The organism is Ulvibacter sp. 2305UL32-6, assembly GCF_058148545.1.
On record NZ_JBYVKA010000003.1, the window covers coordinates 57,672 to 115,342 of the forward strand.

Annotated in this window: 48 protein-coding genes and 2 tRNA genes (2 of these 50 cut by a window edge); 29 read left to right on the forward strand and 21 right to left on the reverse strand. The window is 39.1% G+C overall.

Going from position 1 to position 57,671, the window contains the following annotated elements; translation table 11 throughout:
- The 3 genes in view from infB to rimP are tightly spaced (at most 55 nt apart) and all read right to left on the reverse strand, a layout consistent with a single transcriptional unit that may run on beyond the window.
- Positions 1–83 carry the beginning of a translation initiation factor IF-2 gene (gene infB / locus ACY2RU_RS10075; protein WP_490138330.1) on the reverse strand. The gene continues 2,716 nt to the left of window position 1, outside the view, so the window shows 83 of its 2,799 coding nt (coding positions 1–83); its start codon is at positions 81–83; its stop codon lies beyond the left edge, outside the window.
- 55 nt (positions 84–138) lie between these two features.
- Positions 139–1,371: a transcription termination factor NusA gene (nusA, locus tag ACY2RU_RS10080; protein ID WP_490138331.1), complete on the reverse strand. Its 1,233-nt coding sequence runs from the start codon at positions 1,369–1,371 to the stop codon at positions 139–141.
- Between the two features lie 7 nt (positions 1,372–1,378).
- Complete coding sequence (gene rimP / locus ACY2RU_RS10085; protein ID WP_490138332.1) at positions 1,379–1,843, reverse strand: ribosome assembly cofactor RimP; 465 nt, start codon at positions 1,841–1,843, stop codon at positions 1,379–1,381.
- Positions 1,844–2,001: 158 nt separating this feature from the next.
- On the opposite strand from rimP, the gene ACY2RU_RS10090 reads away from it, so the two are divergent.
- From ACY2RU_RS10090 to ACY2RU_RS10105, 4 genes are all read left to right on the forward strand, one after another.
- Complete coding sequence (locus tag ACY2RU_RS10090; protein ID WP_490138333.1) at positions 2,002–2,820, forward strand: universal stress protein; 819 nt, start codon at positions 2,002–2,004, stop codon at positions 2,818–2,820.
- On the forward strand, positions 2,817–3,422 hold the full coding sequence (locus ACY2RU_RS10095) for a hypothetical protein (RefSeq protein WP_490138334.1): 606 nt from the start codon (positions 2,817–2,819) through the stop codon (positions 3,420–3,422). The genes ACY2RU_RS10090 and ACY2RU_RS10095 overlap by 4 nt, the downstream gene beginning before the upstream one ends.
- A gap of 74 nt (positions 3,423–3,496) precedes the next feature.
- Positions 3,497–4,582: a magnesium/cobalt transporter CorA gene (gene corA, locus ACY2RU_RS10100; RefSeq protein WP_490138335.1), complete on the forward strand. Its 1,086-nt coding sequence runs from the start codon at positions 3,497–3,499 to the stop codon at positions 4,580–4,582.
- Positions 4,583–4,687: 105 nt separating this feature from the next.
- The gene (locus tag ACY2RU_RS10105; protein ID WP_490138336.1) at positions 4,688–5,569 is read left to right on the forward strand and encodes a mechanosensitive ion channel family protein; all 882 of its coding nucleotides are present in this window, start codon (positions 4,688–4,690) and stop codon (positions 5,567–5,569) included.
- Positions 5,570–5,589: 20 nt separating this feature from the next.
- Here ACY2RU_RS10105 and ACY2RU_RS10110 read toward each other — a convergent pair whose 3' ends face one another.
- Complete coding sequence (locus tag ACY2RU_RS10110; protein WP_490138337.1) at positions 5,590–5,988, reverse strand: hypothetical protein; 399 nt, start codon at positions 5,986–5,988, stop codon at positions 5,590–5,592.
- Between the two features lie 136 nt (positions 5,989–6,124).
- A tRNA-Gln gene (locus ACY2RU_RS10115) sits at positions 6,125–6,197 on the reverse strand.
- 232 nt (positions 6,198–6,429) lie between these two features.
- On the opposite strand from ACY2RU_RS10115, the gene ACY2RU_RS10120 reads away from it, so the two are divergent.
- Genes ACY2RU_RS10120 through ACY2RU_RS10135 form a run of 4 tightly spaced genes read left to right on the forward strand, consistent with a single transcriptional unit; the run spans position 6,430 to position 11,620 of the window.
- A complete protein-coding gene (locus ACY2RU_RS10120; RefSeq protein ID WP_490138338.1) occupies positions 6,430–9,723 on the forward strand; it encodes a glycosyltransferase family 117 protein in 3,294 nt (1,097 codons plus the stop codon).
- 6 nt (positions 9,724–9,729) lie between these two features.
- Positions 9,730–10,428: a polysaccharide deacetylase family protein gene (locus ACY2RU_RS10125; protein WP_490138339.1), complete on the forward strand. Its 699-nt coding sequence runs from the start codon at positions 9,730–9,732 to the stop codon at positions 10,426–10,428.
- Positions 10,429–10,467: 39 nt separating this feature from the next.
- Complete coding sequence (locus ACY2RU_RS10130) at positions 10,468–11,247, forward strand: HipA family kinase (RefSeq protein WP_490138340.1); 780 nt, start codon at positions 10,468–10,470, stop codon at positions 11,245–11,247.
- Positions 11,237–11,620, forward strand: a complete 384-nt coding sequence (locus ACY2RU_RS10135) for a DUF3037 domain-containing protein (protein ID WP_490138341.1) — start codon at positions 11,237–11,239, stop codon at positions 11,618–11,620. Before ACY2RU_RS10130 ends, ACY2RU_RS10135 begins: the two co-directional genes overlap by 11 nt.
- Positions 11,621–11,625: 5 nt before the next feature.
- On the opposite strand, the gene ACY2RU_RS10140 is transcribed toward ACY2RU_RS10135, so the two are convergent.
- Together ACY2RU_RS10140 and ACY2RU_RS10145 are read right to left on the reverse strand one after the other, a co-directional pair.
- Entirely contained in the window at positions 11,626–11,922 is a 297-nt protein-coding gene (locus ACY2RU_RS10140) for a thioredoxin family protein (RefSeq protein ID WP_490138342.1), read from the reverse strand.
- Between the two features lie 64 nt (positions 11,923–11,986).
- The gene (locus ACY2RU_RS10145) at positions 11,987–13,216 is read right to left on the reverse strand and encodes a metallophosphoesterase (RefSeq protein WP_490138343.1); all 1,230 of its coding nucleotides are present in this window, start codon (positions 13,214–13,216) and stop codon (positions 11,987–11,989) included.
- A gap of 109 nt (positions 13,217–13,325) precedes the next feature.
- Between ACY2RU_RS10145 and ACY2RU_RS10150 the strand changes: the two genes are divergently transcribed.
- From ACY2RU_RS10150 to ACY2RU_RS10160, 3 genes are read left to right on the forward strand one after another with little or no spacing between them, the layout of a single operon-like run.
- Positions 13,326–16,241: a GH92 family glycosyl hydrolase gene (locus ACY2RU_RS10150; protein ID WP_490138344.1), complete on the forward strand. Its 2,916-nt coding sequence runs from the start codon at positions 13,326–13,328 to the stop codon at positions 16,239–16,241.
- A gap of 13 nt (positions 16,242–16,254) precedes the next feature.
- Complete coding sequence (locus tag ACY2RU_RS10155) at positions 16,255–17,256, forward strand: glycosylasparaginase (protein ID WP_490138345.1); 1,002 nt, start codon at positions 16,255–16,257, stop codon at positions 17,254–17,256.
- A 9-nt stretch (positions 17,257–17,265) separates the two neighbouring features.
- Positions 17,266–18,594: a sugar MFS transporter gene (locus ACY2RU_RS10160; protein ID WP_490138346.1), complete on the forward strand. Its 1,329-nt coding sequence runs from the start codon at positions 17,266–17,268 to the stop codon at positions 18,592–18,594.
- A gap of 316 nt (positions 18,595–18,910) precedes the next feature.
- Here ACY2RU_RS10160 and cphA read toward each other — a convergent pair whose 3' ends face one another.
- Positions 18,911–21,547 carry a cyanophycin synthetase gene (gene cphA / locus ACY2RU_RS10165; RefSeq protein ID WP_490138347.1) on the reverse strand — a complete coding sequence of 879 codons (2,637 nt, stop codon included), beginning with the start codon at positions 21,545–21,547 and terminating at the stop codon, positions 18,911–18,913.
- A 99-nt stretch (positions 21,548–21,646) separates the two neighbouring features.
- Here cphA and ACY2RU_RS10170 point away from each other — a divergent pair, with 99 nt between their 5' ends.
- A complete protein-coding gene (locus ACY2RU_RS10170) occupies positions 21,647–22,519 on the forward strand; it encodes a cyanophycinase (RefSeq protein WP_490138348.1) in 873 nt (290 codons plus the stop codon).
- Between the two features lie 7 nt (positions 22,520–22,526).
- Here the strand turns inward: ACY2RU_RS10170 and ACY2RU_RS10175 are convergent, their stop codons facing one another.
- Positions 22,527–23,462 (reverse strand): isoaspartyl peptidase/L-asparaginase family protein, encoded by a 936-nt coding sequence (locus ACY2RU_RS10175; RefSeq protein ID WP_490138349.1) that lies wholly within the window; start codon positions 23,460–23,462, stop codon positions 22,527–22,529.
- Positions 23,463–23,603: 141 nt separating this feature from the next.
- Here ACY2RU_RS10175 and polA point away from each other — a divergent pair, with 141 nt between their 5' ends.
- The gene (gene polA, locus ACY2RU_RS10180) at positions 23,604–26,465 is read left to right on the forward strand and encodes a DNA polymerase I (RefSeq protein ID WP_490138350.1); all 2,862 of its coding nucleotides are present in this window, start codon (positions 23,604–23,606) and stop codon (positions 26,463–26,465) included.
- On the opposite strand, the gene ACY2RU_RS10185 is transcribed toward polA, so the two are convergent.
- Positions 26,462–27,199 carry a phage tail-like protein gene (locus ACY2RU_RS10185; protein ID WP_490138351.1) on the reverse strand — a complete coding sequence of 246 codons (738 nt, stop codon included), beginning with the start codon at positions 27,197–27,199 and terminating at the stop codon, positions 26,462–26,464. The two genes, polA and ACY2RU_RS10185, sit on opposite strands and share 4 nt — an antisense overlap.
- Positions 27,200–27,536: 337 nt before the next feature.
- Here ACY2RU_RS10185 and ACY2RU_RS10190 point away from each other — a divergent pair, with 337 nt between their 5' ends.
- Positions 27,537–28,631, forward strand: a complete 1,095-nt coding sequence (locus tag ACY2RU_RS10190; RefSeq protein ID WP_490138352.1) for a poly(ethylene terephthalate) hydrolase family protein — start codon at positions 27,537–27,539, stop codon at positions 28,629–28,631.
- A gap of 230 nt (positions 28,632–28,861) precedes the next feature.
- Here the strand turns inward: ACY2RU_RS10190 and ACY2RU_RS10195 are convergent, their stop codons facing one another.
- Complete coding sequence (locus ACY2RU_RS10195; protein ID WP_490138353.1) at positions 28,862–29,383, reverse strand: hypothetical protein; 522 nt, start codon at positions 29,381–29,383, stop codon at positions 28,862–28,864.
- 114 nt (positions 29,384–29,497) lie between these two features.
- Positions 29,498–32,173 (reverse strand): DUF5916 domain-containing protein, encoded by a 2,676-nt coding sequence (locus ACY2RU_RS10200; protein ID WP_490138354.1) that lies wholly within the window; start codon positions 32,171–32,173, stop codon positions 29,498–29,500.
- A gap of 147 nt (positions 32,174–32,320) precedes the next feature.
- Here ACY2RU_RS10200 and ACY2RU_RS10205 point away from each other — a divergent pair, with 147 nt between their 5' ends.
- From ACY2RU_RS10205 to tsf, 6 genes are all read left to right on the forward strand, one after another.
- Positions 32,321–33,379: a hypothetical protein gene (locus ACY2RU_RS10205; RefSeq protein ID WP_490138355.1), complete on the forward strand. Its 1,059-nt coding sequence runs from the start codon at positions 32,321–32,323 to the stop codon at positions 33,377–33,379.
- A 102-nt stretch (positions 33,380–33,481) separates the two neighbouring features.
- Complete coding sequence (locus ACY2RU_RS10210) at positions 33,482–36,934, forward strand: pyruvate carboxylase (protein ID WP_490138356.1); 3,453 nt, start codon at positions 33,482–33,484, stop codon at positions 36,932–36,934.
- Positions 36,935–37,073: 139 nt separating this feature from the next.
- On the forward strand, positions 37,074–37,529 hold the full coding sequence (rplM, locus tag ACY2RU_RS10215) for a 50S ribosomal protein L13 (RefSeq protein ID WP_490138357.1): 456 nt from the start codon (positions 37,074–37,076) through the stop codon (positions 37,527–37,529).
- Positions 37,529–37,915 carry a 30S ribosomal protein S9 gene (rpsI, locus tag ACY2RU_RS10220; protein ID WP_490138358.1) on the forward strand — a complete coding sequence of 129 codons (387 nt, stop codon included), beginning with the start codon at positions 37,529–37,531 and terminating at the stop codon, positions 37,913–37,915. The genes rplM and rpsI overlap by 1 nt, the downstream gene beginning before the upstream one ends.
- A gap of 179 nt (positions 37,916–38,094) precedes the next feature.
- On the forward strand, positions 38,095–38,895 hold the full coding sequence (rpsB, locus tag ACY2RU_RS10225; protein WP_490138359.1) for a 30S ribosomal protein S2: 801 nt from the start codon (positions 38,095–38,097) through the stop codon (positions 38,893–38,895).
- 175 nt (positions 38,896–39,070) lie between these two features.
- Positions 39,071–40,036, forward strand: coding sequence for a translation elongation factor Ts (gene tsf / locus ACY2RU_RS10230; RefSeq protein ID WP_490138360.1), 966 nt, complete (start codon positions 39,071–39,073; stop codon positions 40,034–40,036).
- A gap of 76 nt (positions 40,037–40,112) precedes the next feature.
- On the opposite strand, the gene ACY2RU_RS10235 is transcribed toward tsf, so the two are convergent.
- Positions 40,113–41,507, reverse strand: a complete 1,395-nt coding sequence (locus ACY2RU_RS10235) for a S1C family serine protease (protein ID WP_490138361.1) — start codon at positions 41,505–41,507, stop codon at positions 40,113–40,115.
- 256 nt (positions 41,508–41,763) lie between these two features.
- Between ACY2RU_RS10235 and pyrH the strand changes: the two genes are divergently transcribed.
- The 7 genes from pyrH (at position 41,764) to ACY2RU_RS10270 (ending at position 50,689) form a co-directional block, all read left to right on the forward strand.
- Positions 41,764–42,471: a UMP kinase gene (gene pyrH, locus ACY2RU_RS10240; RefSeq protein WP_490138362.1), complete on the forward strand. Its 708-nt coding sequence runs from the start codon at positions 41,764–41,766 to the stop codon at positions 42,469–42,471.
- A gap of 102 nt (positions 42,472–42,573) precedes the next feature.
- Positions 42,574–43,128, forward strand: a complete 555-nt coding sequence (gene frr / locus ACY2RU_RS10245; protein WP_490138363.1) for a ribosome recycling factor — start codon at positions 42,574–42,576, stop codon at positions 43,126–43,128.
- Between the two features lie 82 nt (positions 43,129–43,210).
- The gene (locus ACY2RU_RS10250) at positions 43,211–44,482 is read left to right on the forward strand and encodes a DUF5686 family C-terminal domain-containing protein (protein WP_490138364.1); all 1,272 of its coding nucleotides are present in this window, start codon (positions 43,211–43,213) and stop codon (positions 44,480–44,482) included.
- A 76-nt stretch (positions 44,483–44,558) separates the two neighbouring features.
- Positions 44,559–46,970, forward strand: a complete 2,412-nt coding sequence (locus ACY2RU_RS10255) for an efflux RND transporter permease subunit (RefSeq protein ID WP_490138365.1) — start codon at positions 44,559–44,561, stop codon at positions 46,968–46,970.
- Between the two features lie 67 nt (positions 46,971–47,037).
- Positions 47,038–48,486 (forward strand): asparagine--tRNA ligase, encoded by a 1,449-nt coding sequence (gene asnS / locus ACY2RU_RS10260; protein WP_490138366.1) that lies wholly within the window; start codon positions 47,038–47,040, stop codon positions 48,484–48,486.
- A gap of 139 nt (positions 48,487–48,625) precedes the next feature.
- A complete protein-coding gene (gene rpoN / locus ACY2RU_RS10265) occupies positions 48,626–50,083 on the forward strand; it encodes an RNA polymerase factor sigma-54 (protein ID WP_490138367.1) in 1,458 nt (485 codons plus the stop codon).
- The gene (locus ACY2RU_RS10270; RefSeq protein WP_490138368.1) at positions 50,084–50,689 is read left to right on the forward strand and encodes a hypothetical protein; all 606 of its coding nucleotides are present in this window, start codon (positions 50,084–50,086) and stop codon (positions 50,687–50,689) included.
- Here the strand turns inward: ACY2RU_RS10270 and ACY2RU_RS10275 are convergent.
- The 8 genes from ACY2RU_RS10275 to ACY2RU_RS10310 form a co-directional block, all read right to left on the reverse strand.
- Positions 50,684–51,394 (reverse strand): porin family protein, encoded by a 711-nt coding sequence (locus ACY2RU_RS10275; protein WP_490138369.1) that lies wholly within the window; start codon positions 51,392–51,394, stop codon positions 50,684–50,686. The two genes, ACY2RU_RS10270 and ACY2RU_RS10275, sit on opposite strands and share 6 nt — an antisense overlap.
- A 97-nt stretch (positions 51,395–51,491) precedes the next feature.
- Entirely contained in the window at positions 51,492–51,965 is a 474-nt protein-coding gene (locus ACY2RU_RS10280) for an ExbD/TolR family protein (RefSeq protein ID WP_490138370.1), read from the reverse strand.
- Positions 51,966–51,978: 13 nt separating this feature from the next.
- On the reverse strand, positions 51,979–52,602 hold the full coding sequence (locus ACY2RU_RS10285; protein ID WP_490138371.1) for an ExbD/TolR family protein: 624 nt from the start codon (positions 52,600–52,602) through the stop codon (positions 51,979–51,981).
- Positions 52,603–52,604: 2 nt separating this feature from the next.
- Entirely contained in the window at positions 52,605–53,030 is a 426-nt protein-coding gene (locus tag ACY2RU_RS10290; protein ID WP_490138372.1) for a hypothetical protein, read from the reverse strand.
- An 18-nt stretch (positions 53,031–53,048) separates the two neighbouring features.
- Positions 53,049–53,852 carry a MotA/TolQ/ExbB proton channel family protein gene (locus ACY2RU_RS10295; RefSeq protein WP_490138373.1) on the reverse strand — a complete coding sequence of 268 codons (804 nt, stop codon included), beginning with the start codon at positions 53,850–53,852 and terminating at the stop codon, positions 53,049–53,051.
- Positions 53,853–54,848: 996 nt separating this feature from the next.
- Positions 54,849–54,933: transfer RNA gene (locus ACY2RU_RS10300), tRNA-Ser, on the reverse strand.
- Between the two features lie 60 nt (positions 54,934–54,993).
- The gene (locus ACY2RU_RS10305; protein WP_490138374.1) at positions 54,994–56,022 is read right to left on the reverse strand and encodes an asparaginase; all 1,029 of its coding nucleotides are present in this window, start codon (positions 56,020–56,022) and stop codon (positions 54,994–54,996) included.
- 42 nt (positions 56,023–56,064) lie between these two features.
- Positions 56,065–56,829 carry a TatD family hydrolase gene (locus ACY2RU_RS10310; protein ID WP_490138375.1) on the reverse strand — a complete coding sequence of 255 codons (765 nt, stop codon included), beginning with the start codon at positions 56,827–56,829 and terminating at the stop codon, positions 56,065–56,067.
- 94 nt (positions 56,830–56,923) lie between these two features.
- On the opposite strand from ACY2RU_RS10310, the gene ACY2RU_RS10315 reads away from it, so the two are divergent.
- The gene (locus ACY2RU_RS10315; RefSeq protein ID WP_490138376.1) at positions 56,924–57,310 is read left to right on the forward strand and encodes a retropepsin-like aspartic protease; all 387 of its coding nucleotides are present in this window, start codon (positions 56,924–56,926) and stop codon (positions 57,308–57,310) included.
- Positions 57,311–57,362: 52 nt separating this feature from the next.
- Positions 57,363–57,671, forward strand: the beginning of a protein-coding gene (locus tag ACY2RU_RS10320; RefSeq protein ID WP_490138377.1) for an ATP-binding protein. 1,704 nt of this gene lie beyond the right edge of the window; 309 of the gene's 2,013 nt are visible here — the first part of the coding sequence; its start codon is at positions 57,363–57,365; its stop codon lies beyond the right edge, outside the window.

The window sequence follows — 57,671 nt, forward strand, 5'->3', positions numbered from 1 at the left end:
CTTAAAAATTCCACAGCCCGATCCAGCGATATATTGAACTCGCGGAGTACTTTGTTAAGCCTTATTGATTTTACTTCAGCCATAAATGCTTTTCCTGTTTTTCTCTAAATAATATATGTAAAAGTAGGTATCTTGACCCTACTCTTCAAATTCTTCTTTTAAAATATTGATAACCTCGGTAATTGTTTCTTCCTCCAGATCGGTTCTTTTTACCAAATCAGACAGGTCGTGTTCCAATACGCTTTTCGCCGTATCTAAACCAATACGCTTAAATTCATCAATGATCCATCCTTCGATCTCATCCGAAAATTCGCTCAATTCTACATCCTCTTCAGCGCCTTCTCGAAGCACATCAATCTCATAACCAGTTAGTTGGCCAGCCAAACGAATGTTATGACCTCCACGCCCTATAGCCTTACTCACCTCTTCAGGACGTAAGATAACCTCTGCGCGCTTTGTCTCCTCGTTGATCTTGATTGAAGTAACTTTCGCCGGGCTTAACGCACGGGTAATATACAACTGCAAGTTATTAGTATAATTAATAACATCAATATTCTCATTTCCTAATTCACGAACAATTCCGTGAATACGAGATCCTTTCATCCCCACACAAGCACCTACAGGATCAATACGATCATCGTAAGAATCTACAGCTACTTTAGCTTTTTCACCCGGAATACGCACCACTTTCTTAACAGTGATCAACCCGTCAAAAACTTCTGGGATTTCTTGCTCAAACAATTTTTCTAAGAAAATTGGATTCGCTCTTGACATCAATATTGATGGCTTATTCCCTTTTAGTTCAACACTTTCAATTATACCTCTTACATTATCTCCTTTACGGAAAAAATCTGAAGGAATTTGTTTGTCCTTCGGAAGGATAATTTCATTTCCATCATCATCTAACAAAATAACCGCGCGGTGGCGAATATGATGTACCTCAGCTGTATAAATTTCTCCTTCAAGTTCTTTAAACTGCTTGTAAATGTTGGTATTGTCGTGTTCGTGAATTTTTGAGATCAAATTTTGACGAAGCGCTAAAATTGAACGTCTTCCTAAGTCAATTAACTTAACTTCCTCCGAAACATCTTCACCAACTTCAAAATCATCCTCAATCTTGCGTGCTTCACTTAGCGATATTTCTTCGTTAGGATCTTCCACTTCTCCATCTGCTACAACAACACGATTTCTCCAAATCTCTAAATCTCCTTTATCAGGATTTATAATTATATCGAAGTTATCGTCACTTCCAAATTTCTTCTTTAAAGCGTTTCTAAAAACCTCCTCAAGTATCGCCATAAGCGTTACTCTGTCTATGAGTTTATCATCTTTAAATTCAGAAAATGAATCAATTAACGCTAAATTTTCCATGTCATTCTTAATTAAATGTTACCATAACTTTTGCTTCTACAATATCTTTGTAAGCCACTACCGCCTCTTTCTCGACGGTTACTTTCCCTTTTCCCACAGGCTTTGGCTCACGCGCCTTCCAAAATAAGGTCACCGCTTCATCTTCAACAGCAGTCACCTTTCCTTCAAGCGTCTCACCTGTTTTCGTTTTTATTTTTAACGTACGTCCTAAGTTTTTTTTATACTGTCGAACCTCTTTTAAGGGTTCAGACACGCCAGCCGACATCACCTCCAAAGAAAAATCAAGCTCCTCATCTAAGTTATGCTCAATTTCACGACTTACAGAAATACAATCTGAGACAGTTACACCTTCGTCGCCATCAATAATGACGCGAATTTGATTATTCTCAGTAATCTCCAAATCTATTAAGAAAAGTGACGGATTATTATCCAAAGCCTGGTTTAACAACTCTACTACGCGCTCTCGCATCATTTTTGGCTATAAAAAGAGGGGACTTTTTTGTCCCCTCAACTAATTACGTATCAATTTCGGTGCAAATATACTATATTTTTTAAAATTATAAAAATGCCTATCCCACCATTAATTTTTGTAATTTTCTTCTAACAAAGCGAAACTTAAAATTTCCTCACATGAAAAAAATATTAGTTCCAACCGATTTTTCTATTCAAGCCGAAAATGCTTTAAAAGTAGCCGTTCAAATTGCTAAAAAAAATGATGGTGTCATCTACCTCCTGCATTCCATGGAAATGCCCACACATCTTGCTAATATGAACAACGGCGCTCTTCCAGAGTCACTATTCTTTATAAAATTAGCTGAAAAACAATTTGAAGAACTTTTGCAAAAACCGTATCTCGCTGATGCTGAAATACATCAGGCCATTGGGCACGCCGAAATTTATGACGACATCGCAGAAGCAGTTAAAAAAGACGGAATTGATCTAATTATTATGGGATCGCACGGAGCTAATGGCTTTAAGGAGATGTTTATTGGAAGTAATACCGAAAAAGTGGTTCGCACATCTAATATTCCAGTATTAGTGATCAAAAATCCACATCAAAATTTTGAAGTAAATGATTTTGTTTTTGCCACAGACTTTTCCGAAGAATGCAGAAAACCCTTTGACGATGCGCAAAAATTTGCAAAAGCCATCGGGGCCAAAATGCATTTATTGTTTGTAAATACACCAAACGACTTTAAAACCACCACGCAGGCAAAAGAAATTATGAATCAATTTATCCGTGGTATGGGTGTAGAAAACTATTCGCTCAACATTTACAATGAAACCAGTGTTGAAAAAGGTATTCTGCAATTTGCCAAAGATACCAACGCAGATCTTGTAGGGATGAGCACGCACGGACGCAAAGGAATCTCGCATTTCTTTAACGGTAGCATTAGTGAAGATCTTGTAAATCACGCTAACATGCCAGTAATAACCTTTAAAATTTGATGCGACTTATTGCTGTGTTGTTTATTGTTTTTTTTCTGAAAAGCTGCGGAAGTTCTTCGGAAAAGCCACGCACCATAATCGGTGAGGCTCCTACAACCGAAATAGACAAAAAAGACACCCCTCCTATCATTCAACCGCCACCTCCAAACGCGCCTAAAGGTTCGGTTTATGGAAATTTCCGTGGAAATAGCAGACCATTTTACGCGCATGTTTCAAAAGTGAGAGGGTCTAAGACCACCATTAGCTTTGAAGACAAACAACTCCCAAACATAACATTGACAGATGCTTATGGAGCAACCGTTTTAGACCTTACCTTACCTACTTTTGATCGCGATTTACTGCTTGTTACTGCTAAAATTAAAGATCCTAATTTTAATAAATATTATCTATACATCCTGCAAAATACTACTTGGAAGCTAGTCACAAATGGCTTTGCCATTCACAAAAGTAATATGAAGGATGTGGTGCGCCCTATTTGGGTCGATCCCCAAGATCCTAATAAACTTCAAAGACATTATTCAGTGTTTAACATGGACGAAACAGATCCAAAAGGATATAGCTGGTTATTATTAACGGAAAGCGTTCCAATTGAAAACCGATAAATCCCTTGGCAATAAATTGCCGCATTCTATAGCAATTACTAACTTTAGAACCTATAAATAGTCTTATTCCGTCCATGCGCAAAAAGAAAACATCGAAATTTCCAACAATCAAACGTAATAAAAAAACAGGTTTAGCGCCTGGCACTATTGTTTTTACGGGTAACCAAAAGGTTGAAAAAGTATTGATTCATTACATGAAATACAATAATGAGATACTTGAGGAAATAGAAATCGATAGTCATAATGAAGTTCATCTACCTGTTTCCCCAAAAGATCGGGTTGATTGGTATGATGTTCGTGGAATGCATGATACCGAGCTTATTGAGGTCTTCGGAAAAGCTTTTAATATTCACCCCCTCGTTCTAGAAGACACCATCGATATCAACCAAAGACCCACTTTTGATGTTTATACAGATGGAATTTTTCTATCACTTCGCGCCATAACATTCGACAGAGAAACCTTAGAAGTACGAAAAGAACATGTAGCTATGTATTTTTACGAGGGTTTCCTAATTAGCTTTCAAGAAAGTGAAAGCGATCTATTTGCCTCCGTTAGAAAACGACTTACTTCTTCAAGCGGAAGAATTAGACAGCGCGGTTCAGATTATCTGGCTTATGCACTTGCCGATAGCATTGTTGACGACTACTACGTAGCACTTGAGGAAATGGAGATCGTTATTGAAGATCTCGAAGAAAAAATGATGGAGGAACTCGACATCAAAGATAAGAGCAGCATACATACGCTAAGAAAAGAGCTTCTTGTGCTTCGAAAATCGGTGGCGCCTTTACGTGAAGCTGTTGGACATTTTTCAAAAACCGACAGCCCCTTCGTTCAAGAAGATAGTCAGATGTATATTCGAGATCTATATGAACATACTGTTCAGGTAGTTGATGCTGTAGAGTCGTATCGTGATATTTTAAACGGCCTGCAAGATCTTTTTCTTTCCGAAGTGAGCTTTAAAATGAACCAGGTTATGCAACTGCTAACCCTTATTTCGGTCATCTTTATACCTATCACATTTTTGGCGGGTCTCTACGGAATGAACTTCGACAATATCCCGGAACTGCATCATGAAAATGGATATTATATCCTGCTTATTGTAATGGCTGTTATTGCGATTGTCCTCTTTATTCTCTTCAAAAGAAAAAAGTGGATGTAATTTTCAGAAGTGTTAAAACCCGTTAAAACACTTGGATTAATGCGGTTTTCGTATATATTTTAGTTGTATTTCTTCGGAAAATTAACGAACTAAAAAATTATACAGATGCAAATAGAAGAATCGCAAACCGCCGTAGAAGCTATCACTGAAAAACTCCTTAATTGGTGGGATTTATTTCTACTTAACCTCCCAAATATCGCTATCGCTATAGCCGTATTATTACTGGCTTACTTTGTTTCAAAATTTGTGTTTCGCGGCGTAATGAAAATCGCTACCAGCGAAACGCGACAGACTTCCGTGACGCGACTTATAGCGCGAACAGCATCGGTAGTGGTTGTGCTTCTAGGTCTCTTCCTTGCGCTCGGCGCCTTAAATCTCGGAAAAACCCTAACTGCCTTGATATCTGCCGCAGGTGTTTCAGGATTGGTTATTGGTTTAGCACTCCAAGGAACATTAAGCAATGTTTTTTCTGGAATTGTACTTTCATTCCGTGAAAACATCCAAGTAGGAAACTGGATCGAAACCAACGGTTTTGCAGGTCATGTAACCGATATCAATCTAAATTATTTTGTACTTCGCGAGGCAGATAATAACAAAGTGATCATTCCGAATAAAACGATCATTGAAAGCCCGATAAAAAATTACGCCTTAACCGAAAAGATGCGCATTGTCATCGCTTGTGGCGTTGGTTATGAAAGCGATCTCGAAGCAGTAGAAAAATTAACCAAAGAAACTATCAAAAACACCTTCTCAAATATTGAAAAAACCGACGATGTAGAATTTTTCTATCAAGAATTTGGCGATAGCTCAATTAATTTTATATGCCGTTATTGGGTAGAAAGCACAAGCGCTATTGAACGTCATCGTGCGCTTAGCAAAGGAATGATAGCCATTAAAAAAGCATTTGACCAAGAAGGTGTTAACATTCCGTTCCCTATTAGAACGTTGCAATTTGACAACGAGTTACAAATGGCAAAGGAAGCATAAGACGCTTTATAAGGCTTGAATTATTGTGTGACGGTAAAGGAAATTCGAATATTCCTAACATCGGTATTTGGTCCAGAGCCGTCAGATCCTCGCGAAGTGGTGAGTTCTATAAAATCAGTTCCGGTGTATCCTATTTCAGGCTTGTATCGATAGATACGCTGCCCAGAATTCATGTCCGTATCTATTTGGCTCAATTCAAAATGTTCCGCTTGCGTTCTAATTCCTGCTCCCTCCTCATCACCGAAACTCCCTAAATCGTAAGTAAAAATTTCAGTATTTGATAAAACGACCTCTTTTCGAACAATTAGGGCTCGAGCCTCGTTTGTTTCCGTAGTGCAGGACAAACAGAATAAAAAAAACGCGGCAACAACTACCGCATAATTAAGCTGTTTTTTTATAAATGTTTTTAATGATACCATGCTACTACTCCAGTGTTTAAAAAATAGGAAATAACCACTACTCAAATATATTAATTTTTAGACATGCAAAGTGTGTACTCAAAGAAACCTCATAAAAAAAGTCCTAACCGCAAGGAAAGGACTTTCTAACATTTTGTTGGCCCAATAGGTCTCGAACCTATACTCTTCTGTACCAAAAACAGACGTGTTGCCAATTACACCATGGGCCAATGCAATAATGAGGCGCAAATTTAAAATAAAGTTTCTTCTGCGCAAACATTTTTCAGTAAAATATCTCGAAAATAGAACAAAAACTGAGTTTCATTTCAAAAAATAGGACTAGTACTTAAATTCCACCCCTCCAATCTTTGAAATATATCCTACTTCAGTTACGTTAGTATTTTTTTATAAGACCACTAGACATATTATTAGTATTTTCGCCACTATAAAATGACACACTATATGGGTTCCTTTAACTTTACCAAATGGAATAATATTTTAGGATGGTTTGTATTTGCCGTTGCCTTGATCACCTATTGGCTTACTGTTGAGCCAACAGCCAGTTTCTGGGATGCAGGAGAATACATCACCACAGCAAGTAATTTAGAAGTAGGTCACCCGCCGGGAGCCCCGCTGTATCAATTGTTAGGAGCGTTTTTCTCCATTTTTGCAATGGAACCTTCCAACATTGCTCTTACCATCAACTTGATGTCGGTCTTTGCGAGTGCATTTACCATTCTTTTTATGTTTTGGTCGCTTACTATTTTACTTCGGAATGTCGTTTCAAAAAAAGAAGAACTAAACAAATACAACGCGATAGCTATTCTTGGAAGCGCAGCCGTAGGATCACTTGCATTCACCTTTACCGATAGTTTTTGGTATAGTGCCGTAGAAGCCGAAGTATACGCAGCCTCCTCGTGTATGATGTCGGTTTTATTTTATTCTGCCTTACGCTGGGAGCGAGAAATGAATACCCCTCGCGGAAATCGCTGGGTCGTTTTAATTGCCTTTCTAATTGGACTTTCTTTTGGGGTTCACTTTATGGGTCTTTTGACCATCCCTGCAATGGGCTTCCTCTACTTCTTTAAAAACTATAAAACAGTAACCCTCAAAAATTTTCTAGTCGCCAATGTTGTAGTCGTTGCCGTCCTGCTCGTCATCTTTAAATTACTACTTCCATGGACCATGAAGTTCTTTAGTGCTTCGGAATTGTTCTTCATTAATACCATAGGATTACCGTTTAATTCGGGCTCCATCATTGCCGGAATACTGTTTATTGCATTGTTCTACTTCGGACTCAACTATACACGTAAAAAAGGTTTTGTAAATTTTAATACCTTAATTCTAGGTGTCCTCTTTATTTTTATTGGTTTTTCAAGTTGGCTCATGCTTCCCGTTCGTGCCAATGCAGGTACCGTGATCAACGAAAACAACCCCAATAATGCAAGAGAACTTCTCGCTTATTACAACCGTGAGCAATACCCGGAAACGCATCTTTTTCACGGGCCACTGTTTACAGAGATCTATGCCGGACTCGATGAAGACAATCCGTATCGCGACGAAAAACCTAAATACGAAAAAGACGAAGCGACAAAAAAGTACGTGATCGTAAACGACTATAAAAATGCGCTTCAAAATACAGATGATGATCATAAAGCATTTCTTCCAAGGATGTGGAGTATTGAAAACAGCGTAAATTATCTCGACTTTACTAGTGGTTTAGACTTTGCTATAAAACGAGAGTATCGTGGTGAACAACGCCTTGTTGATGAAGTTTCAAAATTTAAAGAAGCCTACGCCAATGGTCTCGTTGACGGAGATGATTATCATAAATTTTTACAGCGTTTTGGTCCGTTTTTAGATATCGAAAAGCCCAGCTTTATGCAAAATATGGAGTTTATGTTCGAATATCAGTTTGGATATATGTACTGGCGCTATTTTATGTGGAATTTCACTGGAAGACAAGACGATATTCAAGGCCAATATACAGACCTCCACGGAAACTGGCTCAGTGGGATCAAATTTATAGATGAATTACGTCTAGGATCACAAGATAATCTTCCCAGCGATGCTGTCAATAATAAAGCCAGAAACACCTATTTCTTTCTACCGCTTATTCTAGGAATTTTAGGAATAGTCTTCCACTTTAAAAACGACCATAAGAACTTCTGGGTATTATTAATCTTTTTCCTATTTACAGGAATTGCTCTTAAAATTTACCTGAACGAGCGACCTTTTGAACCTCGAGAACGAGATTATGCTTTAGTAGGATCATTCTACGTTTTTGCTATGTGGATCGGGTTTGGTGTTTATGCCCTATACGAGATCCTCAAAGAATATGTTAAACCAAAAATAGCAATCCCTATAGTACTCACAGCGACTTTGCTCGCTGCTCCCGTGCTCCTCGCTACCCAAAATTGGGATGATCACGATCGTTCAGGTCGTTATACAGCCAATTCAATGGGTAAGATGTATCTCGATTCGGTAGATGAAAACGGAATCCTCTTTACCATTGGTGATAACGACACCTTTGCGCTGTGGTACGCGCAAGGAATCGAGGAATATCGCCAAGATGTGCGCATTGTAAATACCAGCCTTTTTGCAACCGATTGGTATATAGATGACATGAAGAAAAAGGCGTATACAAGTGACCCTATTCCTTCACAACTCACTCATGATAAATATAAGTGGGGAACACGCGACTTTATTGCTTTTCAGAAAACCAAAAAAGACACAATTGACATCAAAACCTGGATGAATTTTGTCGCCAATGACAGTCCGGCGACAAAAGTGGAGCTAGGAAGTGGTAAACTGGCCAATAGTTTTCCATCTAAGATCATCCGAATTCCTGTAGATAAAGAAGCAGTGCTTCGTAACGGTATTGTACGGCAAGAAGACGCAGATAAAATTGTTCCTTATATCGACATCGAATTAGACGGCGACTTTATTTATAAAAATAGACTGCTCATGCTTGATATTATTGCAAATAACAACTGGGAACGTCCTATCTATTTTAGTGGCGGAAGTTTTGGTGACGACGATTACCTTTGGATGAAAGACTACTTACAGCTCGATGGTGTTGTGTACAAATTAGTACCTATTAGAACTCCAGTTAATCCAAGGAACCCATTTGATATGGGGCGTGTTGATACCGAAAAAATGTACAGCATCGTAAAGAATTGGGATTGGGGCAATAGCGGTAGTCCTGATATCTATCACGATGTGGAAACACGAAGAAACGGTATCACATACAGAAGCAATCTCGCTCGTCTTGCCGAAAATCTAATCAATGATGGCGACAAAAAACGAGCAGAGGAAATTCTTGACCTAGCTATGGAAAAAATGCCTGTAGAATACTTTGAGTATTACTCGCTCTTGGATGCGTATGTTTTAGGTTATTACGAAGTTGACAAACCAGAAAAAGCCCGTGAAGTGTATAAAGCGGTCTCTAAAAAATATCAAGAGAAGTTGGTTTACTTCAGTGGATTAAAACTGAAACGACAATACACCATGCCCGATGAGATCATTAGTGCCATGGAATATTATCGAAACCTAGTGGATATTGTGGTTATGAAAGATGACGAAGAATTTGCTCGTGCAGAAGCCGCCAAATTCAATGATTACCTAAAATTGTTCCGTCATTTTTATTCTGAAGAAGAAAATATGGAGTTAGATAAAGATATTCAAGAAGAATTGTTGGATCCCAATATCCCTATGGATACGGCGCCTGAGAATATCGAGATGGTTCCCGAATAATAAAATATGTTGAAATCGTATTTGGTCAAAACGCCCAAGCTTGTACGACGGATCTTTCCGAAGCGAGTTTGGGCGTTTCCATCTAAAAAAAAGACGGTTTATTTAACTTTTGATGATGGCCCTATTCCAGAAGTAACTCCTTGGGTCCTATCGCAACTGAAAAAATACAAAGCCCAAGCCACTTTCTTCTGTATTGGCGATAATGTGGGTAAACATCCCGAAATTTTTAAAACGATCATTTCTGAAGGACACACGATAGGAAATCACACCTTTCATCATGTTAATGGTAAAAAAACAGCTTTAGAGAACTATGTGGAAGATGTTATAAAAGCTGAAAAGATGATGACAAGTGTTAGTTCGAAGTTCGAAATTGCTTACCAGACACCAAGCACCAGTAACCAATCACCAGTCGCCAAACTATTCCGACCGCCTTATGGTCGATTAAACGGAAAACAAGCTCAAAGCCTTCGCGATCTAGGATACAACATCATTATGTGGGACGTGCTCAGCGCCGACTTCGATCAGCAAATTTCCGAAGAAAAATGCTTACAAAATGTTTTAAAAAATATACAACCCGGAAGCATTGTGATCTTTCATGACAGCCTAAAGGCCAAAAAAAACCTGAGATATGCGCTTCCGAAAGTATTAGAATATTGTGACAGCCAAAACTGGAAATGCGCCGCCATTGATAATAATTTATTTTAAGATAGGCTTACAAATTACATTTTAGTATTTTTAATAAGTATGAAGAAAATGGATCTTAGAACAGTAGATGTGGTACAATATGTACATCCTTTGCGAGAAGGAGGTTCACTTCCTGCTATTGTAAAAGCAAATGACGGGTATTTATATGTGCTAAAATTTAGAGGAGCCGGACAAGGAAAAAAAGCATTGATCGCCGAATTTATTGGCGGAGAACTTGCAAGAGCCATCGGTTTAAATGTTCCTGAATTGGTCTTTATGAATCTCGATGATTCTTTTAGCAAAACGGAACCCGATGAAGAAATTCAGGACTTGCTTAAATTTAGTGTGGGTTTAAACCTTGGGTTACATTTTTTGTCGGGCGCCATTACCTTTGATCCTTTGGTTTCAACGGTTGATGCTCTAACCGCTTCAAAAGTAGTTGTGCTAGACAGCATTATTAGCAATATTGATCGAACAGCGAAAAATACAAACTTATTACAATGGCATAATGAACTTTGGGTCATCGATAATGGCGCCAGTTTTTATTTTCACCATGATTGGAAAAATTGGAGAAATCATCTAAGTAGAACATTTCCGCTTATAAAAGATCATGTGCTTTTACCGCAAGCGTCCAAATTAGAGGAAGCCGCGGCAGAGATCCAGCACGCCTTAAGTCAGGATACAATTGCTCAGATCATTTCAAAAATTCCAGAAGATTGGTTAGAAAGTGAGTCAGATTCGTTAACTCCAGACGAGATGAGAGCTGCCTATATTGAATTTTTGGATGCAAAACTCGGTATGATTGCATTATTAGTTAAAGAAGCGATAGATGCAAGATAGAGTTACATTTGAGTATGCCATTGTTAGAATTGTTCCAAAAGTGGAACGCGAAGAGTTTTTCAATGTTGGCGTGATCCTTTTTTCCAAACGGAAAAAATTTCTCGATATAAAATATCAAATCAATGCTGAAAAGCTAAAAGCCCTTGCACCCGAGATAGAATTGGACGTATTGAATGATTATTTAAAGGCTTGGAAATTAATTTGCGATGGAGAAGCCGCTGGAGGTCCCATCGGAAAAATGGAACTGCCTGATAGATTTCGATGGCTAACTGCGTGTAGAAGCACGATAATTCAGAGCTCAAAAACACACCCAGGCCTCTGTCTTGACCCAAGTAAAGAGTTAGATGAGATATTCAAAAAGTATGTATTGTAAGTTTACTAGACGTATTCTTTGACTAGCCCTATAAGTGTATTCGCATCTTGCTCACCACTTTGACGCCATTTCATTTCGCCATTTTTGTAGATCATAAGCGTTGGCAATCCCTTTACACGAAGGGCTTCGGCGAGCTCATTGTTCTTTTCGACATCAATTTTTATAACCCTCGCTTTATCGCCTAAAGCAGCCGCCACGTCCCGAAGAACAGGATGCATCCCTTTACAAGCGTCGTCCCATTCAGCGTAAAAGTCTAACAGAACCGGAACGGGTGTTTCAATTAATTCTCCAAATTTTGACATACGTTGTGATGCTTTTCTGAATAATCGTTCTACAAATATAACATTTCCGCTTTAATAATAAGCATTATGCGGTCTTACGCTTCTTTTTGAGCTGAATTACGGTGATTTCAGGCCAAATTCCAACACGTCCGGGATATCCTAAATAACCAAAGCCTCTATTTACGTTAATATATCTTCCAAATTCTTCATAGACGCCAGCCCAATTCTCATAACGATATTTCACTGGGCTCCATTTAAACCAACCCGGAATTTCAATGCCAAACTGCATCCCGTGGGTATGACCACTTAGTGTCAATTGTATATTCCTAGTGTCTTGTTTAACTTGTTCCTGCCAATGCGACGGATCATGACTCATCAATATTTTAAAGTCGGATGCCAGAACTCCCTCACATGCTTTGTCGAGATCCCCTGCTTTTTTAAATCCGCCAGCACCCCAGTTTTCTACACCTATCAATTTCAATTGGCTTTCTCCTCGCTGAAAGGTAGTATGCTCATTGAGTAAAAGATTCCAGCCCATTTCCTTTTGAAGTTCTTTTAAACTATCGAGGTTTTGCTCTTTTTCTACTTCGGAAGACCATTGCACATAATCACCATAATCGTGATTTCCCAGTACCGAAAAAACGCCGTCTGTTGCTTTTAAACTTCCGAAGATATCTTTCCAAGCAGTCATTTCCTCAGCAACATTATTGACCAGATCGCCTGTAAAAAGAATTAAATCACTTGCTTGCTTGTTGACCAGATCTACCGCGTAGCGCACTTTTTTTTCGTTGTCGAAACTGCCACTATGTACGTCACTAATCTGGGTTAAGGTATAGCCATCAAATTCTTCTGGAAGATCGTCAAACTCGAGGGCATATTTTAGCACTTTATAGTTGTATTTACCCTCGATCATTCCGTAGATCAAGGATGCAAAAGGAATTGCAGCCACTCCAAGGGCAACGGCACTAACAAATTTACGCCGTGAAGGCATATAAAAACTTTCACTTCCATTACCTATTTTTAAAAAAATAGCTACAATAAAGCGAACAACATCTTCCCCGAACATAAAAATCACTGCCAAGAGTTTAGGAACAAAAAACGCAATAAAGATCCCAAAAACATACATTCCCAAAGGTGTCATCATTCGGCTACCACCCGACTGTGTAATCTGGTATATGAGCAACCCAAGAACCAACAACGAGCTTATCAAATAAGCCCCGTGAAGCCACGTGTTTTTAGACAATGTTTTAAATGCCTGAAAGGCATAAATATCGATTAAAATATAAATTACTATAAAAATAATCCAACGGATCATGAGCAGTTTTTTTCAGAATCCATAAAGATAGGCTCCTTTTAAAATGTTGTTCCTATTCTTCACTTTTTTTTAACTGTTTTTGTATCTTTTGAGCTGCTAATAACCTCGAATGAAACAAATCTCAACGCTTCTTTGCTTATTGCTTCTTCTAACTGCCTGTAATAATCAGGAGTACGATCCTTCAGAAAAAAACAATTCCTCAAAAACCAGCTATGTCAACACCTTTATTGGTACAGGTGGCCACGGACATACCTATCCTGGAGCAACCATGCCATTTGGCATGATGCAATTGAGCCCAGATACACGTCTTGAAGGCTGGGACGGCTGTAGCGGCTATCATTATAGTGATTCGTATATCTATGGCTTTTCGCATACTCACCTCAGTGGCACCGGTGTTAGTGATTACGGTGATATATTGTTGATGCCCACCAATAAAATTAACTTCAACAATGGCGCTGATGGTAAAAAAGGCTATCGTGCCCACTTTTCGCATGAGAATGAAAGCGCAAGTCCGGGGTACTATCAGGTAAAATTAGACAGCACAAATATTGAAGTCGAGCTTACCGTCACCCCTCGCGCGGGAATGCATAAATATGTTTTCCCTTCTTCGGAAGATCAAGTCGTTATTTTAGATCTCGATCATCGTGATTATGTACTCGGAACATCCTGGTCTGAAGTTTCCACTACCGAAATAGAAGGCAAACGTTTCTCAAAGGCTTGGGCAGAAAAGCAGATGCTTTTTTATAACCTTAAAACTTCACACCCCTTTGAAATAAGAAGCTCAGACGCTGTTGGACGAAATGCTATTGCCCTTGTTCTTGATAACCCAAATAACGAACCCGTTTATATTTCCGTAGGAATCTCAGCGGTAGACGAAGTTGGCGCAAGGAACAATCGCGAAGCCGAAATTGGCTCGAAGACCTTTGCGGAGGTTAGACGCGAAGCAGATCAAGCTTGGGAGCAGCAACTGCGTAAAATTGATATTGAATCTCCAAACGACGACTATAAAACAAACTTCTATTCGGCACTATATCACACCATGATCGCTCCCAACCTATATCAGGATGTCGATGGGCGCTACCGTGGGATGGATCTTAAAATTCATCAAACAACCAATTTCAATTACTACACCGTCTTCTCGCTATGGGACACCTATCGCGCGGCGCATCCGCTCTACACCATTATTGAACAGCAACGTACCAACGACTTTATCAATACTTTTTTAGCTAAATATGATGAAGGTGGCATTATGCCAATTTGGGATCTTTCAGCAAATTACACAGGCTGTATGATTGGCTATCACGGCGTTCCGGTAATTGCAGATGCTTATCTAAAAGGTATTAATGGTTATGATGCCGAAAAGGCGTTTGCGGCTATGAAACATAGTGCAATGCAAGACAAACTGGGTCTCGAAGCGTATAAATCGATAGGTTTTGTTCCCGTGGAAGAAGAAAGTGAATCGGTCTCTAAAACCTTAGAATACGCCTACGACGATTGGACCATGGCTGCGATGGCAAAAAAGATGGGCAAAACTGCCGATTACAAATTGTTTTCAGAACGCGCCCAATATTATAAAAATGTGTTCGATCCAGAGACGGGTTTTATGCGAGGTCGGTTCAACAATACATGGTTTGCTCCTTTTGATCCGTATGAGGTGAATTTTAATTATACAGAGGCGAACGCATGGCAGTATAGCTTATACGTTCCACAAGATATCACCGGACTCACTAAAATTATGGGGGGAAAACAAAAACTTGAAGAACATCTGGACAGATTGTTTTCGGCAAAGACCGAAACCTCGGGACGAGACCAATCGGATATCACAGGTTTAATTGGTCAATATGCCCACGGAAATGAACCGAGTCATCATATGGCTTATCTGTATAATTTTGTCAATAAACCTGCTAAAACGCAAGCGCTAATTCGGCAAATATTAACCGAATTATACACCAACGAACCCGATGGAGTTTCTGGAAATGAAGACTGCGGACAAATGAGTGCGTGGTATGTGTTTAGCTCGCTTGGCTTCTATCCCGTTACGCCTGGAACCAATCAATACATTATTGGGAGTCCGTTGTTTCCATCGGCTACCATCAATTTGGAAAATGGCAAAAAATTTACGGTTGAAGCAAAAGCTATTTCCGAAGCAAACAAATATATTTCTGAAGCTTTTCTGAATGGAAAGGCGCTTAACCGAACTTACCTTACACACGAAGAGATCATGGCCGGCGGAACACTTACTTTTTCGATGACAGCTACACCTTCTTCTTGGGGGACCGAAGCAGGCTTTGAACCCAAAACCGAAATTAAAGAGCATCAAATTTTGCCACCGCCCTTCCTCGCTACAGGGGAAGCCGCTTTTAAAGAACAAACCGAAGTGGTTCTGGGTATAGTAACTTCGGAGGCTGATATTTTTTACAGTGTAAATAACGCTCCATTTAAATTGTATAGCGAGCCTTTTATCATTTCCGAAGCAACCACACTAAAAACCTACGCAGCGGACGGATATGGTCGCGAAAGTAAAATCCTCAGTACAAAATTTTTTAAGATCGATCCAAATTTGAGCATCACCTTAGCTACGGAATATGCCAATCAGTATAACGCGGGAGGGAATGATGCACTTATTGATGGGATTCGCGGTGCAAAAGACTTTAGAACGGGTGCCTGGCAAGGGTATTTTGGTGAAGATCTAGTGGCGATCGTCGATTTGGGAAGCGAAAAACCTGTAGATGAAATTAAAATCAACTTTTTACAAGATCAAGGCAGTTGGATCTTTTTTCCTTCGGAAGTAGACGCTTTTATTTCTAATTCCAAAGATTTTAAAAACTCCTTAGCCACTGTAAAAATGGATAACAGTCAGCCGTCCGAAGAAGCAGAGATAAAAACCATACAATTTGACGGAAAAGGAAAACGCGCACGCTATGTAAAAATAGTCGCTAAAAATTTTGGCTCCTTACCCAATTGGCATTTGGGTTATCCCGATGGCGTTGCTTGGATCTTTGCCGATGAAATAACGATCAAATAAAGGAATTATAGCTATGAAACGTAGAAAATTTATTCAGAGTGCCTCTTTAACAGGCTTAGGCGTTGTTACGGCAGCCTCCGTTATAGGATGTGACGAACCTAAAACCAAAACCGAAACAACACCTTTGACTGTAGCTGCTAAAGGCGCTAAACCCGTCGTTATAGCCACTTGGAATGTAAAAGAAGCTACATCTAAAGCCTGGGAAACCCTAGTTCAGGGAGGTTCGGTTTTAGACGCCATTGAAAAAGGCTGTAATGTGGAAGAGGCCAATGCTGAAGGTCAATCGGTTGGAATAGGTGGTCTTCCAGACCGCGACGGAAATGTAACACTAGACGCATGTATTATGAATCCCGCCGGCGATTATGGAGCGGTGGTCTGTATGCAAAACATTATGCATCCTATTTCGGTGGCCCGAAAAGTGATGGAAAAAACGCCTCATGTTATTTTAGCTGGGCAAGGTGCCGAAAAATACGCGCTTTCCGAAGGGTTTAAAAAAGAAAATCTTCTTACCGAAGCATCTAAAAAAGCTTGGGAAGAGTGGAAAAAGACCTCAAAATACCAACCCATTATAAATATTGAAAATCACGATACCATTGGAATGTTGGCAATGGACAAAAACGGTGATATTGCAGGTGGATGTACTACCAGCGGACTCGCATATAAAATGGCAGGACGAGTGGGTGATTCACCTATTATTGGCTCGGGCTTATTTATTGACAACGAAATTGGTGGAGCTACTGCTACAGGTTTGGGAGAGGAAGTTTTGAAAACCGTAGGAAGCTTTCTAATAGTAGAATTGATGCGTCAAGGAAGATCACCTCAGCAAGCTTGCGAAGAAGCCATTGGTAGAATTATTAAAAAAAGTCCGGATTTTAAAAATTTTCAGGTAGGATATATCGCTTTAAATAAAGCAGGTGAAACTGGCTATTACAGTATTCATGACGGTTTTAGTGTCACGAAATACCAAGATGATAAAAACGATACTAGTACTTCAGATTTTTATAATAAAGTCTAATAAAATTATATGAATACATCCAAAAACTATCGTTCTGCCTTTATTATTGTCACCGTTCTTTTCTTTTTGTGGGGTTTTATCACAGTACTTGTAGACAGCCTGATACCAAGGCTTAAAGATGTATTTGAACTTTCATACTTTCAAGCGGGACTCGTTCAGTTTGCCTTTTTTGGGGCTTACTTTTTACTTTCGGTTCCAGCCGGATGGTTACTGTCGAAGATCGGTTATCAACGCGGAGTTATTCTCGCTTTAGCAACCATGGCATTAGGTTGCATTTTATTTTCTCCTGCGGCTTCTGAACGTAGTTTTGGTCTATTTTTATTAGGCTATTTTACCTTAGCAGCCGGAATTACCATTCTACAAGTCGCAGCTAATCCTTATGTAGCAGTACTTGGAAGCGAAGATGGAGCCTCGAGTAGATTAAATTTGTCACAAGCATTTAATTCCTTGGGAACGGCGATCGCCCCAATTGTTGGCGCTTTCTTTTTATTGAGTGATACTATTATGTCTTCGGAAAAGATTGCATCGCTTTCGGAAGCGGACCAAAAAACCTACTATATAAATGAAGCTAGTGCCGTACAGACCCCCTTTTTTGTATTAGCAGTCTGTATTGCCTTGTTGGCAGTTCTTTTTATTTTTATTAGGCTTCCGAAGATACTTCAAAAGAGTCCGAAAGGAGGTTATATTAGTTTATTAAAAAACAAGTATGTCCTTATGGGTGTCTTTGGAATCTTCCTATATGTGGGTGCGGAAGTGGCCATAGGAAGCTATTTGGTGAATTACTTTGCCGACATGAATCTTGCGCCTATAATCGCTGGAAACACAACGATGATGAACATCGCAAATGGAATTGCGACCTTGTTCAACAAAACATTTGATGGAAGAGATCCAAAAGCATTGCTTGGAGTATTCGTGATCTTTTATTGGAGCGGCGCCATGATAGGCCGTTTTGTTGGCGCGTATCTTACCCGTATTATGCGTCCTGGCAAGGTATTAGCCATCTTTGCCTTTTTAGCTATTAGCATGATATTGATTTCAATAAACACGACGGGCCTGGTTGCCATGTGGTCAATTTTGGCGGTTGGATTATTTAACTCCATCATGTTTCCAACCATATTTTCACTTACCATAGAAGGTTTAGGCGACTTGAAACCTCAAGCATCTGGGCTTTTGTGTATGGCAATTTTTGGAGGCGCAATTATTCCGCCTCTCTATGGCTTATGTACCGATTTAGTTGGTTTTAAATGGGCACTCGTGTTAGTTGTTGCCTGCTATGGGTATATCTTATTTTTCGGCTATCAAAAGCAAAAAAACACCCAACTAGTCAACGACTTGTAATAAAAACTGCTGTATTTGTAAATTTTTAAGAGATACTCCACATATTTTTTATAGTTTTGCTAGACATAAGTAGGTTGATACATTAGTGTATCGATCAAATTTGGGGCGAAAAGTCACCACTCTCGTGGTGGCTTTTCTATTTTATAGCTACCAAGACCACAACACATATTTACCGAAGCCATATTTATAGATCGATGCTGTTATTTGTCCTGTTATGCGAGGTACAGAGTTAGTGTGGTATTTTCAGAATAGAAACCAATAAAAGAAGCCGCTCAAATAAAGCGGCTTCTTTTATTGCTTTTATCTACAGGAAATATTATTGCGAAAATATCTTTTCGCCACTAGCCTCTTGAGCTTTAAATTTCTGCACCAGATCAAGGGCATCAGGAATTACATCGCTACACAAAATAATAAGTGATCCTTTTATCGCATTATTTACTGCATGCGTTATGGCTTCCTTTTCAGAAGGAATAATGGTCGTCTTTTTATTTGGGTTTTTCGATTTGATTCCGTCATTGAGCATTTTGATAAGCTCTTCTTCTGTTTTTCCGCGTAATCGCTTATCCTGACGAATAATAATTTCATCAAACATTTCCGCGGCAATCGAACCCATTTCGTTATTATCTTCTATACGTCTATCGCCAATTCCTGCTATAATTCCCACTTTTAGAGTGCATTCTAGCTTATTTGTAAATTGCTGTAGCGCTCTCATTCCTGCTGGATTATGAGCATAATCGAGTAGAATCGTAAAATTTTCGAACTCAAATAAATTTAATCTTCCTGGCGTTTGTGATGCCGAAGGAATAAAGGTCTCTAGACCAGCTTTCATATCTTCAATACTAATACCTCTTACATTGGCCGCTAAGATGGCTGCCAATACATTCTGGATCATAAACTCTGCCTTTCCTCCATAGGTTAGTGGAATATTTTCGGCTCTCATGATGCGCATTTTCCAGGCACCTCTACAAATAGTTACATAGCCGTTTTCATAAACTGCCGTTATTCCGCCTTTACGCTGTAGCGCTTGAATTCTCGGGTTATTTTCATCCATCGAGAACAATGCGAGATTACAGTTGATTCCTCTGCGCATGTCATAAACGAGGTCATCATCAGCGTTTAATATAGCATAGCCATCGGGCAAAACTGTTTCTGGAACTACGCCTTTTACTTTGGCTAATTGCTCCACGGTATGAATTCCCTTTAAGCCTAAATGATCTGCGGCAACATTTGTAACAACCGCCACATCACAATTTCCAAAACCAAGTCCGGCACGTAACATTCCTCCGCGGGCGCATTCCAATACAGCAAAATTTACCGTTGGATCTTTTAACACAAATTCGGCACTCGTTGGCCCAGTGCAATCACCTGTCATTAGCAAACGGTTTTGAATATATACACCATCACTAGTGGTATAACCTACTCTATATCCTCGCATCTTGGCTATATGTGCAATAAGCCTACTTGTTGTGGTTTTACCATTGGTTCCTGTAATTGCAACAATAGGAATACGTCCTGTATCGCCTTTCTGCGGAAATAACTTATCCACTACTGGCGCTGCAACATTTCTTGGTAAGCCAGTAGTTGGCGCTAAGTGCATTCGAAACCCTGGACCCGCATTTACCTCCAAAACGGCACCGCCAGTTTCAGAGAGTGGCTTTGTAATATCGCTGGTCATAATATCAATTCCGCAGATATCGAGATCGATGATCTTGGAAATACGCTCCGCCATAGAAACATTGGCAGGATGAACAATATCTGTAACGTCTTCTGCCGTTCCACCCGTACTTAGATTTGCGGTATCCTTTAAAATAAGGCGCTCGCCTTCCTTTAAAATGGAGTCTTCTGTATAACCTGCATCTTTGATAATGGTTTGCGTAAGACTATTCATGGTGATCATGGTAAGAACGTTTTCATGCCCATAGCCACGTCGTGGATCACTATTTACAATATCAACTAATTCTTTGATCGTTGATTTCCCATCACCTATAACATGGGCAGGCGTACGTATGGCAGCCGCTACCAATATATTATTAATTACTAAAAGCCTATAATCTTCGCCCGTTACAAATTTTTCTACGATCACCCTTCTAGAAACCTCTTTGGCCGCGTGAAATGCAACTACGGCATCTTCATAATTCTGAATATCAACTGTAATTCCGCGTCCGTGATTCCCATCGATAGGCTTGATCACCAAAGGATAGCCAATATAGCGGCATGCGTCTTCTAAACTACTTTCCCGGGAAATAATGTCACCTCTCGGCACCTCAACTTCCGCTTGTTCTAATAAAAATTTAGTGTCTTCTTTATCACAGGCGATCTCAACGCCAATACTGCTTGTTTCTGAAGTAACGGTAGCTTGAATCCGTTTTTGATTTGCGCCATATCCCAACTGAACCAACGAATATTTATTTAAGCGAATCCACGGAATTCCTCGACTTGCAGCTTCTTCCACGATAGAACCGGTACTGGGTCCTAAGCGTTCGCTTTCTCGCAATTCACGCATTTTTTGGATATCTTCATCCATATCGTATTGCTCTGATGCAATTAGCGCCTCACAAATTCGAACCGCCGCTTCAGCAGCATAACGTCCTACGCTTTCCTCTACATATGAAAAGACAACATTATAGACCCCTTCTTCTCCATACCCACGAGTTCTTCCGAAGCCCGTATCCATACCTGCCAATGTTTGAATTTCCAACGCGATATGCTCAATAATATGCCCCATCCATGTTCCTTCTTCCACCCGTTGAAAAAAGCCTCCCGGCTCACCTACAGAACATCGATGTGAATACATAGTTGGAAACAAAGCTTGCAATCGTTCATTAAACCCTGGAATCTTGTCTGAAGGATACTGTTCCATTTCCTCCAGATCTAGCACCATAACAATAAGCTTGTGACGGCGCACAGACCAGTAATTTGGACCGCGCATAGCATTGATTTCTCGTATTTTCATATAGTTGATTTTATTCGTTAGTGTAGGTCAAAGATTATAAATATATAATTTTTTTAGGAACAAAAGCCGTATTTTTGCCAGCAATAAACTGAAAACCCCATGACTGCAAAAGGAACCTTAATTCCCATTGGTGGAAATGAAGATAAAGGCATTGAAATCAGCGAAATTTACCACTTAGAATATATTCAAGATGGTATCTTATCACGTGTTGTTCGCGAAAGCGGAGGCGTAGATGCTTGTATAATCATTATCCCAACAGCTTCCAGTATTCCTGTGGAAGTTGGTGAGAATTATATGACAGCCTTCGGTAAGCTTGGATGCACTGATTTGCACGTGATGGATATTCGCGAACGCAAACAATCTGAAGACCCTGCTAATATTGCCTTGATCAAAAAAGCAGATTGTGTTATGTTTTCGGGCGGAAATCAGTCAAAAATCACACGAAAAATTGGCGGAACTACCATTCACCAAATTCTTAGCGAGCGTTTTCAAAAAGAAAGAATTGTCATCGCTGGTACAAGTGCTGGAGCCATGTGTATGTCGAGAGAGATGATCACTGGAGGAAGTAGTCAAGAATCTTTTCTGAAAGGTGCTGTTGGTATGGGCGACGGGATGTCTTTTGTTCCTAAACTAATTATAGACTCACACTTTATTCGTCGCGGACGTTTTGGTCGTTTGGCCGAAGCTGTAGCACGCTTTCCTGAACTTATTGGGATTGGTCTTGCCGAAGATACCGGACTTATCATCAAAAAGAATTCTTTTGAGGTTATAGGCTCAGGAATGGTCATTGTCTTTGATGCCCGAAAAGCGCGTCATAATAATCACCAAACCTTGGCTGAAGGAACGCCTATGTCATTAACCAATCTAAAAACACATATTTTGGCACATGGCGATCGTTTCAATATTAAAAAGAAAAAAGTAAAAGTGTCTCACTTACATATTTCTGTAACGAACCCAGATTTTGTAGCCTAGTCAAGCGCTATTCTTTATAAATACTTAAACCACTTTCACCGCTCGATTTCTTAAACGCGCGATACATGCCTTCGGTATTAAAGGGCATGCTAATATTACCTTTTGCGTCTACAGCTATGAGTCCGCCGTCTCCACCCAATTCTAAGATTCTTTGCTGAATTACTTCGGAAGCAGCCTCGTCTAATGAAAGCCCTTTGAATTCCATCAAGCAAGACACATCATAGGCTACGACACCACGAATAAAATATTCGCCACTTCCCGTACAACTCACCGCACATGTTTTATTATTCGCGTAATTTCCAGCACCTATCATCGGACTATCACCTACCCGACCCCATTTTTTGTTTGTCATTCCTCCTGTTGAGGTAGCTGCCGCAATATTACCCTGTGAATCGCAAGCCACAGCACCTACGGTACCAAACTTACCGTCCTTCTTTACACTGTGATCAAGCTGAAAATTATCACTGTCTTTTATGCCCTGCCATTGCTGGTAACGCACCTCATCATAAAAATAGTCTGGTTCTTCCAATTGATATCCTTGCTCTTCGGCAAAACGCATGGCGCCCTCGCCAGCTAAAAAAACATGATAACTTTTATCCATCACATCACGTGCCAAAGCAATCGGATTCTTAATTCCTGTAACCAACGAAACAGCACCTGCCTTTCGGGTTTTTCCATCCATGATGGCGGCATCCATTTCGTGGGTGCCTTCCGCCGTAAACACCGCGCCTTTTCCAGCATTGAATAAAGGAGAATCTTCTAAGTGCATTACGGCCTTCTCAACAGCATCCATTGCGGTGCCATCATTTTGTAAAACGGCATATCCAGCATCCAAAGCGTTTTGCAAGGCTTCTTTGTATTGCATTTCCAATTCCGAAGTCATTAATCCTTTTACCAATGTTCCTGCGCCTCCGTGAACAGCAATAGAGAAGTTGTTTTTCATAATCAATTTATTTGCTTCAAAAATAGGTATTGCAGCAGACTTTTCATTTTGTTTTTCTGAAATATCTAATTAAAAAACTAGTGTGAACTTTATTCTTTCTTCTTTTCTCTTTTTTCTATTTTTACGGAAAAGCAACCGACCATGCCAGACCAAAAAAAACGCCTATTCCTTGTTGACGCCTACGCGCTGATCTTTAGAGGGTATTATGCACTAATTAAAAATCCACGAATTAACAGTAAAGGCATGGACACTTCGGCCATTATGGGCTTTATGAATTCCTTTCTTGATGTTATTAAGCGTGAGCGTCCAGATCACTTAGCAGTATGTTTTGACAAAGGCGGAAGTGAGGCGCGCAACGAAATGTTTGAAGATTATAAAGCGAACAGAGACGAAACACCGGATGGAATTCGAATTGCAATACCCTACATCTGTCAGATCCTGGAAGCCATGCATATTCCTATCATGGTTAAAGAAGGTTTTGAGGCAGATGATGTAATTGGCACCCTTGCTAAAAAAGCCGAAAAGGAAGGCTACCAAACCTTTATGGTAACGCCCGACAAAGATTTTGCGCAGCTAGTTTCAGAAAATATCTTTATGTACCGCCCCGTTTTTGGCGGAGGTTACGAAACTTGGGGAATTCCGGAGGTGCAGAAAAAGTTTGAAGTTGAGAGTCCGTTGCAGGTAATCGACTACCTAGGAATGATGGGCGATGCCAGTGACAACATCCCAGGCCTCCCAGGCGTTGGTGATAAAACGGCAAAAAAGTTTATTAACCAATTTGGTTCTATGGAAGGACTTTTAGCAAACACAGACCAGCTAAAAGGTAAGATGAAAGAAAAAGTGGAAGCCAATGGCGAACTCGGTTTGCTTTCTAAAAAGCTAGCAACCATCATGCTTGACGTGCCGGTTGAATTTAATGAAAAGGATTTTGAGATGTCCGAACCAGACGTTTCTGCGGTAACTGAAATTTTTGAAGAACTAGAGTTTCGTCGTCTTACCGACAACTTTGTCAAGGCATTTTCGGTAGAGGCTATGGCTTCTAAGGGAACGTCGCATCAAACCAAAGAACAGGCAACCGAAAAACAAGTTGAAACCAAAACTCAAAAAAGTGCTAATGCCGGTCAAGGCCAGTTTTCACTTTTTGGCGGGGATGATGAGCCTTCGGCCGCTGCCGAAGTTTTTAGCAGCCGACAAACCATTAAAGATACCGAGCATTTCTATCAAACCATTCAACCCGGAATGGGAACAACACTCTTTCTTCAGAATTTAATGAAGCAAAGCAGTGTGTGTTTTGACACTGAAACAACGGGTTTAGATCCATTGACTGCCGAGCTCGTTGGTATCGCCTTTTCATGGGAAGCCGGCAAAGGATTTTATATTCCATTTCCGAAGGAAAAAGAGGAAGCACAACAACTCATTGAAGAACTTCGGCCGTTTTTTGAAAGCGAAACCATCGAAAAGATCGGTCAGAATTTAAAATACGATATTAAAGTACTTCGGAAGTACGCTATAACGGTTAAAGGTAAATTGTTTGACACCATGCTCGCGCATTACCTCATCAATCCAGATATGCGTCATAATATGGACGTACTCGCCGAAACCTATTTGAATTATACGCCCGTTTCCATCACCGAATTAATTGGTAAAAAAGGAAAAAACCAACTTTCAATGCGGGACGTGCCTCTTGAACAACAAACCGAATATGCCGTAGAAGATGCCGACATAACGCTACAATTAAAACAACACTTTGCAACCGAATTAGAAGACGCCAATACTCAAAAACTCTTTAATGAGATCGAAGTTCCCTTGCTCCGCGTTTTAGCCGATATGGAACTTGAAGGCATTAACCTAGACGTAAATTTCTTACACTCCCTTTCTTCCGATTTAGATCGTGATATTCTGGAGTTGGAAAAACGTATTTATGAAGAGGCTGGCGAAACCTTTAATATTGCCTCGCCTAAGCAGTTAGGTGAGATTCTCTTCGGAAAACTTAACCTAATTGACAAACCGAAAAAAACTAAAACCGGACAATATTCAACCGCTGAAGATGTACTCTCATATCTCGCAAAAGATCACCCAATAATACGGGATGTGCTTGACTATCGAGGGCTCGCAAAACTAAAGAGCACCTATGTAGATGCGCTTCCGGAACAGGTTGAACCTACTACCGGACGCGTGCATACCGATTATATGCAAACGGTGGCTGCTACCGGTCGTTTAAGCAGTAACAATCCTAATTTACAGAATATCCCAATTCGTACCGAGCGAGGTCGTCAAGTGCGTAAAGCCTTCGTTCCGCGCGATAAAGACCACGTATTACTTGCTGCCGATTATTCACAAATTGAACTCCGTATCATCGCTGCTTTGAGCGAAGAGGAAACCATGATCCAAGCCTTTAAAAACGGTGAAGACATTCATGCTTCAACTGCCGCAAAAGTATTTAATGTGCCGCTAGAAGAAGTCACTCGGGAACAACGTAGCAATGCAAAGACCGTTAACTTCGGAATTATTTATGGTGTTTCAGCTTTCGGGTTAAGTAATCAAACCGATCTTTCACGAAGCGAATCAAAAGAGTTAATAGACACCTATTACAAAACCTATCCAAAGCTTCGGAATTATATGAGCGAGTTGGTCGATTTTGCTCGTGACAATGGTTACGTGCAGACCGTTTTAGGAAGAAGACGTTATTTAAAAGACATCAATTCGCGTAATGCCGTAGTTCGCGGTGCGGCCGAACGAAATGCCGTTAACGCACCTATTCAGGGGAGTGCTGCCGATATCATCAAAATCGCAATGATCCATATTTACAAGAAACTTTCCGAAGGAAACTTTAAAAGTAAAATGTTACTGCAGGTACACGATGAACTGGTATTTGATGTCTATAAACCAGAATTGGAAACCCTCAAAACGCTTATTAAAACTGAGATGGAAAGCGCCTATGATCTAAAAGTTCCTTTAGATGTTGAAATTGGCGTTGGTGAAAACTGGCTGGAAGCACATTAATAGCGATACGCTTCATAGATCACAAGAACAGCATCGGTTGCATTAGAAACCCTCAAGGTAAATCCTGTATCGTTAAAGCTATCAACATAAGCATTGGTTAACCCAAGGCTATCACCATTGTTATTTGCATAACGCAAACCAATACAATGTGAAGGAGAAGCATAAAGCGAAATATCGTTTATGGAAGCTCCTGAACCTCCATTAAATATTACTTGCTGCGAAATTGTAGTTCCATTATAATGAGCATAGCCTTTCATAGAACCAAAAATATTTTCTTTGGTATTATTATTATTTGAGCCACTACTGTTATCATCATTTAAAGTGTAAGCATCAACATTGGCGTAGGCAGTAAATACAATACGCGCAGGCTTAAATGGAAGATCAATATCAATATCTCCCGTTGTACTAATAATTTGTTTCCCAACCCAAACTGAAGGAGTATTATCAACCAACTTAGACCATGTAGACCCGTTCCAGAAATAAAACCCGGCATCGGGCAATCCTGCCGATCCGGTATGATAAATCATCGTGCTTTCAATAAGATTTGGGGCATTCGGACTTGTAACTGTAATCATGTCTTTTTCAGAGTCAAGTGATACTCGCGGTATGAGTATGCCGTTGTTACTTGAACTCACATCTAAAGCGGCCTGTGGAGCAGTTGTTGAAATACCAACTTGTGCTTGTAGACTCGTGGTGATAAAAAACAATACAATTAATTTTAGATAAGTAGGCATAAATAATTTTATTTGACTGCAAAGATATATTGTTTAAGGAATTTTCCTGCAAATTAAACACCAGCAGCCCTTTACTTTCGATGAATAACAAATACATTTCGACGAATGACAAATCTTAGTGTTTATATCAAGGTCTAATACTAGGTCTTCCCTAAAATTTGTTACCGAAATATTCCAAAACTGGAAGTCAAAAGGTTTATAACCATAATAAAAGCGGAAATGTAGAAAGTATATTTACTAACTTTAACCTTAGAAGTAGCTACAAGTGTTTGTCAACACCAAAAAAATCGATTGATCCGTGTTATTGACAATTAATAGCGTAGCATAAACAGAACCTATGAAAAAATTATACTTTGTTTTATTAATAACCATTGTTTCCTCTCTATTTCCCAATACGCTTTACGCTCAATGTGACGACGTAACGGTAGACAGCCTTACAAATCCAGGGCCATATACAGTAGAAACACTAACTGAAGCAGACGGAATACGCAATGGCCCAGACTATGCTGGAGCCACAATCTATTACCCCACTAATGCCGATCCGCCATTTGCGAGCATCGCCATCGTTCCCGGCTTTACCGCAGCTCCTTCAAGTGTGGAGGATTGGGGGCCCTTCTATGCCTCACACGGTATTGTGACCATTATTATTGGCACTAATTCGCCATTCGATTTTCCAGAGGCGCGCGCAAACGCCCTTTTAGATGCCTTAGAAACTATGCGACAAGAAAACGCAAGAGTATCCTCTCCTCTTGAAGGAAACTTAGATATCGACAAATTTGCCGTTAGCGGCTGGTCTATGGGTGGCGGTGGCGCACAACGTGCCGCTGTACTTGACAACACCATCAAAGGAGTAGTTGCCTTATGTCCGTACCTTCTAAATCCACAATTAGATCATGACAGTCCGGTGCTTATTTTTAGTGGCCAAAATGACCCAACAGCGCCTCCTGCACAACATGCTAACATTCATTATAACGTAACTCCTGAAGCTACCAACAAATTACTTTTTGAAGTATCCAACGGTAACCACTCGGTGGCAAATACACCCGACGGAGGTAACGGCTCCGTTGGACAAATAGCACTCTCTTGGGTTAAATTGTACGTAGAAGAAAACGATTGCTATTGTCCGTTGCTCAATGACGAATTATTAGTCAATCCGCCAGCAGCCTCAAAAGTGGAATCTAGCTTTGAGTGTGAATTGTTGGCTGTTTCAGAAATTCAAAGAGCAATAGGTTTCTATCCTAATCCAACTCAAGGCCTGATTCAAATCGTCATAGATCGCGATGTCCCTTACGAAGTCTATACAACCATGGGGCAACGTTTGTTACAAGGTGTTTTAACGGGAGAGGACAAACAAATTGACCTATCATCACTTCCTGCAGCTATGTATTATATACGCATGGAAAACGAAGTTTTAAAAATTATAAAAAACTAAGTCATTACTATAAGATCTTTTTAGATGGCAAGCCCACGCCTTAGGCGTGGGCGGGCTTTCGGCTATATCTTTTGTTTGTCAACTTGAGCGCAGTTGAAAGGTCATGGTCTTATGACAAACAAAAGGATGCCGCCTTAATCCCTCTTGCGACCCGTCTTAACTCGAATTGAAGCAAACAAAAAAACCCGAAAGATCGCTCTTTCGGGTTTTTTAAATAAATCGTTTTAAGATTACTGCTTCTCGTAGACGATCGTAAGATCCTCGATAACATATGCAGTACCATCGCCTTCAACAACCTCTAGATCATATCCGTTAGGAATTACAAATGTGATCTCGTCACCATCTTTGGTTCCAGAAAAGCTAGCACCGTCTGAAGTTACTGTAACAGAATTACCACTTTGAACCCACGTCATTACGCTAGAGTCATTTTCTTGTACACAGTCAATTGTATACTCGTAGTCGTCTGTAGAACCAGCAACGATCTCTAATGTAATGTCCAAATAAGAAGTTGAATTAATCGCTCCTGTACCATCTGCGTTAAATACAAATGTTTCGTTTTGGTAACAACCTGTTTCTGTAATCAAATTGTTTGAGGAATCACCATCCATGTCTAGATCTACAGCAGTTTCACCACTAAAGACAGTCATTTTCCAGGTTCCTTCAACAGCAACATTCGAACTTTTGTTGTCATCATCACCCGAACAAGAGATCAATACCAACGCAATAGCCAAAAGGCTCAATACTTTTTTCATAGTTTCTTTTTTTAATTTAAGTCCGCAAAAGTCAATAAAATTCAGGGAGTACTCTAACTGTTTCTGTTAATTTATTGACAATTTTCATAACTCGCTTCCGAAGGAAAGAAAAGGCTACAACACAAAGCGATATGTAGCTTTTATCAAGAAAGTATTTTGAGGTTTCTGGCTAACTAGCTGCTTGTCGATTAAACTTCCAAAGCTATTAGCTGGATCATCAATTCCTGTGAGCCCTTGAGACCAAACTAAAAAGATCTCAGAGCCTGGGATGTATTCCCAGCGCACTACCAAATTAGATCGAAACTGCACAAAAGCAAAATTAGGATCGCTGAAACTATAATCTATATTTCCGTCTTTATCCTCATCAACCAAATAATCACCTGTATCTTCATCTTGGTTGATCTGTGCATCATCATACAAGGTAATTCGTTTATTTATATCGGTTGATGTCGCATCATTGACATAGTTGAAGTCAGAAAATTTCGCCTTGAAAATAAAAGGCTGTCCGTAGTATTGAATAGTTAAATTAGGGTTGATATTATAATTTACGCGTAAGGTAGCACTCAATTGATCGTTTTCAATAGCCCCTAAAACATAACGGGTTGTACCGTCAAAATCACTTTGAGAAACATACTGTGTTTTACTCGGATTTTCTTCGTATTCAAGATCAAAGTTCATACTTAGGGAATTTAGTGGCTGATACCGCAATCCGATCTCATAACGCTGCAAAGAAAAGTTCCCTTGTTTTGCCTGAGAATTCACAGTCCCAGCCCGTAAACTAATTTTTTTCCGTTGATCTGTTCCAGAGAAGAAATACCAATAATTCTCTTCATTATAGCGCCAGCGCGGACCCCCACGTAAAAAAGTGTTGACAAAAATGCGCGGTTTGTGAGCCGCTCCAAAGTCGCTCCACCAGTTATTTTTATAATTTACATAACCACCTACTTCATACTGGATTCTGTTATAATTACCCTCAAAGTCAAAAGCCGTCGTAATCTCTGCCCGCAGATTTCCTTGACGATACCAGGAGGTTGGTTTGTTAAAGAGTCTTCGAGCAAAAGCCCCTTGCCTGATATCATCTGCTTGACGTAAAAAACCGATATCGTTTATCTCAAATTCGGGAGATTTAAAATTGGTCCATGTACCATAGCGCCAATTTCCGCCACCCCCTTTTCCTATTTCAAAACCACCGCCTGTTCCAGTCAATGAGGTCTTTGTAGGATCTACCTCAACGTGGCTAGCATCTACCCGTTGAAACAGGTGCGTTATTGACGTCTGGGTTTCGTTTATTGCCTCGGCACTTCCACGTACATTACTCATTACAATACCTCCATTCATATAATAAGTACGATCTTTCCAATTATGTGTAAAATCTAGTCCGGCAGAATAGGCATGGCTGTGCAAAAAAGAAACTCGTTCATCCATATTTCTTATAGTAGAGGTGAAAATGGCACCAAACTTTGAATTTCGCTCATTAAAATCCTTTTGAACACGCCCCACCAAATAATTAGTGGCCGGCTCTACCAATTCTTTACGACGCTCGCCCACTTCAGGAATGTCATCGCGGGTGTCGAGATCAATTTCAGCAAATTCATTGGCTGTAACGCTTTCTAAGATTCCAATTCCCCAGCCATCTTTTGTCTTTCCACTAAATTTTGCTGCTCCCAAAATGGTAGTATTAATTGGGAAATCCTCATACTCACCAATTTCACTATCTACTGTTGTATATCCCTGTGGGGTTCGCCCAATTCTACGAGAAAAGAACACATTATCTTGGCCACCTATTCTAAAATCAAAAATATTCTTGTTTTCAACAAAAAAGGGGCGGCGCTCTTGAAAAAAGATTTCAAAACCATCGAGTGCGATCGCACCTGGATCGGCATCAACTTGTCCGAAATCTGGATTTACGGTAAGGTCTAAGGTAAGATCATTAGTAATTCCAATTTTTGCGTCTAATCCAACAGTGAATTTACCATCACTGCCATCGCGAAACGGATTTCCCGCTTCTGTTTCATAAGTGTCTAATTTTGCTAATGTATACGGTTGTATTTCTAATTGTTTTTGCGGCTTGATGCCTTTTATACCGTGTAACTCACCAAAGGAACTAACCCAACCGGCTGGATTTGCGGGAATTTGCTGCCAAGTAGAACGTTCTTCATTAGTAAAATAGCGGCGTGTTGACTGAATTCCCCAAACTTGCTCATCGGCAGCACTAAAACGCAACTGACTCAAAGGTATGCGCATTTCCGCAGACCATCCATCAGAATCTATTTTGGTGTGAACAAACCAAATTGGATTCCAGCTATCGTCAAAATTGCCATTATTGGAGATAAATTCGTCACCTTTTACTCCTGAAGCCGAAATAGTAAATGAAAAACCAGTGCTTTTATCATTATAACTATCAAGATTTATCTCAACCCAATCTCCGGGAAAATCATCTCTTCTCCCCATTCGCCTTTCGATGCTTGAAGGGTCTGCCTGATAACATTTAAACGCCACATATAAGTTTTTTGCGTCATAAGCGATCTTCATTTTGGTTTGCTCGCTGGGAGCTGTTCCGTTATCAGGTTCCCACTCAACATAATCACTGGTCCATTGCACTTTGTCCCAAGCCGTATCATCAAGGATACCGTCAATTATAATACCCTCAGTTCCTGCTATAGAGGCAGTAGTATAGGTGCGTTTAGGATATTCGTTGGGTGAATTAATATCAGAATCTGATGTATCTTGAGCGAAACAAGAAATGCTCAAAAAAACGCATAGCGTTGTGATGATTGATTGATGTAACATTTGGATAGTTTGTATAATAGACTACGAGAAGCCGCTTTTGTGACATCCTTAATATTTTTTTAAGATTATTTTAACATTTTAGAAGTCATCATGTTTCCCTTCTTAACCGCCGAATAATGCTATCTTTAAGCTTCTTTATCTCAACAAATGCGAAAGTTAATTTCTAAAAAAAAACCTGCCTATAAAATCTCGGAAAATCTATCGGATTATTTAAACCGACAAGGGAGGAATATTAAAATTCCTATCTATTATGACGACCTGCTTCGTTTTCAAGGCTCCGTATCGGTTTTTGATAAACAGGAACGAGATACGCTTTGGGTGAGTGTATATTATTCAGAATACGAGCGCGAGGAAATAGATTTCAACTTAAAACGGATGTACTCTATATTACATTCAGATGGAAGCGATTCGTTGATCCCCTATCTTACCATAGACAGTATTGATTTTTGCACCTTCGGAAACTCTAAGCCATTTCGTATTAAAGTACGTAATGTACTTAACGATAACTATCTCTTTTTTTATGTTAAGAAAGCCGACGCATCGCGTATTTACGGGCTTGAACTGGAACATATTCTATCACCTAATCATATTACATTCTTAGTGCATGGCAATTCGCTTATCGAAGAACATATTAGTGGAATTCCGGGTGACGACTTTATAGAAAACCAACTTGACGAGTGCTCGCTACAAGATAAGCGTGAGATCGCGAAAGAATTTGTAAAGTTCAATGAGCGCTGTTTTGTGCGACTTTTAGGTGATATGCGCTCGTACAACTATGTAATGGTCTTAACTCACGATTTTGATCGAATTCAATATCGCATACGGGCGATCGATTTTGACCAACAAAGTTATGAAGGCAATATCAAAGTGTATAAACCGCAATTCCTTAAAGAAAATAATAAATTAGTTCAAATGACCCTTGATGTCTTACAAGACGCTTCGGTTGATCAATACAAACGTGAAGAGCGCTCACTACTTGCTAAAAGAGCAACAAGTGAGCGAATTCGTCTTGCCGAACTCATGTACTGCATGAAAAGAGACCGTATCTCACCTCCCGAAAAAATGAAGCGCCTCAGAAAAGAGCTGTTTGATCTAACCGGAGATATTAACTTTAAAAAATCTAAGAATATGGGGGAAGTACTACAAAGTGCGTTAGACTTTATTATTAGAAACTATGAAACCGAAAACCCTTATCTTATTTCTTAGACAGTAAAAAATATTTACAATTTGACCTATTTGTTTACTATGCGCGCATAGTAAATCGTTATCTTTAGAACCTCAACGCATGTTTCATCTTTATTTCTCATTATGAAAATCAAAAAAGTCCTTGTCGCCAACCGCAGTGAAATTGCTATCCGAATACTCCGTGCTTGTACCGAAATCAATCTAAGTACTGTTGCTATCTATACCTATGAAGACCGCTATTCTCAGCATCGATATAAAGCTGATGAGGCCTATCAAATTGGAGAAAACGATGAGCCTCTAAAACCGTATCTAAATGCCGATGCCATCATCGAAATAGCCAAATCTAAAAATGTAGATGCTATTCACCCCGGTTACGGATTTCTTTCTGAAAATTCAGAATTCGCCAGAAAATGTGCTGAAAATGATATTATTTTTATTGGTCCGGACCCCAAAGTGATGGATGCCTTAGGCGATAAGATCACGGCAAAAAAAATAGCAAAAAAATGCGGCGTTCCTATTATTCAGAGTAATACAAAAGCTCTAAAATCATTAAAAATTGCACTCTCAGAGGCCGAAATGATCGGTTATCCGGTAATGCTAAAAGCTGCTTCAGGCGGCGGGGGTCGAGGGATGCGCATCATCCGTTCAGACGAAGATCTCACACAAAATTTTGCTTCCGCCAAAAGCGAGTCATTGAATGCCTTTGGAGACGACACCATGTTTTTAGAAAAATATGTGGAAGACCCAAAGCATATTGAAGTCCAGATCGTAGCCGACAATCACGGAAATATTCGTCACCTATTTGAACGCGATTGCTCAGTACAGCGTCGTCATCAAAAAGTAGTTGAGGTGGCGCCTTCTTTTAACATTTCAGAAAAAGTCAAGCAAGATCTCTACACTTACGCCATTAAAATTGCTGAAGAGGTTCATTATAATAATGTAGGAACCGTTGAGTTTTTGGTCGATACCAATGACAATATCTTTTTTATTGAAGTTAACCCACGTATTCAGGTAGAACACACCGTTACCGAAATGGTGACCGGTATAGATCTTATAAAAACACAGATCTTTGTTGCTGGTGGTTATAAATTATCTGACAAACAGATCAAGATCTACGGACAAGATTCTTTGGCCACCTACGGATTTGCTCTACAGTGCCGTCTTACTACTGAAGATCCAGAAAATAACTTTACTCCAGACTACGGAACCATTACTACCTATCGCAGTGCATCAGGAATGGGAATTCGTCTTGATGCTGGTAGTATTTATCAATCGTATAGTGTGAGTCCGTTTTTCGACTCCATGTTGGTAAAAGTTTCAGCCCATGGAAGAACGCTAGACGGCGCGGTGCGTAAAATGACGCGGGCGCTTAAAGAATTTCGAATTCGTGGTGTGAAGACCAATATTCACTTTCTTCAAAATGTGATTCAGCATGAAACTTTTAAGGAAGGAAAGGCAACAGTTAATTTTATTCAGAACACCCCTTCACTTTTTAAAATAAAACAATCACAAGATCGTACTTCGAAAGCTGTTAATTTTTTAGCTGAAGTCATTGTAAATGGTAATTCTGATGTCAAGTTTGTTGATAAAACCAAGAAATTCAGAAATGCAAAGATTCCAAAGTATAACAAGAAAGAGCCTTTTCCGAAGGGCACAAAAGACCTTTTAACCGAACTCGGTCCCGAAAAATTCTGTGCTCAGCTGCGCAGCAATCCTCAGATCCAGTTTACCGACACCACCATGCGAGATGCGCATCAATCGCTATTGGCGACTCGAATGCGTTCTTACGATATGATGAAAGTGGCCGAAAGTTTTGCTAAAAATCATCCAAATACCTTTAGTATTGAAATGTGGGGTGGCGCCACCTTTGATGTCTGCTTAAGATTCTTAAATGAGAGTCCGTGGACACGTCTTCGGGAATTGCGAAAACTAATGCCCAACATCTTATTTCAAATGCTTTTACGCGGATCTAATGGTGTTGGCTACAAAGCCTATCCCGATAATTTAATTGAAAAATTTATAGAAACTTCGTGGGAAAATGGGATCGATATTTTTAGAATTTTTGATTCGCTCAATTGGGTCAAAGCGATGGAACCAAGTATTCAATATGTACGTGAAAAAACAGGTGGAATTGCGCAGGCAGCTATTAGTTATACGGGTGATATATTGAACCCAAACGAGACAAAATACGATCTAAAATATTATGTACAGCTAGCGAAAGATCTCGAAAATGCGGGTGCCCATATGATCGCTATTAAGGATATGGCAGGTCTTTTAAAACCCTATGCAGCGACCGAATTGGTCTCAGCTTTAAAAGACACCGTTAAGATTCCGTTGCACCTACACACACATGATACAAGCTCGATACAATCTGCTACCTATTTAAAGGCGATTGAAGCTGGTGTTGATGTGGTTGATGTAGCATTAGGTGGTTTATCTGGCTTAACCTCACAGCCCAATTTTAATTCCATTTTAGAGATGATGCGATACCAACCGCGCGAACATGCATTTGATATTGACAAACTGAATGAATTTTCAAATTATTGGGAAGATACCCGTGAATTATATTATCCATTTGAATCTGGCTTAAAGTCGGGTACAGCAGAAGTCTACCATCATGAAATCCCTGGTGGTCAGTATTCTAATTTACGACCACAGGCAGAAGCTTTAGGCTTGGGTGACCGTTTTGACGAAGTAAAGAAAATGTATGAAAAGGTAAATGCGCTCTTCGGAAATTTGGTCAAAGTAACACCAAGTTCGAAGGTGGTGGGCGATATGGCTATTTTTATGGTGACCAACAATCTGCAACCCGAAGATGTTATGGAACGAGGTGAGAGCATTTCGTTTCCCGAATCGGTGATTAATTTCTTTAAGGGAGATCTGGGGCAACCTTTGGGCGGATTTCCGAAGCAACTTCAGAAGATAATCCTTAGAAATAATAAGGCATATACCAATAGACCGAATGCTCATTTGGAGCCTATTGACTTTGACACAGAGTTTGAGACTTTTCGTAAGAAATTTCAAAAAGGTTTTACACGACCAATAGAATTTGAAGATTTCCTATCATACAGCCTATATCCAAGAGTTTTTGAAGATGCTCATGGGAAATATAAAGATTATGGAAATACGGCAATCATGCCGACAAAGAATTTTTTCTACGGAATGGATATTGGCGAGGAAGTCATTATTGATCTAGAACCTGGAAAAACGATCTTGGTCAAATTGCTCTCTGTGAGTGAGGCGAACGAAATGGGTGTTCGTATTGTTTTCTTCCAGGTAAATGGCGAAAATAGATTTGTAGAAATTATTGATAAGGCACTACATGTAAAAAAAGAAGAGCACCAAAAGGCAGATCCTTCCGACACAGGACAATACGGAGCTCCATTACAAGGCTCCCTCTATAAAGTATTGGTTAAAAAAGGACAAGAGGTAAAGAAAAATGACCCTTTATTTATTATTGAAGCGATGAAAATGGAAAGTACCATTACCGCAATGCAAGCGGGAACAGTACAATCGGTTTCGCTAAAAGCGGGAACAATGGTTAAGATGGATGATCTTATCGTAACTTTAAAGTAAAAGGCATTGAGAATCTAATTCTAAAGCTTTCTGCTAAAAATAGCTGCTATACCCCTTGTTATTCAAATAAATAATATTATTTTTGCACCCCTTTAATTAGGGAAAAAACAATGATTAATTAACTTTTGACAAAAAACTAATGGATACATTAAGTTACAAAACAGTATCTGCTAACAAAAACACTGTTGTAAAAGAGTGGTTATTGGTAGATGCGGACGGCCAAACATTGGGTCGTCTTGCCAGTGAAGTTGCAATATTACTTCGTGGCAAACACAAACCAAGTTTCACCCCTCACGTAGATTGTGGTGATAACGTAATTATTATTAATGCTGAAAAAGTGGCCCTTAGCGGAAACAAATGGACAGAGAAGACGTACATACGTCACACCGGATATCCAGGCGGACAACGCAGCCTAACAGCTAACGAGCTTAAAGGGAAGAACCCTGCAACCGTAGTTGAGAAAGCAGTAAAAGGGATGCTACCTAAAAATAAATTAGGTGCGCAATTGTTCCGGAATTTAAATGTGTATGTTGGTGAGAACCACGGACAAGAAGCACAAAAACCAAGAACTATTAAACTTAATCACAAGCAGTAATGGAAGTAATTCACAAAATTGGTAGAAGAAAAACCGCTGTGGCTCGTGTATACTTGGCACCCGGTAAAGGAAACATCACAGTAAACAAGCGTACGCTTGAAAATTACTTCACTACACCTACGCTACAGTATAAAGTGAAGCAACCTTTAACGCTAACAGAGAATCTTGAAACTTTTGACATCTCTGTAAATGTTTTTGGTGGTGGAATCACAGGACAAGCAGAAGCTATTCGTTTAGCGATCTCTCGTGCAATGTGTACATTAAATGATGAGAATCGTGGAATCTTAAAGCCAGAAGGCTTATTAACAAGAGATCCAAGAATGGTAGAACGTAAGAAATTCGGACAGAAGAAAGCTCGTAAGAAATTCCAGTTCTCGAAACGTTAATATTATTAACCTGATTGGGTATCTCATTGAGATAGTTCAATCGTGTTATATAAGTTCATACAAATACAATTATTATTAAGCTGTTCCCCCGGTTTTCGGACCGGGGATTAGTTTAGCATCTAAACCATACGCATAACGCGGAGGTTGCTATCCTTTTAAGAACGTAAACTAAAAACAAAATGGCAAAACCAGAAGTAAAAGAATTACTCGACGCAGGTGTACACTTTGGTCACCTCACAAGAAAGTGGAATCCAAACATGGCTCCTTACATTTATATGGAGCGTAATGGGATTCACATTATCAACCTTTACAAAACCACTGCAAAACTTGACGAAGCTAATGAAGCTCTTAAGAAAATTGCAGCTAGCGGACGAAAGATCCTTTTCGTAGCTACTAAAAAACAAGCTAAAGACATCGTTGCTGAAAAAGCAGGAGACGCAAACATGCCGTACATCACTGAAAGATGGCCTGGTGGAATGCTAACCAATTTTGTTACTATCAGAAAAGCCGTTAAGAAAATGGCCTCTATTGATCGTATGAAGCAAGATGGAACTTTTATGACCCTTTCTAAGAAGGAACGTCTACAAGTAGATCGTCTTCGCGCGAAGCTTGAAAAGAACTTAGGTTCTATCAGCGACATGAGTCGTCTTCCAGGTGCTTTATTTATTGTTGACACAACTCGTGAGCACATTGCAGTTGCAGAAGCTAAAAAATTGAACATTCCAATTTTCGCTATGGTTGACACAAACAGTGATCCTCGTGAGATCGATTACGTGATCCCTAGTAATGATGATGCTTCAAAATCTATCGAGAAGATCATGTCTTCAGTTTCAGAAGCTGTAATTCAAGGTCTTTCAGAAAGAAAATCTGGTAAAGAAGGTGATGCTAATGATGCGCCAAAAGCGAAAGCAAAGGCTGAACCAAAAGCAAAAGCAGCACCAGCTAAAAAAGCAGAAAAAGCAACTAGCGAAGAAGAGTAGCCTGCAACAAGGAGTTTATAGTATGACAAATACAAATGAGCTTCCGCAGAAATTAAGAATTTTATAATATTAAAAAGTCGTCAAGTTCATTTCTATAGCTGAAATTTGCGACGACTTTTTTAGCTAAATAGTAAATAATGCGATTGCCCAGCAATCACAATAAAAAATAAATACGATGGTAAAAGTAACCGCCGCAGAAGTAAACGAGTTAAGAAAAAAGACCGGAGCCGGTATGATGGATTGTAAAAATGCATTAGTTGAGGCTGAAGGTAATATGGAAGAAGCAATCTCTATCCTACGTAAAAAAGGACAGAAAATTGCTGAAAAAAGAGCCGATCGCGATTCTAGCGAAGGCGCTGTAATAGCAAAAGTGAATGACGCTAACAATAGAGGTGTTATTATTTCATTGAATTGCGAAACAGATTTCGTTGCTAAAAATGATTCGTACATAGAAATGGCTCACAAAATGGCCGATATCGCTTTAGGAACATCTTCTAAAGAAGAATTCTTAAAAGCTAAGTTCGATGGGATGACTGTTGAAGAAAAGCTAATTGAGCAAACAGGAGTAATTGGTGAAAAACTTGAAATTGGTGGTTTCGAAATTCTTGAAGCACCATTTGTAGGAGCTTACATTCACGGTAACAAAATTGGAGCTTTAACAGGTCTTTCAAAAGAAGTTGATAATGCAGAAAAATTAGCGAAAGACGTTTCAATGCAAGTAGCTTCTATGGGAGCAACAACATTATCTTACAAAGATTTTTCTCCAGAATTTGTTGCTTCGGAAACAGAAGCACGTATTGCTGTTATTGAAAAAGAAAATATTGAGCTAGGTCGTTTAGGTAAAACCTTGAAAAATGTACCTATGTATATTTCAAGATTACAACTAACTGACGAGATTCTTGCAAAAGCTGAAGAAGATGCAAAAGCTGAATTGAAAGCCGAAGGGAAACCAGAACAGATCTGGGATCGTATCCTTCCTGGTAAAATAGAACGTTTTATCTCTGATAACACGACCTTAGATCACGAAAAAGCTCTTTTAGATCAGAATTTCATTATGGACGACAAGAAAAATGTTGCCGACTACGTAAAGTCGTACGGCGATGTTGAAGTTGTTGGCTTTAAGAGAGTTTCTTTAGCGTAAATTACAACGTTATTTTATACAAAAGGTCCGTTTTTAGCTGTTGCTAAAAACGGACCTTTTATTTTATTCTCAAATTTTAATACCCGTAATTACCGTTCATCTGTAAAACATTTGAAGCTATAAGAACCTGATCTTCACTATAGGCCTTAATACGATACGTTCCTACATCGTAAAAATTGAATTCAAAGTTTACGGCTGTTGAAGTGCTACTAAGATCTACCGTCACATCTTTATATTTATAATACTTGCCGTCATAAGAAAGTTTATCAATAAGCACTAAAATCTTTTCCGTTTTTAACTCGTAAGGGTTATGATCTACATAAATCCACACATTCCCTCTACTGGCTCCTGTTCCGTGCTTTAAGGTAGTATATCGTTTGCTTGTATCTGGAATGCTATTGCCATTTTCAGAATAAGACACCAAAGAAAAGAACAATCTGGATGGCTTATAATAGGCGGCCATTTGTTCTTTAAGTTCGGCCAATTCTTTATCTAACCTTACTTTTATAACCGCATTTGCTTGGGCAGCTGTCATTATAGGAAGCTTATCTCCACGTGCCGAATTAATCGAAGAAGACCTTTTTGGTAATGTGAGGCCATTTTCTATCAATTCAGTATGGGCTTTACTATCAATGGCAGAAATATAATACATTCCATTAACACCTCCTACTAGACCAATTCCCGTAGTACGCCCCTTGGCTGTAGCAATTCCAATTACTTTATTCTCTTCGCTAAATACCGGTCCGCCGCTATTTCCGGGGTGAATCTCGGCATCGGTCTTTAAATAACCATAATCAGCATTAAACACATAATCATAGCCACTCATAATACCCAAACTAATAGTGCTCAGATCTTTTAACATAAGTCCCGCGGAACCCATAAATTGTGCCGGATAGCCGTAGACGCAAAGATTTTCGCCTTGTGCTACATTGTCTGAATTACCAATTGGTAATGTTTTAAATTTCTTGCTAATAGGTTTCCCTTCGAGATCACTTACTATTTTTAACATGGCGCCGTCATAGGTACCCGAACCGATAGATACAACTTCGGCAATATACAAGGTATAATCATTCTCTCCTTTTCCGTGATACACCTGAACCACCGGAATACTATGACCCGTTCGATTCACTTTTGTAAGCGCTCTGTTTGAAAGTAGCTCTTCCGAATACAATGCTACCGAATTCATCTCCTTTTTATTGTCGAAATAGTTATAATCCATATAGCCCTTCACACACATCTCAACAACATGTTTGTTGGTAAACAAATATCCGTCTTCTGTAACGATAAAACCTGAGCCTCTTCCCAAATAACCTTTGCCTGGTTGTAGTTTTTCCAATTCAGGATCCATTACTAAAATTTTTACCACGCCTTCGTAGTATTTTGAAGCTATTAGCTTGGTGTCTAACCCCTTTTCTTTACAAGAAAAAAAGCAAAAGAAAACTAATAGATAAACTAAATATCTATAATTCATGTTAGAAATTTTAGAATTGATTGTTAGCTATTTAAGACTTCTAAAAATAATAATTGTTTCTGAAACAGCGCAATTCAAATTCCATAAATTTCAGAAGATCAAAAAAGTACATTTCAGGTAGGAGTAATTAAATAGATATTTTTAAAATACAGCCATCTTATTTCACGTGTTATTTTATATAAAAAATAGCATGGTTTTAATGATTCGGTATATCATCTGAGATTTTTGGTTATTTTTGCACGAACAAACTTCCGCTATGCAATACAAAAGAATCCTCCTAAAACTTTCTGGTGAAGCCTTAATGGGTAACAGACAATACGGTATTGACCCTGACAGACTTCAAGAATACGCACAGGAGATAAAAGAAATTGTTGAAATGGGAGTTCAAGTTGCCATTGTTATAGGCGGTGGAAACATCTTTAGAGGAGTTGCTGGAGCCAGCCGAGGTATGGATCGTGTTCAAGGCGATCATATGGGAATGTTAGCAACCGTCATTAATGGTCTAGCATTACAGAGTGCTATGGAAGATGAAGGAATACCAACACGTCTTCAAAGCGCCATTAAAATTAACGAAGTTGCCGAACCGTTTATTCGCAGAAAGGCAATTCGTCATTTAGAGAAAGGTCGCGTTGTTATCTTTGGAGGTGGAACTGGAAATCCTTACTTTACAACAGATAGTGCTGCTGTATTGCGAGCTATAGAAATAAATGCAGATGTTATTTTAAAAGGTACACGAGTAGACGGCATTTACTCAAGTGATCCCGAAAAAGATATAACAGCAACAAAATTTGACTTTATTAGCTTTGATGATGTTCTTCGGAAAGGCCTTAAAGTTATGGATACCACGGCCTTTACTTTAAGTCAAGAAAATGAATTACCTATTATTGTTTTTGACATGAACACAAAAGGTAATCTCCTTAAAGTAATTTCAGGTGAAAATATCGGAACCAAAGTAAACTTGTAATTCACTACGGATTTATTATTTTTGAATTGGTCTGGTTTTTGAATACACCGTGATATATTCAGAATTAATAATTAAAACAACCACATTTGTGGAACTAATAAGATGGAAGACGAAATTAAATTCATATTAGATAGCACCAAAGAAGCAATGGATAATGCAATAATGCATTTAAAAAAGAAATTCGTGAATATTCGTGCCGGAAAAGCATCGCCATCTATGGTGGGCAGCGTGATGGTTGATTACTACGGAAGTCCAACGCCACTAAGTCAAGTTGCCAATGTTAGCACCCCAGACGGTATGACTATTACCATTCAACCTTGGGAAAAAGGTTTGATTCCCGAGATCGAAAGAGGAATCCACCAAGCAAATTTAGGTTTTAACCCTATGAATAATGGTGAAAGCGTGATTATTAATGTACCGCCATTAACAGAAGAGCGCAGAATAGAATTGGCAAAACAAGCCAAGCATGAAGCTGAAGAATCTAAAATTGGAGTGCGTAACGATCGTAAAAATGCTAATAGCGATATCAAAGATCTAGATATCAGTGAAGATTTAAAGAAAAATTTGGAAATCGATGTTCAAAAAATGACCGATAGCCATATCCTCAAAATTGAAGAGATCTTAGCACACAAGGAAAAAGAGATCATGACGGTTTAATCTACAAATCGTTAAACTAAATACAATAAAGCGGCTATTTAGCCGCTTTATTTATAATTTTACGGCGTTACACCTCACTTGAATGCGCAAACAATTATGCATTTTCCTATTTCTTTTTACATGTAGCGCATCTTTTTTTGCGCAGGAACCCGCCATTCAAACTAAGCAAGACACGACCGCTACGCGAACTCAAGAAAAACAAAGTCCGTTTAACACCGGATTTTTCCCCGTTGGCTTTTTCGATTTTGACTTAAAGTATTTGATCAAATTCAACAACTATGAAGGCCTGCGGCTTGGAATTGGTGGAATTACAAATAACAAACTGAGTAAAAAATTCAAATTTGGAGGCTATGTAGCGAATGGCTTTAAGGATGATGATATTAAGTTTAGTCTTGGAGGAAGTGCCTTGCTCCACAAAGAAACCAGTACATGGGTAAACTTGTATTACATCGATGACTTACAGGAAATTGGTTCATTTAAGTTCTTAACAGATAGCCGTGTATATTCGGTTTTTGAACCGCGATTAGTGAACGTCAAACAATTTTATAAACATCGTACTTGGCAAACCAATATTCAGCATGAGTTTACAAAAAAGTTTTTAGCCGAAGTGCGCCTTTCAAGATCCCGCATCGATCAAATTGAGAACTACCAATTTGTAAATGATGGTACTACTTACAACAATTACGAAATTGCGGAGGCAAATGTATCGGTTAGAATTAGCCCGAAAACCAATTTCTTTACACGTGATGATGGCTTTATAGAATACTTTGACGGTCTTCCAAAGATCAGTGCACAGGTAACTCAGGGCTTTAGCGGAATTACACGTAGTGATTTTAATTATACGAAATTCGGACTCAAACTCGATTATTATATCAAGCGAACCAACCTGTCTTCAACCAATTTTCTACTGGAAGGAAATTACGCTTTAGGGGATGTTCCATTAACGCATCTTTTTCATGCCTATCCGAACGCTCCAACAAAAGATGAAATTCTACAACGTTTCTCTGTCGCAGGCAGACGTAGCTTCGAAACCATGTATTTCGGAGAATTTTTTTCAGATAAATTGGCAACACTACAAGTTAAACACAGCTTACGCAGATTCAGAATTTCTGACCGATTTCAACCCGAATTGGTCCTTTTAACTAAGCACGCCCTTGGAGATCTCGACAATCCAGAAAAACATCAAGGAATTGGTTTTAGCACCTTAGATCAGGTGTATAATGAATCTGGCTTAGAACTTAATAAACTCATTTTTGGCTTCGGCCTCAGTTTCGCTTATCGTTACGGTTATTACAACCTCCCCGATTTTGAAGACAATGTCTCTTTTAAGTTTACTTTTTATGCTAAATTTTAAGCGTTTTATTTGCACGCGAAAAACGAAGTGCATCGTGTTAAATTACTACCTTTGCACAGCCTTTTAAGCATTTATCTTGAATAAACTTTTCAGTATCGGTTTTTGGAGTGCAGTAGCACGATTTATTCTTCGGAACAGACCCTTCATTCTCATTGCAATTGTACTAATTACGGTGTTTTTGGCGCTTCAATGGAAACATATGCGTTTTACGTATACAGAAGCCAATTTACTGCCCGATGATCATGAGACCAACCTTGAATACAAAGAATTTTTAGGCCATTTTGGCGAAGAAGGAAATTTAATTGTTCTCGGTGTAAAAGATTCGCTATTATTCACTCCCGAAAATTTTCAAGCTTGGGATGCACTTTCAGATGATCTAAATACTTCCGAAGAAGTAGAACTTACCCTCTCCATAAGCGATCTTCAAAAACTACAGAAAAGAAAAGACACAGCTGCATTTGAAATGGTTCCTTTTATTCAGGATACCGTTTTCAGTAAAGAAAAACTGAAGCAATATCAGTACGAACTCTTTAACAAACTACCATTTTATAATGGCTTGGTTTATAGCCCTAGTAAACAATCGGTACGTACCGCCATCTACTTAAAAAAGGATATTGTAAACACTCCCGCACGAAAGGATTTTATTGATAAGTTACTTATTCCACGCATAAAGCAGTTCGAAGCCGAAACAGGAATCACAGTGCACACTTCGGGTATGCCCTACATCAGAACCTTGAATTCGCAGAATATTATTGATGAAATAGGGATGTTTATCGGCGCCGCACTAGCGGTCACCTCTATTATATTTTTCTTCTTTTTTAGATCCTTTAGAGCAACCTTTATTTCGATGATCACCGTGATCATTGGCGTAATGTGGGCCTTCGGAATATTAGGGCTACTCCATTATGAGATCACCGTACTTACAGCCTTAATACCACCACTTATTATTGTAATTGGTATTCCCAACTGTATCTTCCTCATTAATAAGTACCAACAGGAAATAAAACTACACGGAAATCAAGCCAAATCATTGCAGCGCGTAATTACCAAAGTAGGTAATGCTACCTTAATGACTAACGTAACCACGGCGTCAGGTTTTGCCACATTTATCCTGACCAACAGTCAGTTGTTAAAAGAGTTTGGTATTGTAGCTTCTATTAATATCATTGCAATCTTCTTGTTAAGTCTGCTTATCATTCCTATTGTTTATAGCTATATGGGCGTTCCTAAACACAAGCACCTAAAACACCTAAATAAACGATGGATCAGTACTTTCGTCAATTGGACAGAGCGCATGGTGCGCAATCACCGTATTGCAATTTTTATAGCCTCTATTCTTTTGCTCTGCGGAAGTATTATTGGCATGTACAATATTCAAATTTCAGGAAGTCTAATTGAAGATATGCCCAAGAATACTGGGTTTTATAAAGATATCAAGTTTTTTGAAAGCGAATACGAAGGTATCATGCCCTTAGAGATCTTGATCGATACCAAGCGGAAAAAAGGCGTCATGAAACTTGCCACGCTTAAACGTATGGACGAACTTCAGGAATACATCAATGAAGTACCTGAATTTGCTCGCCCTTTATCGGTTGTAGAACTGGTCAAATATTCGAAGCAAGCCTATTACAACAACAATCCAGAATATTACCAACTCCCAAATAGCCAGGAAAGAACTTTTTTACTATCATATGCCAAGTCGAGTGCCAAAAGCACAAATCTACTCTCTAGCTATGTAGATAGTACAGGTCAATTTGCCCGCATCACGACCTTTATGAAAGATACCAAAACCGACAGGTTTGACCGTATCGAGGAGGATCTTCGGGTTGAAATTGATAAGATCTTTCCACCAGACCGTTATAAGGTCTCCCTTACCGGGAAAGCATTAGTTTTTCAAAAAGGAACAAAATATCTCGTTAATAATCTCGTGATCTCCCTTTCACTCGCCATTTTGCTTATTGCTCTTTTTATGGCTTGGATGTTTAGAAGTTTAAGAATGATCATGGTATCACTAATTCCCAACCTGTTGCCTTTAATTATTACGGCAGGACTCATGGGCTTTTTGGGTGTTCCTATAAAACCTTCAACCATACTCGTATTCAGTATTGCCTTCGGGATTTCGGTTGATGACACCATTCACTTTTTGGCGAAATACCGCCAAGAACTTATTGCCAACAACTGGAAAATTAAAAAATCTGTATATGCTGCCTTGCGCGAAACTGGTGTGAGTATGTTCTATACGTCTATTGTTTTGTTCTTTGGGTTCTCTGTTTTTACTATTTCCAGTTTTGGAGGTACCGTAGCGCTCGGGGCTTTGGTTTCAGCCACCCTCCTCTTTGCCATGCTTGCAAACCTCCTTTTACTACCAGCACTACTCCTTTCATTAGAAAAAAATATTGCCAATAAGGAAACCTTTAAAAAACCGGCACTTAAAATCATCCCAGACGATGACGAGGAAACAGACGATCTGGATGTTCCAGACGCCTGATTTTACGGCATCTTCACTACCTAATTTTGATTAATAAAACTATATTTGCTTTTCAGAAAAACTAATCATGAAGCATACTGAAATCATCACTCTACTCAAAAGCGAGCCTTCTGTTAATAAGGCCGAAGTCATTGTACGCGGTTGGGTTCGCTCCTTCCGAAGTAATCGATTTATCGCCCTCAATGATGGCTCAACTATTAACAACATTCAATGTGTTGTTGATTTCGAAAACTTTGACGAAGATCTTTTAAAGAAAATAACTACCGGAGCCGCTGTTGAAGTTCACGGACCCTTAGTAGCAAGCCAAGGACAAGGACAAGACGTAGAAATACAGGCCAGCAAAGTCATTATTTTAGGCGAAGCAGACCCCGAAGAAGTAAAAAAAACCATTCTTTCACCAAAACGTCATACTCTTGAAACACTTCGTGAACAAGCACATTTACGCGTACGGACCAACACTTTTGGTGCCGTAATGCGTTTGCGATCTAAACTTGCCTTTGCCGTTCATGAGTACTTCCAAACAAACGGATTTTTCTATATGCATGCCCCTATTATTACAGGGAGTGATGCAGAAGGAGCCGGGGAAATGTTCCGTGTTACAGCCATGGACGCTAAGAATCCGCCTTTAGATGAAGACGGAAATGTAAATTATAAAGAAGATTTTTTCGAAAAAGAAACCAATCTTACCGTTAGTGGCCAGCTTGAAGCTGAAACCTATGCGATGGGGTTAGGAAAAGTATATACATTCGGACCGACATTCCGTGCAGAAAATTCAAACACCTCTCGGCATTTAGCTGAATTCTGGATGATCGAGCCCGAAGTGGCTTTTTGCGATTTGGATGGAAATATGGATCTGGCCGAAGACTTTATCAAATATGTGGTAAAGTATGCTATCGATAATTGTCAAGACGATCTGGCGTTTCTTGAAAACCGTTTGATCGAAGAAGATAAAAGCAAACCCCAAGCAGAACGAACCGATATGTCACTACGTGAAAAGCTTCAGTTTGTACTTGAAAACAATTTTAAGCGCGTTAGTTATACCGAAGCAATCGACATATTAAAACGTTCTAAACCAAATCAGAAGAAAAAATTCAAATATATAATTGAAGAATGGGGCGCTGATCTACAGAGCGAACATGAAAGATTCTTAGTTGAAAAGCATTTTAAATGCCCTGTGATCCTTTTTGATTATCCAGCCAACATAAAGTCATTCTATATGCGTCTAAATGACGATGGGAAGACCGTACGCGCCATGGATGTTCTTTTTCCTGGCATTGGTGAGATCGTAGGGGGTTCGCAGCGTGAGGAGCGTTATGACGTGCTTAAGCAAAAAATGGAAGCCATGGGCATTCCGCAGGATGAATTGTATTGGTATTTAGATCTTCGTAAATTCGGAACGGCCGTACATAGCGGTTTCGGCCTTGGTTTTGAGCGCTTGGTTCAGTTTGTAACAGGTATGGGTAATATTCGGGATGTAATTCCTTATCCAAGAACACCTGGAAATGCCGAATTCTAGTATTATTACACGAGTGTTAAACAATACTCTTTGGAAGATTTATAGTGTCACACACAGAATGTAACACAATAATAAAACTAGCTACTTATTCCTTTAAGTAGCTAGTTTTCTTTAATTTTATAAAACCGAAAAGCAACTCATGTTAAAACAGCAGCTCAATTTCAAATTATCACAAAAACTATCACCACAGCAGATCCAGCTGATGAAGTTGATACAGCTGCCTACGCAAGCCTTTGAACAACGTATTTCGCAAGAAATGAACGAAAATCCTGCCCTTGAAGGTGGTAAGGAAGAAAATGATGAATACGATGAGTTTGACGACAACTACGAAGAAGATTACGACGATGGTAATGAAGTTATAGAAACTGACATCAACGTTGATGATTATTTAAGCGATGACGAAACGCCAAGTTATAAGCTTTCGGCTAATAATTACAGTGCTGATGATGAGGAAAAACAGACGCCTTATGCTTCGGGAACTTCCTTTAATCAACATTTATTACAACAATTAAACACCTATCGTCTTGACGAAGAGGAAGAAGAGATCGCTAAGTTTTTAGTGGGTAGCGTTGATGAAAGTGGTTATATCCGACGAGAAATTCAGGATATCGTAGATGATCTAGCGTTTACACAGAATGTATATACTTCCGAAGAAAAAATTAAAAAGGTCTTGTCCATCGTGCAAGATCTGGATCCTGCAGGCGTTGCTGCGAGAAATTTACAGGAATGCCTATTACTACAGCTAAAGCGCAAAGAATCGACGGCTTCAGTTGCTTTGGCCACGGAGATCATAAAAGACTCTTTCGATCATTTTTCGAAAAAACATTATAAAAAACTACTCTCCAAGTTTGATATTTCCGAAGATCAACTCCGTGGTGCTATTCATGAAATTGAAAGTTTAAATCCGAAGCCAGGCGGAACCTATTCGGGTAATACCCGTATGGTAGAGCACGTTGTTCCAGATTTTGCCATAAATATCATTGATGGCGAACTCGATCTAACCCTCAATGGCCGAAACGCCCCCGAATTGCATGTTTCTCGTGAATATACAAACATGTTAAAAGGGTATAAAGAAGCAAAAGACAAATCAAAATCGCAAAAAGATGCTGTTCAGTTTATCAAACAGAAGTTAGATGCCGCTAAATGGTTTATTGATGCTATTAAACAACGTCAGCAAACCCTATTTGTAACGATGAATGCTATCATGCATCATCAGGAAGAATATTTTTTATCTGGTGACGAGCGGAAATTAAAACCAATGATCCTCAAGGATATTGCAGACAAAATTAATATGGATGTGTCTACGGTCTCCCGAGTTGCCAATAGTAAGTATGTAGATACACCATACGGAACCAAACTGATCAAGGAATTCTTTAGTGAATCTATGACCAATGACCAAGGCGAAGAAGTTTCTACACGCGAGATAAAGAAAATATTGGAAATCACTATTGGCGAAGAGAACAAGCGTAAACCTTTAACCGATGACAAACTGGCTCAAATTCTTAAGGAAAAAGGATACCCTATTGCCCGTAGAACCGTGGCAAAGTACCGAGAGCAGTTAGATCTACCCGTAGCCAGACTTAGAAAGGAGATCTAAATGAATTATTTCTTAAGGGTTGCAGCTTATCTTTTTCATCCGCTTCTAATCCCTGCGATGGGCGTATTCATTTATTACTTGATCACACCTCGTTTTATGAGTATGGAGCTGGCGCAATCCTCTTTATTTGCCGTTATTATCATCACTATTTTTATACCTGTAATTACCTTTTTTCTACTAAAGAATCTTGGTGTTGTTAATTCAATTCATCTCCCCGAAGTAAGGGAGAGAAAGATCCCCTTGATGATCCAAAGCTTGTTATTACTTCTAATAATAAAACTTGTATTTGATCCTTATGATTCTCCAGAGCTTTATTACTTTTTCATTGGTGTGTTACTTTCGGCTTTATCGGCTCTAGTATTGGGGATTTTTGGCTTTAAAGCTAGCCTTCACCAAATGGGAATATCGGGGCTCACCATGTTTATTATAGGCCTAAGCGTATATTTTCAAGTGAATTTATTGTTGGGGATCGGGTTTTTCTTTTTTGCCAATGGCTGGATAGCATCTTCACGCTTATACACAAAATCGCATACATACCCAGAACTTATCGTAGGCTTCTTTGTGGGAGTCATTCCACAATTGCTGGTCTTAAATTACTGGTTATAAAATATAGAAAATGAGACCCAGTTTTAGACTTTTGAAGTCCACCTTGGCGCCGTTGGTGGTTGTGGCATTTTCGAAAAAAGGATTGATCGTATAGTTTGCGTAGAAATTAATCTTACTATAACCAAAGCTCAATGTCGCCGCGAGTCTTACTTGATCAAATTCTGGGATATCCGTTTGATTTACGGTGTTTCCTGATTGAATAAAAGTCGATTTATACCAATAGGCGTATCCCACACGAACACCTCCATAAACGCGCCAGAAGCTATAATCTACTGGAGTGGAACTTCGCCATCTAAGCTCAAATGGAACCTCAATAACAGCAGTACTAAATCGGTTGCTATCATAAACAACATCGGTTTCATTACTTAGACTCGTAAATACGGTTTCACCTTCTGTTGTTTCACCAATAAATAGTGTACTTCCGTATTGGTCAAAAGACACGCCTAAACCCACTGCAACCGCAATATTACGTCTAGCATTTATTGGCATATCCCTCAAAAATCCGAATTGAATTCCCCCAGATAGTCCTTGTAGTTTCACATCCTCTGGTGCGCTATTAATCAAATTATAAGTGACTCCTGCGTAGAACTGGTCTTCTCTATACTTGGCATCACCTTCATTTAGAACGGCGGTTTGTTGAGCCATACTTCCGAAGGAAACAAAAAGAATCACATATAAGAGTAAACCGTAATTATGACCTTTCATTTGTTCTGGATAACTGTTTTAATAAAATTGATCCTAAAAAAAAAAACGCCTTGCACCCAATAAAAGGAACAAGGCGTTAGAATTGTATTCTTAACACTTACTTATTGACTTCAAGTCCTGGAGCTGCAATGTAAATTAATTTTAACATGTTTAGCTCTCTTAATTCTTGTTTGATATCGGTAACCAAACCTGTGTTGGTTTCCTTATCTACCTTGAGCGCAACCATTACTTTATCCTGTAATTCGGGACGTAATTTTGCTCGAGCTTCGGTTAGTGCAAATTTTAGATTTGCTAATTCTGTATACTTATCTCCAATTTGGATCTTCCCGTCTTTACCATACTTTTCAGCATAGCGAGCGCTTGGTTTTCCTGCATAAATATATACCGCACGATCTTTCTGTAGTTTTTCTACCTGATCTGCTTTTGGAAGTTCATTTTTTACAAGAAGATTGTTATCTCGTAAAACTGTTACAACCATAAAGAAGAACAATAGCATAAACACAATATCTGGTAACGACGCCGTATTTACTGGAGGCAACTCGCCTCCCTTTTTCTTTGTGAATTTTGACATAATTTATAATTATTTATTGCCCAGATTTCTTCGGTTCTGCTTCTGAAAGTTTCAGTGGGAATAGCTTTTGAATATTCTCAAGCTTTTCCATTGTCGCTTCTTCATTTCCTTGGAAACTACCTTCATCAATAGCTTTTTTAACTTCTGTAAATTTCCAACCGTATAAACGCTGAGATTCTCTATTCCTTAGAAAATTATATGCAGCTACCAACTCATTCTGTACAGATATATACATATCATATGATGTTAAGCGGTCATTTTGCACAGAGATTACAGCTTTTTCAGGGTTATCTGAAGATGCTACGTCTCTTTTACCTTTACAGTAATTACAGTACAACGGACTTCCAGAAGGAGCTCCACCATTATCTAAAAAGTCGATTGCTGCCTGACGCAAGTCTTTCAATTGCATTAGCTCGTCTTCAACTAATAACTGATCATCCTTATTGACATTAACAATAAACAAGTTCTTTTGTTTAATGATAACATCAGGCTGATCAATCTCGTCCATTGGAGGCAATTGTCTCGCGATCCCCTTATCCTTTTCAATGGTTGTTGTAACCAAGAAAAATATAAGAAGTAGGAACGCAATGTCCGCCATAGATCCCGCATTAACCTCGGGTGTTGCTCTTCTTGCCATAATTAATTAGATACTTTTTTAATTCCGCTGAAAATCATCGCTCCTACAGCTAACACTGCAAGAATATAGAACATATTCAATCCTGCTCCTACCCAACGTGATCCACTAGCAGATAGCGTACCGCCATCTTTTAAAGGTGTTTCTACACCACTAGCAAATGCATATGATATTACTATAATGGCAACAAAAATTGCCAGTACTAACAATGTCTTTTTAACATTCCCACTTAAGATTCCTTTGATCACAAATATTAATATAAGTGCTACGATCAAGGCCAACGTAATGTAGGTAATGTATAAAAATCCGTCCACTCCTTCTCCTGTTGCAACGATCGTATCATTCCCTTTAAATAATAAATTAAAGAAGAAATACACGCCGATCAAGCTAAGTACTAGAGCTACTATTTTTAAAACTTTATATAAACCCATTATGTGTGGTATTTTAAATTATTTTCTGTTTTTGTAGTCTACCAACATATCGATCAATGTGATAGAGGCATCTTCCATACTGTTTACAATGCTATCAATTTTAGCAATGATGTAATTATAAAAGATCTGTAGAATAATCGCAACGATCAATCCAAATACAGTTGTTAAAAGTGCTACTTTAATACCACCCGCAACTAAAGAAGGGTTCATATCTCCTGCTGCCTCAATTTTATTAAAGGCAAGGATCATACCAATTACCGTACCCATGAAACCAAGCATTGGTGCAAGTGCGATAAATAACGATACCCATGAAACATTCTTTTCTAATTGACCCATTTGTACACCTCCATAAGCAACAACTGATTTTTCAGCAGCTTCGATACTCTCATCTGCACGGTCAAGTCCTTGATAATAGATAGACGCAACAGGTCCTTTTGTATTTCTACAAACTTCCTTAGCAGCTTCAATACCACCACTGTTCAAAGCATCTTCAACGTTTTGAGCTAATTTCTTAGTATTTGTAGTTGAAAGATTTAGGTAGATAATTCTTTCAATAGCAATCGCTAAACCAAGAATTAAACACAATAATACAATACCCATAAATAAAGGAGTACCTTCAATAAAGTACTTCTTAAGAGTTTGATGCCATCCTAATTCTTCTTCACCAGAGGCAGCACCTTCATCCTGAACAATGGTTACTGTGGTTGCAGTAATTAGTGTTTGCGCAGTGCTTGGTGCATTGTAAGATACTGCTGCGTTCGCGTTTAAAGTTCCCGCAAAAACGAGTGCGGCAATTGCCATAATAGAAAATAATTTTTTCATTGCTATCGACTTAAAGTTTGTTTTTAGTTAAAGGTTAAAGATATAAAATAATTTAGTTAATAAGCAAGATTATTATGCGTACGAACCGATTTATCGGTTAAAAGCTTATCGGATGTTACCTTATTTTGACCTCTAATAGCAAAATCGTAGGAAAATACCACGAATACTGAAGTTACCCCAGTTCGCCTTTTTTATAATGGGAAGTTCACAATGTACTCTTTTTACGTTTTGATTCTTAGTTATTTACCCATTCAGGGGAACGACTAAAAAATTTAAACACGCCTAAAAATTTGATCTATTTATGACAAAAATTTTCAGTCCTGACCCTTAGAAATAGAGCACGGAACTACTTATCGGTTTTTACTAAATCACAGCAGTAGCAAGAAAAAAAATGCCTTTTGCAATAAAAACAGCTCCTCTTTTAAAACAAATTGCAACCAAAATATTCTGATCAATGCCAAAAACGCTGCGAAATAGGCCAATCTTGGTGAAGCAGCCTTCTAGATTTTCTTCAAAAAAAATCTATCAATATGCTTAACAACACAATTATATCAAGTGGCAATACAAAAAAATGCTCAAGCATTGTTCATCATAGGGATTAGCTCACCTGCGTTCGCTGATCCCAGTGGGGAACTAATAATAATAATTGCTGCACAACTGTATAAAGCCCCGAAACCAAAAATGCTCAAGCATTGTTCATCATAGGGATTAGCTCACCTGCGTTCGCTGATTCCCAGTGAGGGATCTTATAAGAATAATTGCTGCACAACTGTATAAAGCCCCGAAACCAAAAATGCTCAAGCAATGTTCATCATAGGGATTAGCTCACCTACGTTCGCTGATTCCAAAATAGTATCTTGAACAAGCATAAAAATCCCGTTCACGCCTTAAAAGGCATGAAGGATTATTTCTTTTACAAAATTTTCTGAAACTGCGTTTCAACATTTTGTAAAAGAAATAATCCCCGCAACTTTCAGTTGCGGGGATTTCCTTTTGCAGAGAGGAAGGGATTCGAACCCTCGATACGTTGCCGTATACACACTTTCCAGGCGTGCGCCTTCGACCACTCGGCCACCTCTCTATTAATACTTGGCAAATATCAAGAATAAAAAACGCTTACAAAATTTTAAAGTCGGTTTTTTTAGCTCATTTCCCCGCGAAGCGATGTCTCAAACACTGTTTTCATTTCTTCCGAAGAAATCCCCTCACCTAATAAATACATCAACTTTGCTAATGCCGCTTCAGTTGTAATGTCTCTTCCTGAGATCACCCCCATTCTCTTTAGGGCAGTGCTTGTTTCATACAACCCCATGGCGACACTACCGCCGCTACACTGCGTTACATTGATCACTGGGATCCCAGCAGCGATAACTTGCTTTAAGGCCGCAACAAACCAAGGCGCATTGGTAAGATTGCCACTTCCATAGGTTTCCAAAATAACTCCTTTGGCATTAGGATATGAAAAAAGATGCTTCACCGTTGCTTCATTAATTCCCGGAAACATTTTGATCAATAATATATCGGAAGCAAGATTTTTATGCACCCGTAATTTCTTTCGGCGGTTTACCTTATAAAGGTCATCATAATTGACAACCAGATTTACGCCACTTTCAACCAAACACGGAAAATTTAACGAGGCAAAAGCTTCAAAATGCTCGGCATTGATCTTTGTTGTTCTATTGGCGCGATATAATTTATACTCAAAATACAAACCTACTTCGGTTAACAACGGTCGACCATTTTCCTGCAAAGCCGCAATCTGTATCGATGTGATCAAATTCTCTTTGGCATCGGTACGCAAATCACCAATAGGTAATTGTGAGCCCGTAAAAATGACTGGCTTCGCCAAGTTTTCTAACATAAAACTTAACGCCGAAGCGGTATACGACATGGTATCACTACCGTGAAGCACTACAAAACCATCAAAGCGAGCATAATCTTGTTCGATCATTGTTGCAAGAACCACCCAATACTTGGGATCCATATTTGAACTATCTATAGGCTCATCAAAACTTGTGGTTTCAATCGTACAATCCAATAATTGTAGTTCTGGAATATGATCTAATAACTCGTTAAAATTGAAATTTCTCAAAGCACCTGTTTCAAAGTCCTTGATCATTCCAATGGTTCCGCCCGTATAAATAAGGAGTATGTTCGATTTTTGTTTCATAGGCAAATAGCGAGGTATGGTCAATCGCGTCTAATTTGTGATTTAAATCCCAAAAACAGCTTTGGCATTTTGTGTGGTAATTTTTTCCACCTCTTCTTCGGAAATGTGATACACCGCGGCTACTTTAGCAGAAACCAACTTGAGATGTGCACTTTCGTTTCGTTTTCCTCGGAATGGTACCGGCGCAAGATACGGCGAGTCGGTTTCCAAAACAATATGTTTTAATTCGATCTGATCTAAAAACTGATCGATCTTTCCGTTCTTAAATGTAACAACGCCACCAATTCCTAATTTCATATTTAAGTCAATTGCCTGTTTTGCCTGTTCCAAAGTTCCGGTAAAGCAGTGAAAAATTCCGAAGAGATCCTCACCCCTTTCGGTTTCTAAAACCTCAAAAATTTCATCAAAAGCATCGCGACAATGAATAACAATTGGCAATTTATACTTTTTAGCCCATTGAATTTGCTGCTTAAAAGCTTCCTTCTGAATGGCCAAAGTAGAAGTATCCCAATATAAGTCGATCCCTATTTCGCCAATTGCGATAAAAGATCGCTTAGCAAGCTCTTGAGCTACATGCGCTAATTCTTCCTTATAATTTTCTTTAACTGAAGTTGGGTGAAGCCCCATCATAAGATGTACTTGCTGCGGATAATCCCGCTCTAGATCATACATTGCTTTGGTATAGGTAGAATCTATAGCAGGTATAAAAAATTGACCAACTCCAGCATCATTGGCACGCTGCATCACGGCAGGTCGGTCATCATCAAAAGCGTCACTATAAAGGTGGGTATGCGTATCTATTAACATCTTGCAAAGTTACCTATTTTGTTCTCTATCTTTGTAAAAAAAAGAAGTGCAACTAAGAACCCTGCTCGAAAATCAAAATTTTGTTAGAATTCCATTGAAAAGCTTAGCAACAGGACATTATAAACTCATTGCTAAAATAAATGGTAAAAAAGGTGATTTTATACTTGACACAGGTGCCTCAACAAGCTGTATTGGTTTTGATAGAAGTCATACTTTTTTATTGCATAGCGAAGAAAGCGAAATCAAAGCAGCCGGTGCTGGTGCCATTAATATGGAAACACGTATTACCCATAATAACACCTTGCAAATAGGAAAAAAGCTGATAAAAAACACCTCCTTTGTACTTTTTGATCTACAACATGTAAATGCTGCTTTGGAACAGACAAAAGAACCCAGCATAGATGGAATTATAGGCGCCGATATCTTAAAGTCTTGCCGCGCAACAATCGATTATGGTCGAAACTGCCTCTATCTTAAATAGTAACGTTTGGCTTGTCGTTTTTTTTAGTATTTTTATCTCCTAGCCCTCCTGCATGCAATTGAGAATAATATATGTCATCCTACTGTCGCTCTCCATTATTCCTAATGGCATTGCTCAGGATATTTCGTTTTATAAGAATGCGGTAACATCGGCTTCCTCAAACGCCGAAAAGCTGCGCGCCCTTGATTCTGTGATCTCAAAAAGTTTTCGAAAAAACAACGACGATTATATTGCATATAGTTTAGAGTATATTGAACTAGCAAAAGAAATGGATAGCATCAGACTTGCAGCCAAAAAAGCGATCAACATACAAATCCCTCTTACCAACTACAATAATGATCCAAAGCAGGCGATCAGTGTT

Bases quoted from the DNA above. Each gene is read 5' to 3' on its own strand.
- ACY2RU_RS10170 (WP_490138348.1), top strand. From the start codon at position 21,647: ATGACTGCAAAAGGAACCTTAATTCCCATTGGTGGAAATGAAGATAAA.
- ACY2RU_RS10135 (WP_490138341.1), top strand. From the start codon at position 11,237: ATGCAAGATAGAGTTACATTTGAGTATGCCATTGTTAGAATTGTTCCA.
- rimP (WP_490138332.1), bottom strand. From the start codon at position 1,843: ATGATGCGAGAGCGCGTAGTAGAGTTGTTAAACCAGGCTTTGGATAAT.
- ACY2RU_RS10195 (WP_490138353.1), bottom strand. From the start codon at position 29,383: ATGAAAAAAGTATTGAGCCTTTTGGCTATTGCGTTGGTATTGATCTCT.
- ACY2RU_RS10105 (WP_490138336.1), top strand. From the start codon at position 4,688: ATGCAAATAGAAGAATCGCAAACCGCCGTAGAAGCTATCACTGAAAAA.
- corA (WP_490138335.1), top strand. From the start codon at position 3,497: ATGCGCAAAAAGAAAACATCGAAATTTCCAACAATCAAACGTAATAAA.
- ACY2RU_RS10150 (WP_490138344.1), top strand. From the start codon at position 13,326: ATGAAACAAATCTCAACGCTTCTTTGCTTATTGCTTCTTCTAACTGCC.
- ACY2RU_RS10145 (WP_490138343.1), bottom strand. From the start codon at position 13,216: ATGATCCGTTGGATTATTTTTATAGTAATTTATATTTTAATCGATATT.
- ACY2RU_RS10275 (WP_490138369.1), bottom strand. From the start codon at position 51,394: ATGAAAGGTCATAATTACGGTTTACTCTTATATGTGATTCTTTTTGTT.
- pyrH (WP_490138362.1), top strand. From the start codon at position 41,764: ATGCAATACAAAAGAATCCTCCTAAAACTTTCTGGTGAAGCCTTAATG.
- ACY2RU_RS10270 (WP_490138368.1), top strand. From the start codon at position 50,084: ATGAATTATTTCTTAAGGGTTGCAGCTTATCTTTTTCATCCGCTTCTA.
- tsf (WP_490138360.1), top strand. From the start codon at position 39,071: ATGGTAAAAGTAACCGCCGCAGAAGTAAACGAGTTAAGAAAAAAGACC.
- frr (WP_490138363.1), top strand. From the start codon at position 42,574: ATGGAAGACGAAATTAAATTCATATTAGATAGCACCAAAGAAGCAATG.
- ACY2RU_RS10125 (WP_490138339.1), top strand. From the start codon at position 9,730: ATGTTGAAATCGTATTTGGTCAAAACGCCCAAGCTTGTACGACGGATC.
- ACY2RU_RS10190 (WP_490138352.1), top strand. From the start codon at position 27,537: ATGAAAAAATTATACTTTGTTTTATTAATAACCATTGTTTCCTCTCTA.
- ACY2RU_RS10155 (WP_490138345.1), top strand. From the start codon at position 16,255: ATGAAACGTAGAAAATTTATTCAGAGTGCCTCTTTAACAGGCTTAGGC.
- ACY2RU_RS10305 (WP_490138374.1), bottom strand. From the start codon at position 56,022: ATGAAACAAAAATCGAACATACTCCTTATTTATACGGGCGGAACCATT.
- ACY2RU_RS10290 (WP_490138372.1), bottom strand. From the start codon at position 53,030: ATGGGTTTATATAAAGTTTTAAAAATAGTAGCTCTAGTACTTAGCTTG.
- ACY2RU_RS10205 (WP_490138355.1), top strand. From the start codon at position 32,321: ATGCGAAAGTTAATTTCTAAAAAAAAACCTGCCTATAAAATCTCGGAA.
- ACY2RU_RS10090 (WP_490138333.1), top strand. From the start codon at position 2,002: ATGAAAAAAATATTAGTTCCAACCGATTTTTCTATTCAAGCCGAAAAT.
- ACY2RU_RS10235 (WP_490138361.1), bottom strand. From the start codon at position 41,507: ATGAATTATAGATATTTAGTTTATCTATTAGTTTTCTTTTGCTTTTTT.
- nusA (WP_490138331.1), bottom strand. From the start codon at position 1,371: ATGGAAAATTTAGCGTTAATTGATTCATTTTCTGAATTTAAAGATGAT.
- ACY2RU_RS10130 (WP_490138340.1), top strand. From the start codon at position 10,468: ATGAAGAAAATGGATCTTAGAACAGTAGATGTGGTACAATATGTACAT.
- ACY2RU_RS10110 (WP_490138337.1), bottom strand. From the start codon at position 5,988: ATGGTATCATTAAAAACATTTATAAAAAAACAGCTTAATTATGCGGTA.
- ACY2RU_RS10250 (WP_490138364.1), top strand. From the start codon at position 43,211: ATGCGCAAACAATTATGCATTTTCCTATTTCTTTTTACATGTAGCGCA.
- polA (WP_490138350.1), top strand. From the start codon at position 23,604: ATGCCAGACCAAAAAAAACGCCTATTCCTTGTTGACGCCTACGCGCTG.
- ACY2RU_RS10160 (WP_490138346.1), top strand. From the start codon at position 17,266: ATGAATACATCCAAAAACTATCGTTCTGCCTTTATTATTGTCACCGTT.
- cphA (WP_490138347.1), bottom strand. From the start codon at position 21,547: ATGAAAATACGAGAAATCAATGCTATGCGCGGTCCAAATTACTGGTCT.
- ACY2RU_RS10295 (WP_490138373.1), bottom strand. From the start codon at position 53,852: ATGAAAAAATTATTTTCTATTATGGCAATTGCCGCACTCGTTTTTGCG.
- rpsB (WP_490138359.1), top strand. From the start codon at position 38,095: ATGGCAAAACCAGAAGTAAAAGAATTACTCGACGCAGGTGTACACTTT.
- ACY2RU_RS10175 (WP_490138349.1), bottom strand. From the start codon at position 23,462: ATGAAAAACAACTTCTCTATTGCTGTTCACGGAGGCGCAGGAACATTG.
- ACY2RU_RS10210 (WP_490138356.1), top strand. From the start codon at position 33,482: ATGAAAATCAAAAAAGTCCTTGTCGCCAACCGCAGTGAAATTGCTATC.
- ACY2RU_RS10185 (WP_490138351.1), bottom strand. From the start codon at position 27,199: ATGCCTACTTATCTAAAATTAATTGTATTGTTTTTTATCACCACGAGT.
- ACY2RU_RS10140 (WP_490138342.1), bottom strand. From the start codon at position 11,922: ATGTCAAAATTTGGAGAATTAATTGAAACACCCGTTCCGGTTCTGTTA.
- asnS (WP_490138366.1), top strand. From the start codon at position 47,038: ATGAAGCATACTGAAATCATCACTCTACTCAAAAGCGAGCCTTCTGTT.
- ACY2RU_RS10285 (WP_490138371.1), bottom strand. From the start codon at position 52,602: ATGGCAAGAAGAGCAACACCCGAGGTTAATGCGGGATCTATGGCGGAC.
- rpsI (WP_490138358.1), top strand. From the start codon at position 37,529: ATGGAAGTAATTCACAAAATTGGTAGAAGAAAAACCGCTGTGGCTCGT.
- rplM (WP_490138357.1), top strand. From the start codon at position 37,074: ATGGATACATTAAGTTACAAAACAGTATCTGCTAACAAAAACACTGTT.
- ACY2RU_RS10310 (WP_490138375.1), bottom strand. From the start codon at position 56,829: ATGTTAATAGATACGCATACCCACCTTTATAGTGACGCTTTTGATGAT.
- ACY2RU_RS10120 (WP_490138338.1), top strand. From the start codon at position 6,430: ATGGGTTCCTTTAACTTTACCAAATGGAATAATATTTTAGGATGGTTT.
- ACY2RU_RS10200 (WP_490138354.1), bottom strand. From the start codon at position 32,173: ATGTTACATCAATCAATCATCACAACGCTATGCGTTTTTTTGAGCATT.
- rpoN (WP_490138367.1), top strand. From the start codon at position 48,626: ATGTTAAAACAGCAGCTCAATTTCAAATTATCACAAAAACTATCACCA.
- ACY2RU_RS10280 (WP_490138370.1), bottom strand. From the start codon at position 51,965: ATGTCAAAATTCACAAAGAAAAAGGGAGGCGAGTTGCCTCCAGTAAAT.